The 56,739-nt window shown below is 61.7% G+C and carries 55 protein-coding genes, 1 tRNA gene and 2 riboswitches (2 of these 58 running past the window's edge); of the genes, 18 read left to right on the top strand and 38 right to left on the bottom strand.

What is annotated here, in order from left to right:
- The 8 genes from AWB80_RS07385 to fliR all read left to right on the top strand — a co-directional run.
- Positions 1-925 carry the 3' portion of a flagellar hook-length control protein FliK gene (locus AWB80_RS07385; protein WP_061174008.1) on the top strand. It extends 413 nt beyond the left edge of the window, so 925 of the gene's 1,338 nt are visible here — the last part of the coding sequence; the start codon falls outside the window, past its left edge; its stop codon occupies positions 923-925.
- An 809-nt stretch (positions 926-1,734) separates the two neighbouring features.
- Positions 1,735-2,223 (top strand): flagellar basal body-associated protein FliL, encoded by a 489-nt coding sequence (fliL, locus tag AWB80_RS07395; protein WP_061174009.1) that lies wholly within the window; start codon positions 1,735-1,737, stop codon positions 2,221-2,223.
- A 24-nt stretch (positions 2,224-2,247) separates the two neighbouring features.
- Positions 2,248-3,246, top strand: coding sequence for a flagellar motor switch protein FliM (gene fliM / locus AWB80_RS07400; protein WP_061174010.1), 999 nt, complete (start codon positions 2,248-2,250; stop codon positions 3,244-3,246).
- Complete coding sequence (gene fliN, locus AWB80_RS07405; protein WP_061174011.1) at positions 3,239-3,670, top strand: flagellar motor switch protein FliN; 432 nt, start codon at positions 3,239-3,241, stop codon at positions 3,668-3,670. Before fliM ends, fliN begins: the two co-directional genes overlap by 8 nt.
- Positions 3,667-4,158: a flagellar biosynthetic protein FliO gene (fliO, locus tag AWB80_RS07410; protein WP_061174012.1), complete on the top strand. Its 492-nt coding sequence runs from the start codon at positions 3,667-3,669 to the stop codon at positions 4,156-4,158. Before fliN ends, fliO begins: the two co-directional genes overlap by 4 nt.
- Before the next feature lie 185 nt (positions 4,159-4,343).
- On the top strand, positions 4,344-5,114 hold the full coding sequence (gene fliP / locus AWB80_RS07415) for a flagellar type III secretion system pore protein FliP (protein WP_061174013.1): 771 nt from the start codon (positions 4,344-4,346) through the stop codon (positions 5,112-5,114).
- A 10-nt stretch (positions 5,115-5,124) separates the two neighbouring features.
- Positions 5,125-5,394, top strand: a complete 270-nt coding sequence (fliQ, locus tag AWB80_RS07420; protein WP_008352562.1) for a flagellar biosynthesis protein FliQ — start codon at positions 5,125-5,127, stop codon at positions 5,392-5,394.
- A 22-nt stretch (positions 5,395-5,416) separates the two neighbouring features.
- A complete protein-coding gene (gene fliR / locus AWB80_RS07425; RefSeq protein WP_061174014.1) occupies positions 5,417-6,208 on the top strand; it encodes a flagellar biosynthetic protein FliR in 792 nt (263 codons plus the stop codon).
- Between the two features lie 4 nt (positions 6,209-6,212).
- On the opposite strand, the gene AWB80_RS07430 is transcribed toward fliR, so the two are convergent.
- The 3 genes from AWB80_RS07430 to flgK all read right to left on the bottom strand — a co-directional run bounded on the left by AWB80_RS07430 (position 6,213) and on the right by flgK (position 10,593).
- Positions 6,213-7,106: an LAPAL motif-containing putative phage structural protein gene (locus AWB80_RS07430; RefSeq protein ID WP_061174015.1), complete on the bottom strand. Its 894-nt coding sequence runs from the start codon at positions 7,104-7,106 to the stop codon at positions 6,213-6,215.
- 296 nt (positions 7,107-7,402) lie between these two features.
- Positions 7,403-8,638 carry a flagellar hook-associated protein FlgL gene (gene flgL, locus AWB80_RS07435; RefSeq protein ID WP_061174016.1) on the bottom strand — a complete coding sequence of 412 codons (1,236 nt, stop codon included), beginning with the start codon at positions 8,636-8,638 and terminating at the stop codon, positions 7,403-7,405.
- Positions 8,639-8,649: 11 nt separating this feature from the next.
- Complete coding sequence (gene flgK, locus AWB80_RS07440) at positions 8,650-10,593, bottom strand: flagellar hook-associated protein FlgK (protein ID WP_061174017.1); 1,944 nt, start codon at positions 10,591-10,593, stop codon at positions 8,650-8,652.
- A 2-nt stretch (positions 10,594-10,595) separates the two neighbouring features.
- On the opposite strand from flgK, the gene AWB80_RS43875 reads away from it, so the two are divergent.
- A complete protein-coding gene (locus AWB80_RS43875) occupies positions 10,596-10,982 on the top strand; it encodes a hypothetical protein (protein WP_160147419.1) in 387 nt (128 codons plus the stop codon).
- 475 nt (positions 10,983-11,457) lie between these two features.
- Here the strand turns inward: AWB80_RS43875 and AWB80_RS07445 are convergent, their stop codons facing one another.
- The 10 genes from AWB80_RS07445 to flgB all read right to left on the bottom strand — a co-directional run bounded on the left by AWB80_RS07445 (position 11,458) and on the right by flgB (position 19,835).
- Positions 11,458-12,210, bottom strand: coding sequence for a flagellar brake protein (locus tag AWB80_RS07445; protein ID WP_061174018.1), 753 nt, complete (start codon positions 12,208-12,210; stop codon positions 11,458-11,460).
- Positions 12,211-12,428: 218 nt separating this feature from the next.
- Positions 12,429-13,478: a flagellar assembly peptidoglycan hydrolase FlgJ gene (gene flgJ / locus AWB80_RS07450; protein WP_061174019.1), complete on the bottom strand. Its 1,050-nt coding sequence runs from the start codon at positions 13,476-13,478 to the stop codon at positions 12,429-12,431.
- Between the two features lie 13 nt (positions 13,479-13,491).
- Entirely contained in the window at positions 13,492-14,619 is a 1,128-nt protein-coding gene (locus AWB80_RS07455; protein ID WP_061174020.1) for a flagellar basal body P-ring protein FlgI, read from the bottom strand.
- A gap of 2 nt (positions 14,620-14,621) precedes the next feature.
- A complete protein-coding gene (locus AWB80_RS07460; RefSeq protein WP_061174021.1) occupies positions 14,622-15,305 on the bottom strand; it encodes a flagellar basal body L-ring protein FlgH in 684 nt (227 codons plus the stop codon).
- Between the two features lie 21 nt (positions 15,306-15,326).
- The gene (flgG, locus tag AWB80_RS07465) at positions 15,327-16,115 is read right to left on the bottom strand and encodes a flagellar basal-body rod protein FlgG (protein WP_061174022.1); all 789 of its coding nucleotides are present in this window, start codon (positions 16,113-16,115) and stop codon (positions 15,327-15,329) included.
- Between the two features lie 31 nt (positions 16,116-16,146).
- Positions 16,147-16,899 (bottom strand): flagellar basal-body rod protein FlgF, encoded by a 753-nt coding sequence (flgF, locus tag AWB80_RS07470; protein WP_061174023.1) that lies wholly within the window; start codon positions 16,897-16,899, stop codon positions 16,147-16,149.
- Positions 16,900-16,931: 32 nt separating this feature from the next.
- Positions 16,932-18,149: a flagellar hook protein FlgE gene (flgE, locus tag AWB80_RS07475; protein WP_061174024.1), complete on the bottom strand. Its 1,218-nt coding sequence runs from the start codon at positions 18,147-18,149 to the stop codon at positions 16,932-16,934.
- 25 nt (positions 18,150-18,174) lie between these two features.
- A complete protein-coding gene (locus tag AWB80_RS07480) occupies positions 18,175-18,897 on the bottom strand; it encodes a flagellar hook assembly protein FlgD (RefSeq protein ID WP_061174025.1) in 723 nt (240 codons plus the stop codon).
- Positions 18,898-18,920: 23 nt separating this feature from the next.
- Positions 18,921-19,346 (bottom strand): flagellar basal body rod protein FlgC, encoded by a 426-nt coding sequence (gene flgC / locus AWB80_RS07485; RefSeq protein WP_044041731.1) that lies wholly within the window; start codon positions 19,344-19,346, stop codon positions 18,921-18,923.
- Between the two features lie 9 nt (positions 19,347-19,355).
- Complete coding sequence (gene flgB, locus AWB80_RS07490; protein ID WP_061174026.1) at positions 19,356-19,835, bottom strand: flagellar basal body rod protein FlgB; 480 nt, start codon at positions 19,833-19,835, stop codon at positions 19,356-19,358.
- 202 nt (positions 19,836-20,037) lie between these two features.
- Between flgB and flgA the strand changes: the two genes are divergently transcribed.
- From flgA to flhA, 5 genes are all read left to right on the top strand, one after another.
- The gene (flgA, locus tag AWB80_RS07495; RefSeq protein ID WP_061174027.1) at positions 20,038-21,297 is read left to right on the top strand and encodes a flagellar basal body P-ring formation chaperone FlgA; all 1,260 of its coding nucleotides are present in this window, start codon (positions 20,038-20,040) and stop codon (positions 21,295-21,297) included.
- Between the two features lie 178 nt (positions 21,298-21,475).
- Positions 21,476-21,802 (top strand): flagellar biosynthesis anti-sigma factor FlgM, encoded by a 327-nt coding sequence (gene flgM / locus AWB80_RS07500; protein ID WP_061174306.1) that lies wholly within the window; start codon positions 21,476-21,478, stop codon positions 21,800-21,802.
- 99 nt (positions 21,803-21,901) lie between these two features.
- On the top strand, positions 21,902-22,336 hold the full coding sequence (locus AWB80_RS07505) for a flagella synthesis protein FlgN (RefSeq protein ID WP_061174028.1): 435 nt from the start codon (positions 21,902-21,904) through the stop codon (positions 22,334-22,336).
- Between the two features lie 212 nt (positions 22,337-22,548).
- A complete protein-coding gene (gene flhB / locus AWB80_RS07510) occupies positions 22,549-23,757 on the top strand; it encodes a flagellar biosynthesis protein FlhB (RefSeq protein WP_061174029.1) in 1,209 nt (402 codons plus the stop codon).
- On the top strand, positions 23,754-25,862 hold the full coding sequence (flhA, locus tag AWB80_RS07515; RefSeq protein ID WP_061174030.1) for a flagellar biosynthesis protein FlhA: 2,109 nt from the start codon (positions 23,754-23,756) through the stop codon (positions 25,860-25,862). The genes flhB and flhA overlap by 4 nt, the downstream gene beginning before the upstream one ends.
- Here flhA and AWB80_RS43125 read toward each other — a convergent pair whose 3' ends face one another.
- The 6 genes from AWB80_RS43125 to gcvT form a co-directional block, all read right to left on the bottom strand.
- Positions 25,863-26,834 carry a DUF7946 domain-containing protein gene (locus AWB80_RS43125; RefSeq protein WP_143327990.1) on the bottom strand — a complete coding sequence of 324 codons (972 nt, stop codon included), beginning with the start codon at positions 26,832-26,834 and terminating at the stop codon, positions 25,863-25,865.
- A gap of 112 nt (positions 26,835-26,946) precedes the next feature.
- The gene (locus AWB80_RS07530; protein ID WP_061174033.1) at positions 26,947-28,335 is read right to left on the bottom strand and encodes an L-serine ammonia-lyase; all 1,389 of its coding nucleotides are present in this window, start codon (positions 28,333-28,335) and stop codon (positions 26,947-26,949) included.
- 21 nt (positions 28,336-28,356) lie between these two features.
- Positions 28,357-29,460: an alginate lyase family protein gene (locus AWB80_RS07535; RefSeq protein ID WP_061174034.1), complete on the bottom strand. Its 1,104-nt coding sequence runs from the start codon at positions 29,458-29,460 to the stop codon at positions 28,357-28,359.
- A gap of 126 nt (positions 29,461-29,586) precedes the next feature.
- Positions 29,587-32,517, bottom strand: coding sequence for an aminomethyl-transferring glycine dehydrogenase (gcvP, locus tag AWB80_RS07540; RefSeq protein WP_061174035.1), 2,931 nt, complete (start codon positions 32,515-32,517; stop codon positions 29,587-29,589).
- Positions 32,518-32,571: 54 nt separating this feature from the next.
- The gene (gene gcvH, locus AWB80_RS07545; RefSeq protein ID WP_061174036.1) at positions 32,572-32,952 is read right to left on the bottom strand and encodes a glycine cleavage system protein GcvH; all 381 of its coding nucleotides are present in this window, start codon (positions 32,950-32,952) and stop codon (positions 32,572-32,574) included.
- A 62-nt stretch (positions 32,953-33,014) separates the two neighbouring features.
- Positions 33,015-34,148, bottom strand: coding sequence for a glycine cleavage system aminomethyltransferase GcvT (gene gcvT / locus AWB80_RS07550; protein WP_061174037.1), 1,134 nt, complete (start codon positions 34,146-34,148; stop codon positions 33,015-33,017).
- Between the two features lie 117 nt (positions 34,149-34,265).
- Positions 34,266-34,404, bottom strand: a riboswitch (glycine riboswitch).
- 10 nt (positions 34,405-34,414) lie between these two features.
- Positions 34,415-34,515: riboswitch (glycine riboswitch) on the bottom strand.
- A 308-nt stretch (positions 34,516-34,823) separates the two neighbouring features.
- Here gcvT and AWB80_RS07555 point away from each other — a divergent pair.
- Positions 34,824-35,900: a beta family protein gene (locus tag AWB80_RS07555; RefSeq protein ID WP_061174038.1), complete on the top strand. Its 1,077-nt coding sequence runs from the start codon at positions 34,824-34,826 to the stop codon at positions 35,898-35,900.
- Here AWB80_RS07555 and AWB80_RS07560 read toward each other — a convergent pair.
- Positions 35,897-36,568 carry a sce7726 family protein gene (locus AWB80_RS07560; protein WP_160147420.1) on the bottom strand — a complete coding sequence of 224 codons (672 nt, stop codon included), beginning with the start codon at positions 36,566-36,568 and terminating at the stop codon, positions 35,897-35,899. The genes AWB80_RS07555 and AWB80_RS07560 overlap by 4 nt on opposite strands.
- A 59-nt stretch (positions 36,569-36,627) precedes the next feature.
- Complete coding sequence (locus tag AWB80_RS07565) at positions 36,628-37,683, bottom strand: oxidoreductase (RefSeq protein ID WP_061174040.1); 1,056 nt, start codon at positions 37,681-37,683, stop codon at positions 36,628-36,630.
- 146 nt (positions 37,684-37,829) lie between these two features.
- On the opposite strand from AWB80_RS07565, the gene AWB80_RS07570 reads away from it, so the two are divergent.
- Positions 37,830-39,917, top strand: a complete 2,088-nt coding sequence (locus tag AWB80_RS07570) for a UvrD-helicase domain-containing protein (RefSeq protein WP_061174041.1) — start codon at positions 37,830-37,832, stop codon at positions 39,915-39,917.
- 72 nt (positions 39,918-39,989) lie between these two features.
- Here AWB80_RS07570 and AWB80_RS07575 read toward each other — a convergent pair whose 3' ends face one another.
- Positions 39,990-40,883: a c-type cytochrome gene (locus tag AWB80_RS07575; RefSeq protein WP_061174042.1), complete on the bottom strand. Its 894-nt coding sequence runs from the start codon at positions 40,881-40,883 to the stop codon at positions 39,990-39,992.
- Positions 40,884-41,196: 313 nt separating this feature from the next.
- On the opposite strand from AWB80_RS07575, the gene AWB80_RS07580 reads away from it, so the two are divergent.
- A tRNA-Arg gene (locus tag AWB80_RS07580) sits at positions 41,197-41,272 on the top strand.
- 168 nt (positions 41,273-41,440) lie between these two features.
- Here the strand turns inward: AWB80_RS07580 and AWB80_RS07585 are convergent.
- The 7 genes from AWB80_RS07585 to AWB80_RS45280 form a co-directional block, all read right to left on the bottom strand.
- Complete coding sequence (locus AWB80_RS07585; protein WP_061174043.1) at positions 41,441-41,791, bottom strand: phage head closure protein; 351 nt, start codon at positions 41,789-41,791, stop codon at positions 41,441-41,443.
- A complete protein-coding gene (locus AWB80_RS07590; protein ID WP_061174044.1) occupies positions 41,791-42,114 on the bottom strand; it encodes a head-tail connector protein in 324 nt (107 codons plus the stop codon). Before AWB80_RS07590 ends, AWB80_RS07585 begins: the two co-directional genes overlap by 1 nt.
- The gene (locus tag AWB80_RS07595) at positions 42,095-43,426 is read right to left on the bottom strand and encodes a phage portal protein (RefSeq protein ID WP_087131139.1); all 1,332 of its coding nucleotides are present in this window, start codon (positions 43,424-43,426) and stop codon (positions 42,095-42,097) included. Before AWB80_RS07595 ends, AWB80_RS07590 begins: the two co-directional genes overlap by 20 nt.
- 12 nt (positions 43,427-43,438) lie before the next feature.
- Positions 43,439-45,310, bottom strand: a complete 1,872-nt coding sequence (locus AWB80_RS07600) for a phage major capsid protein (protein WP_244206434.1) — start codon at positions 45,308-45,310, stop codon at positions 43,439-43,441.
- A 68-nt stretch (positions 45,311-45,378) separates the two neighbouring features.
- Positions 45,379-46,893, bottom strand: coding sequence for a terminase large subunit (locus AWB80_RS07605; RefSeq protein WP_061174045.1), 1,515 nt, complete (start codon positions 46,891-46,893; stop codon positions 45,379-45,381).
- Positions 46,890-47,216 (bottom strand): hypothetical protein, encoded by a 327-nt coding sequence (locus AWB80_RS07610; protein WP_244206435.1) that lies wholly within the window; start codon positions 47,214-47,216, stop codon positions 46,890-46,892. The genes AWB80_RS07605 and AWB80_RS07610 overlap by 4 nt, the downstream gene beginning before the upstream one ends.
- Before the next feature lie 212 nt (positions 47,217-47,428).
- On the bottom strand, positions 47,429-47,752 hold the full coding sequence (locus tag AWB80_RS45280) for an HNH endonuclease (RefSeq protein WP_087131103.1): 324 nt from the start codon (positions 47,750-47,752) through the stop codon (positions 47,429-47,431).
- Between the two features lie 634 nt (positions 47,753-48,386).
- On the opposite strand from AWB80_RS45280, the gene AWB80_RS07620 reads away from it, so the two are divergent.
- Positions 48,387-49,310 (top strand): OmpW/AlkL family protein, encoded by a 924-nt coding sequence (locus AWB80_RS07620; RefSeq protein WP_087131104.1) that lies wholly within the window; start codon positions 48,387-48,389, stop codon positions 49,308-49,310.
- Between the two features lie 782 nt (positions 49,311-50,092).
- Here AWB80_RS07620 and AWB80_RS07625 read toward each other — a convergent pair.
- From AWB80_RS07625 to AWB80_RS07665, 9 genes are all read right to left on the bottom strand, one after another.
- The gene (locus AWB80_RS07625) at positions 50,093-52,810 is read right to left on the bottom strand and encodes a DUF927 domain-containing protein (RefSeq protein WP_061174047.1); all 2,718 of its coding nucleotides are present in this window, start codon (positions 52,808-52,810) and stop codon (positions 50,093-50,095) included.
- Positions 52,807-53,142: a hypothetical protein gene (locus AWB80_RS07630; RefSeq protein ID WP_061174048.1), complete on the bottom strand. Its 336-nt coding sequence runs from the start codon at positions 53,140-53,142 to the stop codon at positions 52,807-52,809. The genes AWB80_RS07625 and AWB80_RS07630 overlap by 4 nt, the downstream gene beginning before the upstream one ends.
- Positions 53,139-53,369, bottom strand: coding sequence for a transcriptional coactivator p15/PC4 family protein (locus tag AWB80_RS07635; protein WP_061174049.1), 231 nt, complete (start codon positions 53,367-53,369; stop codon positions 53,139-53,141). The genes AWB80_RS07630 and AWB80_RS07635 overlap by 4 nt, the downstream gene beginning before the upstream one ends.
- Entirely contained in the window at positions 53,366-53,599 is a 234-nt protein-coding gene (locus AWB80_RS07640; RefSeq protein ID WP_061174050.1) for a hypothetical protein, read from the bottom strand. The genes AWB80_RS07635 and AWB80_RS07640 overlap by 4 nt, the downstream gene beginning before the upstream one ends.
- Entirely contained in the window at positions 53,592-54,020 is a 429-nt protein-coding gene (locus AWB80_RS07645; RefSeq protein ID WP_143327991.1) for a hypothetical protein, read from the bottom strand. Before AWB80_RS07645 ends, AWB80_RS07640 begins: the two co-directional genes overlap by 8 nt.
- Positions 54,013-54,210 (bottom strand): hypothetical protein, encoded by a 198-nt coding sequence (locus tag AWB80_RS07650; RefSeq protein ID WP_061174052.1) that lies wholly within the window; start codon positions 54,208-54,210, stop codon positions 54,013-54,015. Before AWB80_RS07650 ends, AWB80_RS07645 begins: the two co-directional genes overlap by 8 nt.
- A gap of 512 nt (positions 54,211-54,722) precedes the next feature.
- Entirely contained in the window at positions 54,723-54,971 is a 249-nt protein-coding gene (locus tag AWB80_RS07655) for a hypothetical protein (protein ID WP_061174053.1), read from the bottom strand.
- Positions 54,972-55,056: 85 nt separating this feature from the next.
- Positions 55,057-55,851, bottom strand: coding sequence for a hypothetical protein (locus tag AWB80_RS07660; RefSeq protein WP_061174054.1), 795 nt, complete (start codon positions 55,849-55,851; stop codon positions 55,057-55,059).
- Positions 55,851-56,739, bottom strand: partial view of a site-specific integrase gene (locus AWB80_RS07665; protein WP_061174055.1) — the 3' portion only. It continues 410 nt past the right edge of the window; the window shows 889 of its 1,299 coding nt (coding positions 411-1,299); its start codon lies off the right edge, out of view — the gene reads right to left on this strand; its stop codon occupies positions 55,851-55,853. Before AWB80_RS07665 ends, AWB80_RS07660 begins: the two co-directional genes overlap by 1 nt.

Here is a 56,739-nt window from a genome sequence, read left to right on the forward strand (position 1 = left end):
CGATACCGACACTGACGTCACGCTCTCCGATCTGACCAACGCCATTACCGCTTCGGCCGACGACGACAAATCGACCGGCGAAACCCACAAGAGCAGCGATGCGAAGTCGGCGCAGGACCCGCTTCAGGCAGCGCTCGCAGCGATCAACAACCCGCCGGTCAATCCGACGACCGCCAATGCCGCGGCGAATGGTTCCGTCGCGAGCGCGCGCGAAGGCGCGAAGGGCGAGGATCAAGGCGGTTTGTTCGGCAAGGGCGGAAAGGGTGCGGGTCTGGCCGTACTGGCGAGCAACGTGAACGCGGATGCCAAGGCGACCGATGCGACCGCGCTGGCCGTCGCGACGATGCCCGCGGATGCCGCGACCGCCGCCTACAAGCAAGCCGCCGATGCAGCCGCGCATGCGGTGGCGATGCAGGCCACATCCGCGAACTCGGCGGTGTCGAGCCCGCAAGGCGCGATGGCGTCGGCGACGAGCGCGGCGATTGCGCCGCACGTCGGCGCGTCCGGCTGGGACGATGCGTTCAGCCAGAAGGTCGTGTTTTTGTCGAAAGGGGATCAGCAGAGTGCTGAGCTGACTTTGAATCCCAAGGATCTGGGGCCGTTGCAGGTGACGTTGCAGGTTTCGGAGAATCACGCGCACGCGTTGTTTGTTTCGCAGCATGCGCAGGTGCGGGAGGCGGTCGAGGCCGCCATGCCGAAGCTGCGTGAGGCCATGGAAGCGAATGGCATCAGTCTCGGAAGTGCTTCGGTTTCGGATGGGGCTGCGTTTGGAAGGCAGTCGCAGCAGGAAAGCGGAGGGGAGCGCTCGTCCGGGGCGCGGGGTGGGCGTGGGGTTGGTGGGATCGGTGGGGGGGATGATTCGGTCGCTTCCAGCTTGAGTTTGCCGGTGCGGCGCAGGGTTGGACTTGTCGATACGTTTGCCTGATGGCGTGGGGGCTTTTGCTTTTGGTTTCGCCGGATCCCGTGATCGTGGCGGTCTATTTGCGTTGCCCCTGTGCGGGGCGGCAGTCACTTTCTTTGCTGCTGCAAAGAAAGTAACCAAAGAAACAGCTTGTCCCAGCCGGAACGCTTCATACCGGCCGCGGCACAGGCGATCAGTCTTGGCACAGCAGTAGCGAGTGCCCTCATAGGCCACATCGGGCGTGGTCCGCGCACGGTCTGCCACATCGCGCCGCGCGCGTGGCTGGTTCAGCACTAAATGGCTCCGGCCCGCTTCGCGACCGACGGGTCCATCGGGTCTGCGTGTGCTTCTGCGTTTCTCTTTTCTCGTTGGTTTCCCTTGCATACCCGACGGCAGCGCGCAGCGCTGTGCCGAAGCTATTTCGTGCTGAACCAGTGCGCCTGGATTTCTAGCTCGTCGGACCGTGCGCGGTCCACGCCGGATTAGACCTTCGAGGGCACTCGCTACTGCTGTGCCCTAGCCGTTCGCCTGTGCCGCGGCCGGCATGAAGCGTTCCGGCTGGGACAAGCTGTTTCTTTGGTTACTTTCTTTGCAGCAGCAAAGAAAGTGACTGCCGCCCCGCACAGGGGCAACACCAATAGACCGACACGAATACAAGTTTCCCGAGAATCGCCCGTTAACAAACGCCAAAGAGAAAGCGCAATAAGCCCGCGCCAGGGCCCCAAAGAGGGTTCAAACCAATCGGATGGAATAACCCCAAATCCCCCCTCTGTTCGACCCATCGCTTTACACGGCGATAGCCAACAATTCACCCTATCGAAAGAGGCAAGCAAATGGCTACCACGACCGCAAACCAGCAATCCATCGTTCCCGCGAAGAGCGGCAAGCTCAAAAAGATCCTGATCATCGCCATCGGCGCGATCGTGCTGCTCGGCGCGGGAGCCGGCGGTGCTTACTTCTTCCTCGGCAAGACCCACGGCGCGGCCAAACCCGCGCCCGAACCGCCGCCCGTGTTCTTCCCGCTGGAATCGCTCACAGTGAACCTCCAGTCCGACGACGGCAGCATGCACTATCTGCGCGCCGGCCTCACGCTCAAGCTGAAAGACGAAAAGGTCCAGTTGCTCGTCACCGAGCACATGCCCGAAGTCCGCAGCCGCGTGCTGCTCCTGCTCTCAGGCAAACGCCCCGACGATCTCGCGACCGTCGACGGCAAGAAACAGCTCGCCAACGAGCTACGCGCGGCGGTCGAAACCGCGGCGAGCACCGCTGAAAAGCCGGTGCGCGTCGAGGAAGTGCTGTTCACCGAATTCGTCGTCCAGTAACGCCGCATCAGCGAGTAACCACTCATGGGCCACGAAGAGTTCATGTCGCAGGAGGAGGTCGATGCCCTCCTCAAAGGCGTCACCGGCGAAATCGATCAGGAAACTGACGAGAAAAAACCCGTCGGCGTACGTCCCTACAACATCGCGACGCAGGAACGCATCGTCCGCGGCCGGATGCCCGGCCTCGAAATCATCAACGACCGCTTCGCGCGTCTCATGCGCGTGGGCATCTTCAACTTCATGCGGCGCTCGGCGGAAATCTCCGTCGGCCCGGTGAAGGTGCAGAAGTACAGCGAATTCACGCGCAACCTGCCGATCCCGACCAATCTCAACCTGGTCCATGTGAAGCCTCTGCGCGGCACGTCGCTGTTCGTGTTCGATCCGAACCTCGTGTTCTTCGTGGTCGACAACCTGTTCGGCGGCGACGGGCGCTTTCACACGCGCGTCGAAGGCCGCGAGTTCACGCAAACCGAGCAACGCATCATCAGCAAGCTGCTCAATCTCGTGTTCGAGCACTACGCCACGTCGTGGCGCAGCGTGAAGCCGCTGCAGTTCGAATACATGCGCTCGGAGATGCACACGCAGTTCGCCAACGTGGCGACGCCGAACGAGATCGTCATCGTGACGCAGTTCACGATCGAATTCGGTTCGACGGGCGGCACGCTGCACATCTGCATGCCGTACTCGATGATCGAGCCGATCCGCGACGTGCTCTCCTCGCCGATCCAGGGCGAAGCGCTCGAAGTGGACCGCCGCTGGGTGCGCGTGCTGTCGCAGCAGGTGCAGTCCGCCGAAGTGGAACTGACGGTGGATCTCGCCGAGATCCGCTCGTCGTTCGAACAGATTCTCAACATGCGCGCGGGCGACGTGCTGCCGATCGATGTTCCGGAGCACGTCGTCGCGAAAGTGGATGGCGTGCCGGTCATGGAATGCGGCTACGGAATTTTCAATGGTCAATACGCGCTGCGCGTGCAGAAGATGATCAGCGCGAGCGATACGATGAAGGAAGGTGGATATGAGTGATCTGATGCAGAACGACGCACCCGGCGCGCCGGAAAAAGGCGAAGAGCTTTTGCTGGACGACTGGGCGAGCGCGCTCGCCGAACAGAACGGCAACGACACGCCAGTTGCAGCAAGCGCAGGCGTGTTCCAGCCGCTGTCGAAGGCCGCGGCGCCGTCGACGCGCAACGACATCGACATGATTCTCGACATCCCCGTGCAGATGACGGTGGAGCTCGGGCGCACGAAGATCGCGATCCGCAATCTGCTGCAACTCGCGCAGGGCTCGGTCGTGGAGCTCGACGGCCTCGCCGGCGAGCCGATGGACGTGCTCGTGAACGGCTGTCTCATCGCGCAGGGCGAAGTGGTCGTCGTGAACGACAAGTTCGGCATTCGCCTGACCGACATCATCACGCCGTCCGAACGTATCCGGAAGTTGAATCGATGAAACGCTTTGCCGCCTTGTTGTCCGCAGCGCCGCTTCTTGCGCGCGCCGCCGACATGAATGCCGTGAACCACGCCGCGCAGATTGCCTCGGGCGTCGGCGCGGGCACCGCGGTGCCGTCGCTCGGTTTCGGCGCGGTGCTGCAGACGCTCGTCGGGCTGGTCGTCGTGATCGGCTTCGTGTTCGGCTGCGCGTGGCTCGCGCGCAAGTTCGGCTATCAGGGCGGCAAGCGCAGCGGTCTCGTGAAGGTGGTGGGCGGCGCATCGCTCGGCAACAAGGAGCGCGTCGCTGTCATCGAAGTGGGCGATACGTGGCTCGTGCTCGGCGCCGGTCCCGGCAATGTGCGTCTCTTGCACACGATGCCCGCAGGATCGGCCGAAGTGGAAGGCATCGCGGCGCCGGCGCCGTCGTCGGCTGGCAGCTTCGGCGCGCGCTTTCGCGACGCCCTGGCCGGCGAAGCGAACAAGCGGCTCCAGAAGTTCGTCAAGTAAGTTCGTTCCGTTTGACCGATACATCGGGCGTGGTCCGCAAGGATCGAACGCCCGATGTGCGTTTACGGCGAACGTTTCGCAATAGAACGAGTTAGCCCGGGTTTTCCCCTCTGTTCGCGTCATCGTTCGCGACCGGGATCGACAACAATTCAGCCTATCGAAAGTGTTCGTCGGCGGGAGCAAGCATGCAGGTCAGTCGTAACATCGCGCGTGGTGTGAAGATCGCGCTGCCAGTCATCATCGGGTTGACGCCGTATCTCGCGTTCGCGCAGAGCACGGCGGGCTTGCCGGCATTCAACACGAGCCCCGGCCCCAACGGCGGCACCACGTATTCGCTCAGCGTGCAGACGATGCTGCTGCTGACGATGCTCTCGTTCCTCCCCGCGATGGTCCTGATGATGACGAGCTTCACGCGCATCATCATCGTGCTGTCGCTGTTGCGCCAGGCGCTCGGCACGACGAGCACGCCGCCGAATCAGGTGCTCGTCGGCCTCGCGCTGTTCCTCTCGTTCTTCGTGATGTCGCCGGTGCTCGATCGCGCATACAACGACGCGTACAAGCCCTTCTCCGAAGGCCAGATCGCGATGGACCAGGCGATGACGCGCGGCGTCGCGCCGTTCAAGCAGTTCATGCTGAAGCAGACGCGCGAAACCGATCTCGCGCTGTTCGCGCGCATTTCGAAGGCCCCGCCGATGAACGGCCCCGAGGACGTGCCGCTGTCGCTGCTCGTGCCGTCGTTCGTCACGAGCGAGCTGAAGACGGGTTTTCAGATCGGCTTCACGATCTTCATTCCGTTTCTCATCATCGACATGGTGGTGGCGAGCGTGCTGATGTCGATGGGCATGATGATGGTGTCGCCCACGACCATCGCGCTGCCGTTCAAGCTGATGCTGTTCGTGCTCGTCGATGGCTGGCAGTTGCTGATCGGCTCGCTGGCGCAAAGTTTCGTATCCTGAGGAGACGCGCATGACACCCGAATCCGTCATGACCATGGCGCATCAGGCGATGTACGTCGCCTTGTTGCTCGCTGCGCCGCTGTTGCTGGTCGCGCTCGTCGTCGGTCTGGTCGTGAGCCTGTTTCAGGCGGCCACGCAGATCAACGAGTCGACGCTGTCGTTCATCCCGAAGCTGATCGCGGTGGCGGTGACGCTCGTGATCGCGGGTCCGTGGATGCTGTCGACATTGCTCGACTACATGCGCCACGTCTTCACGATCACGCCCGCGATCACGGGCTGAGTCACGGGCTGAGATTCGTTCGATGTTCTCCGTCACCTACGCGCAACTGAACGGCTGGCTCACGGCGTTTCTGTGGCCGTTCGTGCGCATCCTCGCGCTGATCGCGACCGCGCCCGTGCTGAGTCACATGGCGATTCCGATGCGCGTGAAGATCGCGCTCGCCGCGTTCATCGCGCTGATCGTCGCGCCGACGCTTCCCGCCATGCCTCAGGCGACGGTGTTTTCCGCAGCGGGCGTGTGGATCATCGTGAATCAGTTTCTGATCGGCGCGGCTATCGGGATGGTGATGCAGATCGCGTTCGCCGCTGTCGATGCGGCCGGCGAGTTCATCGGCCAGCAAATGGGTCTCGGTTTCGCGATGCTTTACGATCCGCGCGCGGGTGGCAATGCGGTGGTCGTGTCGCGCTATCTGAACACGCTGGCGATGCTCGCGTTTCTCGTCTTCGATGGTCATCTGCAGCTTGTCAGCGCGCTTGTCGGCACGTTTCAGAGCGTGCCGATCGAGGCGAATGTGGTCGCGACGGCATCGCATGCGCAGGGATGGCGCGTGCTGGTGGGGTATGGTGGCAGTGTTTTTTCGACCGGATTGTTGCTCGCGTTGCCGATCGTGGCGGCGCTGCTGACCGCGAATCTCGCGCTCGGCATTCTCAATCGCGCCGCGCCGCAGATCGGGATTTTTCAGGTCGGCTTTCCGGTGACGATGCTCGTCGGGCTGCTCTTGCTGCAGTTGATGGTGCCGAATCTGATGCCGTTTTTTCAGCGGATCTTCGATGTGGGGATCGCGCAGGTGGGGCGGGTGGCGGGGGCGCTTTGAATCGCTAGAGAAGCGTCTGCTGCAAAGGCGCGCGATGTTCGTGCACCTTGACGATTCGGTATTCGGTCTTTAATGTGCCCGCCTCGATTGTCTGCATCTGGCGAAGGTCCACCACCAGAACGTCGCCCTTTCCGAAGCGTTCGCCGTCATTCACGTTGGCCAGGAACGCTTCGTCGTCGATTGCTGCGAAGAACGGATACTGGCCGTCGTGAACGCGCCATTTGTTTCCGTCCTTGAAAACGACGGATTCAACGAGCACGACCTTCCTTGCAACGGAGTCCGATACGACTTCACCACTGTCATTGTTGATTGTGGCAAATGACGCAAGCTCATGGTCTTCGATGATAAGTTCCACTTGCTCGCCGCGCACGATACCGAAGTTCGAGATGCCCTCACGTTCGAGCGGCGACAAGGTCTTGCTCAGACTGGAGCGCACGACCGTATTGCGCCAGAGACGCACGACACCCGCCTCGACCTCGACGGATTCGGTCTCCGTGATCCACACGTGCGACACTTCGCCGATCTGATCGATGCGATGCGGTCGGCGTCCGCGCAGCTTGCGCTGCAGTCCGACTACACCCCCACCTCCAATGAGCCCGAGGATGGTGAGGATCGTATACGCATTGGAGATTGCCGAAGCGCTGGACCCGGCAAAGATATCCCGGATCTGTGCCAGCAGTTGCTGTACGAAGATGAGATCGAGTTCGAATGACCCAGCCTTGAAGCTGCCCTTGACCTCGACGCGGACATCGGCGGAATCGCCATTCAGTTCCTTGTTCGCTGCCGTGAACAAGTCGGCGATGGCCACGAGCGAGGGCGCAAGATCGCGCACGTCCATTCGATGTTCCGCGAGTGCGGGACCGTCATAGACGACGTTGAAGCGCTCATGATTGCTCATGTCGTTGTGATGCTCGGAATTCTGAAAGTTGCTGCCCCGCGCCGGAGCAAGTCGACCCGATGTTACCACGCAGCCTCCCTGGATCGCGGGCCATCGCGGCACCGCGAAACACACGATAGCGTTGCCCGAAAAGGCGACGACTGCGCAACAGCGACGAGCCTCAACGATATGCAGATTCCTCGATGCCGCGTGACGACATCATGTCCGACTGCGCGCAGCGGGGATACTCGAAATATCCCATTTCGCATGCGCGCCTTGTACGTTTAGCCAAACCAGAGCGGCTAAAAGAAGCCCCATCAATTCCCGATGTAATCAAACAACGACATCTTCTGAATCTGCGAAAACGCCATCTGCGCCGCCTGCAACGAGTTCTGCGTCAGCTCATACTGGCTGATCGAAGAAACCAGATCGATGCTCGTCAGATTCGCGATATCGCTCGCCGTCTGCGTCTGGCTGGTCTGCATCGCGGTCTGCGTCGACTGCACTTCCTGCTCGCGTCCGCCCACCACCGTCTGCGCCGACAGCACGTTGTTGAAGGTGTTGTTGACCTTCGTGCCCGCCGTCGTCAGCGCGTTGGTCAAGGTGGCTTGCGCAGCCGGCGTCCCCGTCGGTTGCTTGAGCGCGCTCACGATGCTGTCGAGCGTTGCGAAAATATCGTTGTTGTCCGTCGCTGCGGGCTGCACGGTGAAGGTGTCGCCATCCGCGGGCGTACCTTCGATCGTCACCTTCTGGCCGCCGAGCGTGATGTCGCTCTTGCTCGTGTATGGAACGTTGGTCGGCAGCGTGTTGTCCACCGGGTTCGAATTGATCGAGTAAGTCGTCGAGCCGTCCGTCTGCGAGACCGAGAACGTGATCGTGTACTTGCTCGCGTTGCCGGCGTTGCTCGTGTCGCTCACGCTCACCGGACTGATCGTCGCCGTGCCCGCGTTCGACGCGCCCGCGCTCGACACCGGATCGCTTTCCATAGGCGACACGCTCTGGAAGATCGATACGCCCGTATCGCCTACCGAAATCGAGCGCCCTTCGCTGATCTGCACCGCGCGCTGGCCGAAGTCGCCGGAGTAGTTCGCGCCGACGCCCGAAGGATCGTTCGAGAACGGCGCCGTGCCGCCCTTCAGACCCGAGAAGATGTAGTTGCCGTCGCTGTCCGTCGTGTTCGCGAGGCTGAAGAGCTGATCGCGCAGACCCTGGATCGAGTTGGCGACCGACGTGCGGTCCGCGTCGGTGAGCGAGCCGTCGCCCGCATGCACGATCTGCGTCTGGATGCTCTGCAGCACGCTGCTCACGTTGCCCAGCGTCGAGTCTTCCTGCTGCAGCGAAGAAAGCGCCGTCGTCTGGTTCGTGCTGTACTGCGCGAGCGCGCCGCTCTTCAACGTGAGCTGCACTGCCTGCGCCGCGCCGAGCGGATCGTCGGACGCAGTGAGAATGCGCTTGCCCGACGAGATCTGCTGATACATCGATGCGAGCGTGCTTTGCTGGTCGCTCATCGAAGCGACGTTCAGATTGAAGTACTGGGAACTGGAAATACGCATCGCGTTTAACCTCAGTTGAACATGCCGAGCAGCGACTGGAACAGCGTCGCGGCGGTCTGAATCACCTTGCTGTTCGCTTGATAAAGCTGCTGATACTGAATCAGGTTGGCGGCTTCTTCGTTCAGGTTCACGCCCTGCACCGATTGCTGCGCCGACGTCGCCTGCGTGAGCAGCGCGGTCTGCGCCGAACTCGTCGCCTTGAGTTGATTGGTCGTGTTGCCGATCGTGTTGATGTAGCCCGCGTACGAGCTCGTCAGCGTGTCGGTGCCGCCGTTGAGCGACTTCGCCGACACCAGGTTCGCCATCGCGAGCGCGTTGCTGCCGTCGCTCGTGCCGCCCTTGTTCTGCGCGATCTTGAAAGCGTCGTTGTCCTTCGGCGTGCCGCTGATGGTCGCGGAAACGCCGTTCGCCGAGACCGTCACGCCCTTCGACGCATCGTAGGGAATCGTCTGGCCGACGGCGTAACTGGTCCCGTTGACGGTCACCGCCACGTCCGACGTGAAGCCGTTCGCCGCCGCGCTGTATTTCAGGTTGATGTCCGACGACATCGCGTTTTGCGTCACCGTCGCCGACGAAATCGACGCCGTGCCAGTGTTCGTGCTGCCCGCCGACGTCACCGCAGGCGATGCCGCCGCGATCGCCGCGCCGTTGCTCGTCGTGAGCTTGAAGTTGTCGAGCGCGCCGCGCGTCGGCTGGATCGTGAACGAGTCGCCCTTTTGCACGCCGGTCAGCGAAGACACATCGATGTTCAGGCCGTTGATCGTCTTCTGCGTCTCCGTTGCCGGATCGATGGTGCCGAGCTGCTGGCCCGACGCCGGGTCCGTCACGGTGTACTTGCTGCCGTCGTAGGTGACGGTGAAATCGTTGGCGGGCGGTTGCGTGCCATCGGCGATGGTCGCTGTCGGCAAGCCGGTGCCCTTGTTGCGCGCGTTGGCGATGACGTTCGGATCGCTGGTCGCGAACAGTGCGCCGCCGGGCTGGCCGTTCAGATCGAGGCCGAGCGCGTTCTGACCGTTCAACTGGCTGGCGAAGCTCGTCGCGATCGCGCCGAGTTGCGCCTGCGCCGGATCGAGCGTCTGCGTGCGAAAGTCGATGAGCCCGCCGACCACGCCGCCCGTGAGCGCCGAGTTGTCCAGGTATTGCGTGTTCGCGGCCGTTTGCGTCGAGCCGTCGCGGCTCTGGAACGCGACGGTGAGCTCACTCGGATCGGACGCGGAGGGCACTGCTTGCAGCCCGTATTGCGTATTGCCGACGACGAGCGGCTGCCCGTTGCCGATGAACACGTTGTAGTTGCCGTCCTGCTGCACGACCTGCACGCCGATCATCGAACTCAGGTTCGTGACGAGCTGATCGCGTTGATCGAGCAACTGGTTCGGCTGCTGGCCGCCCGCGCTGGCGATGTTGATCTGCTTGTTGAGATCGGCGATCTGTTGCGAGTAGCTGTTGATCTGCGAGACCGCGCTCGTGAGTTGCGTGTTGACGCTCTGGCGCAACTGGTCGTATTGCTCGCCGGCCGAGTTGATCTGATCCGCGAGCGTTTGCGCGTTGCTCATCAGCGACTGGCGCGCGGCGGTGCTGCTCGCGGAGTTCGCCACCGACTGCAGGCCGGAGAAGTAATTCGTGATGCCTTGCGCAATGCCTTTGGTCGGATCGCCGACGAGGTTGTTCAGTTGCGAGATCAGCGAGTAATACGTGCTGGCCGCGCTGCTGGACGATTGCGTGTTGTTCACCTGCGTCGTCAGGTACTGGCTGTACTGGCGCGTGACGGTGACCGCCTGGACGCCATTGCCGAGATAACCCGAGCCGGTGAATTGCCCCGACGCTTCCTGATACGAGACCTTCTCGAGCGTATAGCCCGGCGTCGCGGCGTTGCTGATGTTCTGCCCTGTCGTCGTCAGACCCCACTGGGCCGCGTTCAGACCGGAAAGACCAATGCTGAAGATGTTATTGGACATGCATGAATCCTGGTGAGGCGGCGTTGATATGGCGCTGCCGCATGGCTGATTTGTATATCGGCCGATTGCCGGGGAAATTGAGTGGGGCCGCGCTCTGCGTTTGCGGGTTTCGTGAGGGCGGTTCTTTGCGATGGGGCCATTATCGGAGCGAGGGCGCAATGGCTATTGCGCGAAGAGCGTGGGGTTTTGGGGTTAATTCGCTGGTTTTGTTTTTTGCTCTTTGCTCTTGCTTCGATTTCGCCGGATCCCGTGATCGTGTCGGTTTATTAGCGTTGCCCCTGTGCGGGGCGGCACCTACTTTCTTTGCTGCTGCAAAGAAAGTAGGCAAAGAAAGCAGCTTTCCCCATCCGGAACGCCTCACACCGGCCGCGGCACAGGCGAACGGCTAGGGCACAGCAGTAGCGAGTGCCCTCATAGGCCAAGCCCGGCGTGGACCGCGCACGGTCTGACGAGCTAGAAATCCAGGCGCACTGGTTCAGCACGAAATAGCTTCGGCACAGCGCTGCGCGCTGCCGTCGGGTATGCAAGGGAAACCAACGAGAAAAGAGAAACGCAGAAGCACACGTAGACCCGATTGACCCATCGGCCGCGAAGCGGGCCGGAGCCATTTCGTGCTGAACCAGTCGCGCGCGCGGTGCGATGTGGCAGACCGTGCGCGGTCCAAGACCGATTAGGCCTATGAGGGCACTCGCTACTGCTGTGCCAAGATCGATCGCCTGTGCCGCGGCCGGTGTGAAGCGTTCCGGCTGGGGATAGCTGCTTTCTTTGGTTACTTTCTTTGCAGCAGCAAAGAAAGTGACTGCCGCCCCGCACAGGGGCAACGCCAATAAACCGACACGCTCACGGGATCCGGCGAAAACAAACTCACTTAGCCAGCGAACGCCGCTTCATCTCCAACTGCGTAATCAACCGCTGCAGGGTATTCTCCGCCGACCCCGGCATCGAAACAAACTTGAACCCAATCGTATACCGCCGATCCCCCTTGGCCGTCATCGACTCCCGATGAGAAACCAGCTTCATATCCAGCGTAACCCTGCCATTAGCGCTGAAATGCAGCTCGGCATCCTGAATCACGATGCCCATTTCCAGATCCGCGACGCGCTCATCCGTCGTACGCAACGCGACGCCGCCAAGCGATAGATCATGCACCTCGAAGCGAAACCGCTCGCCATCCGGCAACGAACCCGTGCAGATGTAAGGATCCAGCACCGGCGCCTCGACGCGGAAATACTCGCGCCGCTGCATGTAATACAGCACCGGCGGAAACTCCGCCTCGAATGCCGGGCGCCCGTCGAACACGGTCTCGCTCGGGGGCGGCGTCGTGAACTCGACGCGCACGCCGTCCGGCGCCGCGCTGAACACGAGCTTCTGCGACGCGAGCACGCCGCGGTTCTGCTCCGCCACGCCGCCCCAGTCGAACGTGAATCGATGCGCCGTCACATCGACGTCGAGCAAACGCGTAACGATTTGCCCGTCGCCGTATTGCGCTGTCAGAAAGTCTCCGCGATTGGCGAGATTGCGTAGCGCCACGCCGATCTCCAGCGGATTGCGCCGCCCGAAATCCACGACCGGCGCAATATCCTCGTCGGCAACGTCATGCTTTTGATAGGTGTTCATGGTGCTAGCCGTGTTCATTGTGCTCGCGCCGCCCGGTCCCGGGCGTCGCGCGTCGACCGAACCTCAATCGGTCCGGCACTTCGATTATTCAGGTTAGCGGCATACCTCTTCAAAAGTTTAGGGTCGCCCGGCGATAAATGTATGTGGTGCGCCGTCCCGACGAACGTAAAACGTTTGCCACCGCTTTTGATCCGAACATTCGCGCTTCCCGTCCTGCGTCAGACGATCTGGCGCATGATCGAAATCAGCTTCTTCGCGTATTGCGGATCGGTCGCGTAGCCGGCCTTCTGCATGCCGTGCGCGAAGCCCGCGACATCGCGCGAAGCCTGAATCACCGGCGCATAGCGCGGATTGTTCTTGATCACGCTCGCGTAGTCGGTGAGCGCTTCTTCGTACGAATCGTAGGCGCGGAAGCGCTCCACGACCTTCTGCGGCCGGCCGTTCACGTATTCGGTCGTGACCGAATCGACGGTCTTGCCGGTCCAGTTGCTGGTCGCCTTGATGCCGAAGATATTGTGGCTCGTCGCGCCGTTCGCGCTCTTGATCTCGCGCTTGCCCCAGCCCGATTCGAGCGCCGCCTGGCCGATGATGAAGCGCGCCGGAATGCCCGTCGCCGCGCTCGCGGCCTGCGCCGGCACGGCCAGGCGGTCGACGAACGCGTTCACCTTGTCCGAACCGTTGCCGCGCGCGGGCGGTTCGAGCGAGTCCGCCGCCGTGTAACCCTTGCCTGCCAGCGACGCGCTGCTCTTGCTGGCCTGGGCCGCCGCGTAAGCCTTCGCCATCGCGTTCATCGCGGCGAGATTGCCCGCGTTCGCTTCGAGATCGCCGCTGCCGCCCGACATGCCGCCGAGCGCCTGCATCGCGTTCATCGCATTGGCGCCGCTCGTGCCGCTCGCGTCGGTCTTGCCGCCCGCGTTGCGCATGAGCTGCTTCAACATCATGTCCGCCACGCCGATGCCCTTCGACGACATCTGCTGCGAAAGCTGCTGATCGAGCATCGACGTGAACGACTTCGTATCGTTCGATTCGAACGGGCTGTCCGAAGGCGTCGCGTCACGCATGCTCTTGAGCATCATTTGCGTGAAGACCGCGTCGAACTGTTTCGCGGCCTGCTTCAGTCCCTGCTGCGGGTCCGCGCTGGCCTGCGCGCGCAATGCATCGAAGCCCTGCGTGTCGAGTGCGAAACGGTTCGACAGGTTCGACAAGCCGCTCGTCGTATCGGTCGATGCCAGCGCGGTGCTGGCGATGCCGCTCGTGTTCGAGTTCATGAGCTTTCGTTCCTTAGATGATTTCGAGGTCTGCGCGCAGCGCGCCCGCGGCCTTCATCGACTGAAGAATCGAGATGAGATCCGCCGGCGTCGCGCCGAGCGCGTTGAGCGCCTTCACGACATCCGCGAGATTCGCGCCGGCGTTGAGCATCTTGAGCGCGCCGCTGTCCTGCTTCAGTTGAATCGACGATTCCTTCGCGGCAACCGTCTGGCCATTCGAGAACGCGCCCGGCTGGCTCACCGCCGTCTTCGTGTTGATCACGACCGACAGATTGCCGTGCGCAACCGCGCAGTTCTGCAGCGTGACCATCTGGTTCATCACGATGGAGCCGGTGCGCGCGTTCAGGATCACCTTCGCGGCGGCCTGCGCCGGACGCACGTCGATGTTCTGCAGTTGCGCCATGAACGACACCTGCTCGCTCGCATCCTGCGGCGCGCGCAGTTGAATCGTGCGGCCGTCGAGCGCGAGCGCCGTGCCCATGCCGAACTGGTTGTTCACCGCCGCGACGATCCGTTGCGTGGTGTCGAAATCCATCTCGCGCAGTTCCATCTGCATGACGCCGCCCTGCTGCTGCAACGCCGACGGCACCGCGCGCTCGACGATCGCGCCCGCCGAAATGCGACCGACGGCGAGCTGGTTCACCTGCACCTTGCTGCCGTTCGCGCTCGCACCCGCGCCGCCGACGACGAGGTTGCCCTGCGCCATCGCGTACACCTGACCGTCGGCGCCCTTCAGCGGCGACATCAGTAGCGTGCCGCCGCGCAGGCTCTTCGCGTTGCCGAGCGACGAAACCGTCACGTCGATCGCCTCGCCGGGGCGCGCGAACGGCGGCAGTGTCGCGGTCACCATCACGGCGGCCACGTTCTTCAACTGCATGTTCTGCGTCGTCGCGGAATTCACCGTGATGCCGAGGTTGCCGAGCATGTTGGTGAGCGATTGCGTGGTGAACGGCGTCTGCATCGTCTGGTCGCCGGTGCCGTCGAGACCGACGACGAGTCCGTAACCGATCAGCGGATTGTCACGCACGCCCTGGAACGAGACGAGGTCTTTCAGGCGCTCGGCGTGTGCGGGCGGTGCGGTATGGAGCGCGACGAGCGCCGCTGCGAGCGAGAACGAAACGAAACGAAGAAGCGGATTCATGATCAGAACGGCGCGACGTTGAGGAAGAAGCGCTGCAGCCAGCCCATGTTCTGCGCTTCGTCGATGTAACCCTTCGCCGAATATTCGATTTTCGCGTCGGCGATTTGCGTGGAGAACACGGTGTTGGTGCCCGAAATGGTCGTCGGATTGACGACGCCTGAAAAGCGCACGAACTCGTTGCCCTGGTTGATGAGCATCTGCTTTTCGCCGCTCACCATCAGGTTGCCGTTGGGCAGCACGTCCGTGACGGTGACGGTGAGCGTGCCGCTGAACGTGTTGGCCGCGCTCGCGCCGCCCGCCGCGGTGAACTTGTTCGCGCCGGTGGCCGACAGGTTCGTGTTGTTGAAGAGTCCGCCGAAGAGACCCGGCGTCGTCGGCACGGAGAACGAGCCGTTGCCGGCGCGGTTGGTGTTCGCCGCCGACGACTTCGTCGCGTTGACGTTTTCCGAAATCACGATGGTCAGGATGTCGCCGACGTTGCGCGGACGCTGGTCTTCGAACAGCGGCCGGCCCGCGTAGCCCGCGTTGTAGATCGCGCCGGGCGAACGCGTGCCGACGGGCGGCTGCGGCGGACGCGCGGTCATCGGCTGCTGGACGATCGGCTCTTTCGGCACGAGGCCGCACGCGCCGAGCGCTGCAATGAGCGCGGCGATCGTGGCACGCGAGAGGATTTGAGTAGGCGACATCTTCGTGACTCGTTTGAAGCGTTAAACCTGCATCTGCGAGAGCGTCTGCAGCATCTGGTCGGACGTGGTCACGGCCTTGCTGTTGATCTCGTAGGCGCGCTGGGTCTGGATCATGTTGACCAGTTCCTGCACCACGTTCACGTTCGACGCTTCCACATAGCCCTGCTGCAGCGAACCCGCGCCGTTCAGACCCGGCTGCGACACGTTCGGCGCGCCGGAGCTGCCCGTCTCGGAGAACAGGTTTTCGCCGCGCGCTTCGAGGCCGGCCGGGTTGATGAAGGTCGCGAGCTGGATCGCGCCGACCGTCGTGCTGTTCGTGCTGCCCGACTGCACCATCGACACCGTGCCGTCCGAGCCGATGGTGATCGAGGTCGCGTTCTGCGGAATCGTGATCGCCGGGTTCAGCTGATAGCCGCTCGACGTGACGAGCTGGCCCTGCGCGTTGGTCTGGAACGAGCCGTCGCGCGTGTAGGCGGTCGTGCCGTCGGGCATCGTCACCTGGAAAAAGCCCTGGCCGTTGATCGCGACGTCTTTCGAGTTGCCGGTCTGCTGCAGGTTGCCCTGCGTATAGAGGCGCTCGGTCGCGACCTGTTGCACGCCGGTGCCGAGCTGCACGCCCGACGCGAGTTCGGTCTGTTGCGTCGAGTTCGCGCCCGGCTGGCGCGTGGTCTGATACAGCAGATCTTCGAACACCGCGCGCGAGCCCTTGAAGCCGTTCGTGCTCACGTTGGCGAGGTTGTTCGAGATCGTGTCCATCTGCGCCTGCTGCGCATTCATGCCGGTCGCGGCGATGTAGAGAGAGCGATTCATGTCTGTTTCCTGAGTGTCTTGTCTTCGCCGCTTAGCTGAAGTTCAGCAACTTGTTGGCCGATTGTTCGTTCTGGTCCGCCGATTCCATCAGCTTGGTCTGCATCTGGAACTGGCGCGCGTTGGTGATCATCGAGACCATCGCGGAGACCGGGTTCACGTTGCTGCCCTCGAGCGCGCCGCCGGCCACGACGACGTTCGGGTCCGCATCGGCGGGGTCTCCGGTCGCGGTGCGGAAGAGACCGTCGTCGCCGCGCGTGAGCGTCGCCGGATCGGGATTCACGAGCTTGAGCTGATCCACCACCGCGATCGCCGTCGGCGGGTCGCCCGGAATCAGCGCGGAGATCGTGCCGTCCTTTCCGATCGTCACTTCCGCGCCCGGCGGGATCGACAGCGGACCGCCGCCGCCCAGCACCGGCAGGTTGTTCGCCGTGACGAGCTGGCCGTTCTGATCCACATGCAGATTGCCCGCGCGCGTGTACGCCTCGCTGCCGTCCGCTGCCTGCACGGTCAGCCAGCCGGGGCCCTGAACCGCCACATCGAGCGGATTGCCGGTCTGTTGCACCGGGCCCGCCGAGTAGTCCGCGTTCGGCGTCGACGACAGCACGAAAGTGCGCGTCGTGCCATCGGCGGACTGGTTCTCGAACGACATCGGCACCTGGCGGAACGCCGCGAGCTGCGCCTTGAAACCCGTGGTCGACGTGTTCGCGAGGTTGTTCGCCACGACGGCTTGCTGCTCGAGAGCCTGGCTTGCGCCGGTCATCGCGGTGTAGATCAGACGGTCCATGAATCGCTTCCTTCCTTGCGTGCGGCCGATGCTTACAGATTGATCAGCGTCTGGTCGACGGTCTGCTGCGTCTTGATCGTCTGCGCGTTCGCCTGATAGTTGCGCTGCGCGGTGATCAGGTTCACGAGCTCGCTCGTCAGATCGACGTTGGAGTTTTCCACCGCGCCGCCCTGCAGCGTGCCGTGGTTGGTCGAACCCGGCACGGAGACTTGCGCCGCGCCCGAAGCTGCGGTCTGCGCGTACACGTTGCCGCCCAGGTTCTGCAGGCCGTTCTGGTTATTGAAGTTCGCAATCGCGATCTGGCCGAGCGCCTTCGTTTCGCCGTTCGAGTAGTTGCCCGTCAGCATGCCGTCGCTGCCGACCGTGAAGCCCGTCAGCTCGCCCGTGCTGTTGCCGTCCTGATGCAGGTTCGTGAGGCCGCTCTTCGCGCCGTACTGCGTGGTGCCGGAAAGATCGAGCGTCAGCGATTGAGTCGCGCCCGCCGTCGCGCTCGCGCCGTCCGGAATCGTGAACGTGAAGGTCTTGCCCGAGGTCAGGTTGCCCGACGAATCGAACGTGACCGGGCCGAGATCCGTCTTGCTCGTGACCGGATCGCCGTAGCCCGCGAACGCTTCCCACGAGTTGGTGCCGGACTTCGTAAAGTACACCGACACTTTCTGCGTGCCGCCGAGCGAGTCGTAGGCATCGACGGAGGTCGACGCGTTGTACGTGTTGCCGTTGGTCGGATCGAAGTCCGCGGCCGCCTTCACGCTGTCCTGCGAGTTCAGGTTGAATGCGGCGGTGATCGTCTTGGTCGCCGTCGGCGCGATGTTCGCGGTCGGCACCGTGAGCGGCACCGTGCTCGCGCTGTTGACCACGCCGCTCGAATCCGCCGCGTAGCCCATCAACTGCAGGCCCGACGAGTTGACGATCTTGCCGGTGTCGTCGAGATGGAACACGCCGTTGCGCGAATATACGACCGAGCCGTTGTTCGACAACTGATAGAAGCCGTTGCCGTTGATCGCGACGTCGAGCGCCTGATTGGTCGTGGTGATCGTGCCTTGCGAGAACTGCTGCTGCACTTCGGACAGACGCGTGCCGATGCCGATCTGGTTGCTGACGGCCGTGGCCATCGAGTTCGCGTACATGTCGGCGAACTGCGCCGCGCCCTGCTTGAAGCCGACGGTGTTCGCGTTCGCGATGTTGTTGCCGATCACGTCGAGGTCGCTCGATGCAGCGCCCAGACCGCTCAGTGCTTGTTGGTAACTCATGTTCTGTATCTCCGTGAATGCGGAATCAAAGAATCGAAGCGACGCTCGTCAGCGCAACCGTCGAACCGTTCGCGAGCTTCAGACCCGGCGCGCCGCCCGTCATCTGCACGACGCTCTGGACCTGCGAAGCCGACAGCGTCGTCGCCGTCGCCTGCTGGCCGTTGATCGTGCCTTGCGCGGTGATCGTGTAGCTGCCGTCGGCGAGCGTGGCGCCCTTCGAATCGACCGGCTTCCAGCCCGTCACCGGCACGACGCCCGCGCCTTGCGCGCCGAGATCGAGCGTGTTGACGATCTGGCCCGACGAGTTCTTCACGACGATCTGCAGGTCGCTCACATCGTTGGCGAGCTGCACGCCGAAGCTCGACGACGCGCCGCTCGACACCGTCATGCTGTTTCCTGCCGCGAGCACGTTCGAGCCGATCAGCAGCGCGGCCTGCGTCTGCTGGCCTGCGGAAAGCTGCGTCGCGAGCGACGACAGCGACGTGTTCAACTGGCCGATGCCCGTCACCGTGTTGATCTGCGCGAGCTGCGAGGTCATTTGCGAGCTGTCTGCGGGATTGGTCGGGTCCTGATTCTTCAGCTGCGTCACGAGCAGCGTGAGGAAAGTGTTCTGCAGATCCGACGCCGATTGCGCGCCGGTCGCCGAGGTCGACGTCGTCGACGAACTCGACGACGTGCCGTTCATGGTGTCGAGCAGCGTCTTCGACACGTTGGTGCCGTTGCTGCCGATGGTTGTGCTGGTCGTCACGTTGTGTTCCTTGAATGTCTGAATCAGGTTCCGATGGTCAGGGTCTTGAGCATCAATTGCTTGGCGGTATTGAGCGTTTCGACGTTCGCCTGATAGGAACGCGACGCGGAAATCATGTTGACCATCTCCTGCACCGGATCGACGTTGGGCAACGTCACGTAGCCGTCCGCGTTCGCCGCCGGGTTGCTCGGGTCGTAGCTGGTTTTCATCGGAGTCGGATCGTCGATCACGCCGGTCACCTGCACGCCGCCGACCTGCTGGCCCGACGCGGTGCGCGCGCCGCCGAGCGGATCGACCGCGAACACGACCTGCTTCGCCTTGTACGGCTGGCCGTCCGGGCCGGTCGTGCTGTCCGCGTTCGCGAGATTCGACGCGGTGACGTTCAGGCGCTGCGCCTGGGCGGACATCGCCGAACCGGCGACGTTGAAGATGTTCATCAAAGAGGGCATCGCTATTCCTTAACTGTTCGACGTGATCGCCGAGAGCATCGACTTGATCTGCGAGCTCAGCACCGTCATGCCCGCCTCGAAGTGCAGCGCGTTGTCCGCGAACTGCACGCGCTCGGCGTCGAGGTCGACCGTGTTGCCGTCGAGCGACGGCTGGCTCGGCACGCGATAGGCGAGCTTGCCGTAGTCGTCGCTCGAACCGCCCGACGCGGCGAGCTTCGACGTGCCGCTCATGTGGCCCTTCGCCGTCGCGGCCATTCCGCCGCTCGTGCTCACGCTGACGGGCTGCGCCATCTTCAGCGTCGAATTGTTCGAGGCGCCGCCGCTCTGCTTGAGCGCGCCCGACAGCGCGGTCGAGAAATCGACGTCGCGCGCCTTGTAGCCGGGCGTATCGGCGTTGGCGATGTTCGACGACAGCAATTCCTGCCGATACGCGCGCACGTCGAGCGCCTCACGGCCAAAAGCGAATTCCTTGTCGAGTCTGTCTAGCATTGCGGTTTCTCCTGTCGGCAGCGCCGAGGCCTTTTTGCATGACACGAATCTTAGGAGCGGCGCGCAATAACTAATCCGACGAATAACCGGGAAACGGGGCCTCTATTCGGCGCTTGCCCGCGCCAGCCGATATCTAGAATTCGTTTCGTCAGTAGTCGCCGCGTGTTTTGCGGCCCGTTCGAATCAGGTATGGAGAAAGTCGATGAGCAGGTCCGCCAGGCGTGCATCGAACCCTACGGCTCGCGCCGCAGCGACGTTCGCGCGCCGCACGCTGTGTGGCCTGCTGTTCTCGGGCGTCGCGGCGAGCGCGTTTGCGCAGCAGAGCGACGGCCCGATCGTCATTCCGGGCAACGCGGAAACCAATCCCGCCGCCGCAGCCGATATGGCGAAGAGTCTGAATGCGTCGGTGTCGCGCGCGCCGGCTCCGGTCGCGGCGCTGCCTGCGCCTGACAGCGCGCGTCCGAGCGGCTATCGCCAGGCGACGAAAGCCGCCGACGCCGCCATGCGCAATGCCGCGCTCGCGCTCGAAGCCCGCGCCGATGCCGCCGACGATTCCATGAACGATGCGAGCGGCATGATCGTCATTCCGGGAGCGGGCGAGGCGAAAGCCGCTGCTCCCGCGCCTGTGCTCCAGAAAGCGTCGGCCGTGTCCGCTTCGCGCGACGTGATGCCCGTCGTCGTGACGCGGGATGACGGCGCGCCCGTTCGCAACACGAATACGAGACCCGTGGCGGCAAGCCCGGCGGCGCCCGTCGCCGGCGCTGCATCGCCGATGAGACGCGTGAGCTTCAATCCGTCTGCCGCTCCCGTCGCCGCCGCGTTGCCGCAAGCGCCCGCGACGATGCAGGACGGCGAATCGATCCGCGTCGCCGCGCTCAATTTTCTCCAGCAACAGGCCGCGGGTCTGCCGGGCAAGGTCGACATCACCGTCACGCCGGTTTTCCCGCGCGGCCTCGCCGCCTGCTCGTCGCTCGATCCGTTCATGCCCACCGGCGCGCGGCTCTGGGGCCGCATGACGGTGGGCGTGCGCTGCGTCGGCGAGCGTCCGTGGACGCTCTATGTACAGGCGCGCGTGTCGATCAACGCCACGTACTATCTGGCCGCGCGCGCCATCGCGCCCGGCGAGGTGCTGAGCAACGCCGATCTGGTCGCCCGCGACGGCGATCTCACCGCGATGCCGCAAGCCATCGTCACCGACCCGGCGCAGGCCGTCGGCGCGGTCGCGCTGTCGCGCGTGCCCGCAGGACTCCCGCTGCGCACCGACATGCTGCGCGCGGCAAGCTCGGTGGCGATCGGCCAGAACGTGCATGTGGTCGCCGGCGGCTCCGGCTTTTCGATTTCCGCCGACGGCACCGCGATGAACAACGCCGCGCCCGGCCAACAGGTTCGTGTAAAAACCGCCGGTGGCCAGATCATCACCGGCATCGTGAAGGACAGTCAGACGGTGGAAATCGCGCTGTAACGGGCGAAGTGTTCGGTCCCCCACGTTTGTTTCATTTTGTTGCAAATGCGCTCGATGCCCGCCAGATAAGGCTCTCAGGGCGATAAGCGCGGCGAACGGCAGTTGGCGGTCCCCGGCAGGGTAAAGTTTTCAAGCACCCTCGCCGATAAAAGACTCAACACGTTCGGGAATGGACATCGTGAAAATCGAAACGAATAGCAACACCACGCTGGCGGGCCTTCAGGACAACCTGCAACGCGCGTCGCAAAACGACGCGAAGGGCGCCACGGGCGCCGCGCAAGAGTCGGGCGCGAGCCCGGCGAAGAACTCGACGGTGAGCTTGTCATCGTTGTCGAGCGACTTGCGCGCATCGAACAGTTCGGACATCGACACGGCGAAAGTCGAGTCGATCAAGGCTGCGATCCGCGACGGCAGTCTGAAGATGGATACGAGCAAGATCGCCGACGGCATTTTGAGCACCGCCCGCGATCTGCTGCAAACGAGAACCCCGCCGACCGGCGGCTGAACGCAGTGACCCGGCCGCGCCTTTGACAAAGAGGCGCGCGGCGGCGAGCGGCGTTCGTGACACCGGCGGCTTTTGTGAAACCGCTTTTCGAGCGATGCAATGAGAGACGCCCTGCTTGCCACCGTCACCGAAGAAGTCGCCGCTGTACAGGCCTTCGAATCCCTCCTCGCCGATGAGGAAAAAGCGCTGATCGCGGCGCAGCCGCTGCCGGTGCTGCCCGAGATCATCGCGAACAAGACCGCGCTCACCGAGCGCATCGCCGCGCTCGAAAAAGCGCGCGACGAGCAGTTGAACGCGCTCGGTTTCCCTGCCGGCTTCGTCGGCATGGAGGCCGCCGCCGCGGACGACAGCCAGATCGCCGAGCAATGGGCGTTGCTCACTGCCGCGGCCCGCCGCGCGAAGCAGGGCAACAATAACAATGGCGTGCTGATCCGCACACGCATGGAGTACAACCGCAAAGCGCTCGCCGCCTTGCAGGTCGCGCCGTCCAAAGCCGGTTTCTACGGCCCGGATGGCCGCGTGCCGGGCGGCTGATCGTCCGACGCGCACTACTCATCGAACGGCGCGTGCTTCCTGCGAGGCACGCGCCGCTTTCGTTTCCCGCGCTTTCATCTACCGAATAACCCCCTTTTCCCCAGCCTTATCCGTCGATGGCCGCTCGACGCCATCCGCAATAATCGTTTTCATCAAAAAGCGGCTTCGCGCCGCCCGCACTGACAACGATGCAAGCAACGGAGTAAGGCCCGGTGGCAGAAGAAAGCGATCTCGAAAAAACCGAATCAGCCACTCCCAAGCGCCTGGAAAAGGCGCGGGAGGAAGGCCAGGTTGCGCGTTCGCGGGAGCTCGCGTCCTTCGCGCTGCTGGCGGCGGGATTTTTCGGCGTGTGGGGTTTGTCGGGGCCGATCAGCCAGCATCTGCAATCGATCTTGCGCGGCGCGTTCACCTTCGACCACGCGACCGTGCTCGACACGCGCCAGATGATGATCGGCGCGGCGAACGCAGGCAAGGAAGGCATGTTCGCGGTGCTGCCGGTTCTCGTGCTGACGGGTTTCGCCGCGCTCGCCGCACCGATGGCGCTCGGCGGCTGGCTCATCACGACGAAGCCGCTCGCGCCGAACTTCGGGCGTCTGAATCCGATCAGCGGTCTCGGCAAGATCTTTTCGGCGCAAGGGCCGGTTCAGCTCGGCATGTCGATGCTGAAGACGATGGTCGTCGGCGGCATGGCCGGCTCGGCGATCTGGAGCCGCAAGGCCGAAGTGCTCGGCCTGCTGACGAAACCGCTCACGCTCGCGCTCGCCGACGCGATGCATCTGATCTTCGTGTGCTGCGGCATGGCGATCGGCGGGTTGTTTCTGGTCGCAGCCGTCGACGTGCCGTATCAGCTTTACTCGCACGCCAAGAAGCTGCGCATGAGCAAGGAAGAAGTGAAGCGCGAGCACAAGGAAAACGAAGGCGATCCGCACATCAAGGGCAAGATCCGCTCGCAGCAGCGCGCGGCCGCGCGTCGCCGGATGATGCAGGCGATTCCGACCGCCGATGTGATCGTCACGAACCCGACGCACTTCGCCGTCGCGCTGAAATACACCGATGGCCAGATGCGCGCGCCGAAGGTCGTCGCAAAAGGCGTGAATCTGGTCGCGGGGCGTATCCGTGAACTGGGCCGCGAGCACAACGTGCCGCTGCTCGAAGCGCCGCCGCTGGCGCGCGCGCTGTATCACAACGTCGAGATCAACCGCGAGATTCCGGGCGCGCTGTATGGCGCGGTCGCGCAGGTGCTGGCGTGGGTCTACCAGCTCAAGCGCTACAAGGAAGATGGCGGCACGAAGCCGGACGAACCGTCCGATCTCGACGTGCCGAAGGAACTGGACAAGGGCGGCGTATCCGACGCCGACGCCGAACAGGAAGCCTCCGAGGCCCTGACCGGCGACAACACTGACAAGGGAGCCGCAGCATGAACGCGCGCGCTGGATTTTTCGCCAAACGGCCCGACGCGCTGGGCACGCAGAACTTGCGAGCCCTCGCCGGCCCGATCCTGATCTGCATGATCTTGGGCATGATGATTCTGCCCTTGCCCGCGTTTTTGCTGGACTTGCTGTTCACCTTCAACATCGCGCTGTCGGTGATGGTGCTGCTCGTCAGCATGTACACGCAGAAGCCGCTCGACTTCGCGGCGTTCCCGAGCGTGCTGCTGTTCTCGACGTTGCTGCGGCTGTCGCTGAACGTGGCGTCGACGCGTATCGTGCTGCTCGAAGGCCACACCGGCCCGGATGCGGCGGGTCAGGTGATCGAATCGTTCGGGCATTTTCTCGTCGGCGGGAATTTCGCGGTCGGTATCGTCGTGTTTGTGATTCTGATGATCATCAACTTCATGGTGATCACGAAGGGCGCGGGGCGGATCGCCGAAGTGGGCGCGCGCTTCACCCTCGACGCAATGCCCGGCAAGCAGATGGCCATCGACGCCGATCTGAACGCCGGCCTCATCAATGAGGAAACCGCGAAGAAGCGCCGCCAGGCCGTGGCGCAGGAAGCCGAGTTCTACGGTTCGATGGACGGTGCGAGCAAGTTCGTGCGCGGCGATGCGATCGCGGGCCTGTTGATCATGGTGATCAACGTCGTGGGCGGGCTGATCGTCGGCATGCTCCAGCACGACATGGACTTCGGGCACGCGGCGACCAACTACACGCTGCTGACCATCGGCGACGGCCTCGTCGCGCAGATTCCGTCGCTCATCATTTCGACGGCGGCGGGCGTGATCGTATCGCGCGTCGCGACCGAGGAAGACATCGGCACGCAGCTGACGGGCCAGTTGTTCCAGAATCCGCGCGTACTGATGATCACGGGCGTGATCATCGGCATCATGGGTCTGATTCCGGGCATGCCGCATTTCGCGTTCATGCTGCTCGGCGGCGGACTGATCTACGCCGCGCGCACGATGAACAAGCGCGCCGAGGCGAAGAAGAAGGCCAGCGCCGTCACCGATGTCACGCCGCTCGCGGCGAGCGCGGCGGCTGCATCGGCGGAAAATGCGGAGGCGAGCTGGGAAGATGTGTCGCTCATCGATCCGCTCGGGCTGGAAGTGGGTTATCGGCTGATTCCGCTCGTCGATCGCAACAGCGACGGCGAACTGCTCAAGCGCATCAAGGGCATTCGCAAGAAGTTCGCGCAGGAGATCGGTTTTCTGCCGCCGGTCATCCACATTCGTGACAATCTGGAACTCCGGCCGAACGGTTATCGGATCGCGCTGAAGGGCGTGGAAGTGGGTGTCGGCGAAGCGTTCCCGGGACAGTGGCTCGCGATCAATCCGGGACAGGTGTCCGCCGCGCTGCCGGGCGCGCAGACGCAGGATCCGGCATTCGGCCTGCCGGCGGTGTGGATCGACACGAATCTGCGCGAACAGGCGCAGGTGTACGGTTACACCGTCGTCGATGCGAGCACGGTCGTCGCGACGCATTTGAATCATCTCGTCGTGACGCATGCGGCCGAGTTGCTCGGGCGTCAGGAAGTGCAGGCGCTCCTCGAGCGCATCGGCAAGGACACGCCTTCGCTCACGGACGATCTCGTGCCAAAGGTGCTGTCGGTCACGACGCTGCAAAAGGTGTTGCAGAACCTGCTCGACGAAAGCGTGCCGATTCGCGACATGCGTACGATTCTCGACGCGTTGCAGGAACACGCGCCGCGCACGTCCGACCCGCACGATCTCACGGCGGCGGTGCGTCTCGCGCTGGGGCGTGCGATCACGCAGCAGTGGTATCCGGGCGCGGACGACTTGCAGGTGATGGGACTCGATCCGACGCTGGAGCGCGTGCTGTCGCAGGCGCTGTCGACGGGGGCGAATCCGGGGCTCGAACCGGGGCTCGCGCAAACGCTGATGAACTCGACACAGAACGCGATCATGCGTCAACAGAATCTGGGCTTGCCGCCGGTGCTGCTCGTGCAGCACTCGCTGCGTGCGATGCTGGCTCGTTTTCTCCGCAGAAGCCTGCCGCAGTTGAAGGTGCTGTCTTATGCGGAAGTGCCGGATACTCGGAATGTGAAGGTGGTGAATCTCATTGGGGCGTGATTACACCGACGCCTCGTGCAACTCCGGCTTCGATGTGTCGGAGATATAGAGCCGAATGGGATTGCCTTCGTCGTCCAGTTCCGCCTTCGCGAGAAAGCGGATCGGATCGGCTGAGGTCATCGCTTTCACGTAGCGATTGTTCGGGCGATCGAAAATCGGATCGACCACGATGGCCGGAATGCGCGAGGTTGCGCCTTCCAGCGTGAGTCTGCATGCGCCTGTGGTCATGTCGAATTGCGAGATGACGCCGACGTAGGGCTCAAGGTGCTCCGTGACCATGCCGGCACCAGGCGAGAAGGCGCGCTTGTGATCGGAGTCCAGCGTCATGAACTGCTTGCCTTCGGCGTAGAGGTCGATGCGTTGGCAGGAGCGGTCGATGGGGGACAGTGCCTGGCGTGCGGCGGGGCGCAGGGCGTCGGCGAGCTTGTCGGCGAGTGCTTTCAGCGTTTCGAAGTTATGTTGATTGTGCTGCAGGGACTGCTGCAGCGCTTCGTTCATATGCTTCGATTGATTCTGCAGCGCCTCATTCATGGACTTCGATTGGCTCTGCAGGGCATGCAGCGCTTCGTTCATATACTTCGTTTGGCCCTGCAGGGCTTCACTTAGAAATTTCATTTGATCTTGATCGCGTCGAGAAAGTACATACTGAACAACGACAGCGAGCACAGCCCCGAATGCACCAGACCACAGGTCTCTGCTAGTCGCCATGCTTTTCACCATCGCCAGGACTTCGAAGCAATGATGTTCGGCGACGGGAAGCGCAACCACACGAACATCGAGTGCATCGAGTTGTAGAATGAGTCTACCCGTTGCGAGCGTGTTCGCGCACAGCGCAAAGACAGAAGCAAAGCCCTGAATCGATACACCCAGCTGATTCAGATCTATCTCATGCGATGCAGTGTCATTGCCCTCGTACCGCACGCTGAGAACGCAGAGACTGACTTCGGAATTCGTATTGACAGCTTGCAGCATTGTTCGCTCCGCATGACATTCATATCGTCATGCTAAGCAAGGTGGTTGCGTTCAGAAATCCGCCGAACGGACGACTTGCGCCGAACCTCGGTCCGACGCAAGCCGCGAAGCCTCAACACTCCACAATATTCACCGCCAACCCGCCGCGCGACGTTTCCTTGTATTTGGTCTTCATATCCGCGCCGGTCTCCCGCATGGTCTTGATCACCGAATCCAGCGATACATAGTGAGACCCATCGCCCCGCATCGCCATGCGTGCGGCGTTGACGGCTTTGACGGAACCCATCGCGTTGCGCTCGATGCACGGAATCTGCACCATTCCGCCGACCGGATCGCACGTCAGCCCGAGGTTATGCTCCATGCCGATTTCCGCGGCATTCTCCACCTGCGCCGGTGTTCCGCCGAGCACCGCGGCCAGCGCGCCCGCCGCCATCGAACACGCGACGCCGACTTCGCCCTGGCATCCGACTTCAGCACCTGAGATGGACGCATTCATCTTGTACAGAATGCCGATCGCCGCCGCCGTCAGCAGAAAGTCGATCACGCCTTGCGTGTTCGACCCCGGCACGAAGCGATCGTAATAGTGCAGCACCGCCGGAATGATGCCCGCCGCGCCATTGGTCGGCGCCGTCACGACACGCCCGCCGATTGCGTTCTCCTCGTTCACCGCGATTGCATAGAGATTGATCCAGTCGATCATCGACAAAGGATCGCGCAGCGCCTGCTCCGGCTTGCCCGTCAGCGCCCGGTAAAGCTGCGGCGCGCGCCGCTTCACCTGGAACGGCCCCGGCAAATGCCCTTCCGCCTCCGGATTACCGATACCGCACCCACGCGCGACGCAATCCTGCATCACGTCCCAGATACGCAGAAGGCCGCTGCGGATTTCGTCCTCGCTGCGCCACACGCGCTCGTTTTCCCACATCAGTTGCGCGATCGACTTGCCCGATTCCGTGCACATCTTCATGAGCTCGTCGCCGGTCAGGAACGGATACGGCAAATGCTCGTACGCCGTTAGCACTGCCGTGTTCGCCGCGCCCGCCGTGACGACAAACCCGCCGCCCACCGACAGATACGTCGCCTCGCGCAGCAACGCGCCGTTCGCATCGAACGCGTGAAGCTTCATGCCGTTCGGATGCTCCGGCAACGCCTGCCGATAGAACGCGATGTTCTCCTTGATCGTGAACGGAATCTTGCGCGTGCCGAGCAGCGCGAGCGTCTTCGACGCGCGCACGGCGTCCAGCCGCGCGACGATGCTCGACGCATCCACGGTATCGGGTGCATCGCCCATCAGGCCGAGCATCACACCGCGGTCGGTGCCGTGGCCTTTGCCCGTCGCGCCGAGCGAGCCGTAGAGCTCGCACTTCACCGATGCCGTCGAGTCCAGCAGAGCGTCGCGCTCGAGCCCTTGCGCGAACATCAGCGCGGCGCGCATCGGTCCGACGGTGTGCGAACTCGAAGGGCCGATGCCGATCTTGAAGAGGTCGAATACGCTGACTGCCATGACTGCTCCTGCCTGTAAGAGTTATCGCGCCGGCAGCGGCAGACACACCGCGAGCCAGGCTGGCGGCGCCGGTGCGAGCCGCAACGCGACCGGCGTGTAGCGGCCGTCGAGACGTGCCGCGAGATGAAAGAGTTCAGCCGCGTTCTTCGGATCCCACTGTCCCGAGAAACCCGGCAATCCGGCTTCGCGCCGCTTGGCGTCGAACGGCACGGACGACTTCACGAACTCATCGTGCGTCTTTGTGCCGAGCGCGTACGGCGTGAGCCAGTTGAGCGCTTCGGCGAGCGTCGCGCCCGACTGCGCGCGCTCCGGCAGCCAGTTGCGGTTGTGCCGCCGCGCGGAGAGGGCCGCTGTCACGAGTGGCTGAAGATCGTAGGTGACGTAGCGCAGTGCATCGCGCTCGGCGAAATCGACGGTCGATCCATCCGGCGCGATGTTGTCGCCGATATGCTCGACGAACAGCCGCTGCGCCGCGTTGATGAGCTTGCGGTCATCGATCGTGAACGCGCCCATCGCCACCAGCTTCACGCGATGGCTCTGCCAGTTGTTCCGGTAATTGCCGGTGAGCGGCCGCGGCTGCTTGTCCATATCGGCGATATAACCGGTCACCATCTTCGTGATGAACGCGTTCGCCGCGTTGCGCGTCTTGACCGGCAGCGCGCTCGCGGTGAGGTCGTACGCGAGAATCAGCGATTCGAAGTTCGTCTCGTCGATCGGGTTGAAGCTCGGCTGATAAGTCGTCGTCCACGCGAGCAGGAAACGGTCGACCAGCCGCAGATAACGCTCGTCGCCGGTGGCGCGCCACGCGAGCGCGGCATCGCGCATCAGGCCGAGGTCTTTTTCCGCTTCGATGCTCTCGTCGTAAATGCCTTCATGCGGCAGCGTGCCTTCGGTGTGCAGCTTCGCGCGCGGCTTCGGCTGATCGCTCACATGCGATTGCACCATTTTCACGAGCGCCTTCACGCCGGGATCGGCGTTGGTGCGCTCGCTCGTCTGCATCGCGGGCGCGGCGCAAAAATTCATCGCGGCCTGCGCGGACGATGCCGCGATCAGCATCGCGCCGAGCATCGCTCGCGCCGCACGCACGCGGTTCGCCCCTTTCACCTCTCGCACCTTGAGCGCCATGTGTACTCCCTGTTTTGGCTTTTGGTCCGGGGTGAGATGTTAGCTGTTCTGGAACGCGCCGCAAAACCGCCCGACAATGCTTTACGCTTTCGGGCGGCGGTCTCTCTCAGGTTCCTGCGCGATGCCTTACTCGTCCGCGTATTCCGATACCGGCACGCACGAGCACATCAGGTTGCGATCGCCATACGCATTGTCCGCGCGGCCGACCGGCGACCAGTACTTGCGCGTCACCAGCGACTTCAACGGATACGCTGCCGACTCGCGCGTGTACGTGTGCGCCCACGCATCCGACGTGACCACCGCCGCCGTGTGCGGCGCATGCTTCAGCACGTTGTCCTCGCGATCGGCGCGCCCTTCTTCCACCGCGCGGATTTCCTCGCGGATCGCGATCATGGCGTCGATGAAGCGGTCGAGTTCTTCCTTCGATTCCGATTCCGTCGGCTCGACCATCAGCGTGCCGGGCACGGGGAAGCTCATCGTCGGCGCGTGGAAACCGTAGTCGATCAGGCGCTTCGCGACGTCTTCAACCGAGATACCGCTCGATTCCTTGATCGGCCGTACATCGAGAATGCACTCGTGCGCGACCAGTCCGCCCGCGCCGCTATACAGCACCGGATAATGCGGCGCGAGACGCTTCGCGACATAGTTCGCGGCGAGAATCGCGCTTTCGGTGGCGGCGGTGAGACCTTGCGCGCCCATCATCGCGATGTACATCCACGAGATCGGCAGGATCGCGGCCGAGCCGTAAGGCGCCGACGACACCGCGCCGATGCCCGCCTCATCGCGTTTGTAACCGGTGGATGCCTGATTCGGCAGGAATTTCGCCAGATGCGCGCCGACCGCGACCGGACCGACGCCCGGTCCGCCGCCGCCGTGCGGAATGCAGAACGTCTTGTGCAGGTTCAGGTGCGACACGTCGCCGCCGAACTGGCCGGGCGCGCACAGGCCGACCATCGCGTTCATGTTCGCGCCGTCGACATACACCTGGCCGCCGTGCGAATGCACGATGTCGCAAATCTCGCGGACATTGCGCTCGAACACGCCGTGCGTCGACGGATACGTGATCATGATCGCCGCGAGATTCGCGGAATGCTTCTCCGCCTTCGCCTTCAGATCGTCGATATCGACGTTGCCGTTCGCATCGCACGCGACGACGACGACCTGCATGCCCGCCATCTGCGCCGACGCCGGATTCGTGCCGTGCGCGGACGCCGGAATCAGACACACATTGCGATGACCTTCGCCGCGCGATTCGTGATACGCGTGGATGATGAGCAGGCCCGCGTATTCGCCTTGCGATCCCGCGTTCGGCTGCAGCGACACCGCCGCGTAACCGGTGCACGCGACGAGCATCTGTTCGAGCTGATCGATCATCGTGCGATAGCCGGCCGTCTGCTCGGCGGGCGCGAACGGGTGAATCTGCGCAAACTCGGGCCACGTCACCGGCAGCATTTCGGACGTTGCGTTGAGCTTCATCGTGCAGGAGCCGAGCGGGATCATCGTGCGATCGAGCGCGAGGTCCTTGTCGGCGAGGCTGCGCAGATAGCGCAGCATTTCGTGTTCGGAATGATGGCGATTGAAAACCGGATGCGTCAGGTATTCGCTCGTGCGGTGCAGTTCGGCCGGCAGCGAATCGGACGCGGCCTGATCGAGCGCGTCGATATCGAACGTTTCAGTCTTGCCCGCGACTTCCGCGAACAGCGCGAAGAGCTTGAGCAGATCGTCGCGCGTGGTGGTTTCGTCGAGCGATACGCCGACCTGCGTGGCGCTCACGTGGCGCAGATTGACATGCGCGGCGTAAGCAGCCTGATGCAGCCCGGTCGTGTTCGCGCCGCTGTCGATCGTGACCGTGTCGAAGAACGTGTCGTTGGCGATCGTAAAGCCGAGCTTCTTCACGCCCGCTGCGAAAATCGATGCCACGCGGTTCACGCGCAGTGCGATCGTCTTCAGACCGCGCGGGCCGTGATAGACGGCGTACATGCTCGCCATGATCGCGAGCAGCGCCTGCGCCGTGCACACATTCGACGTCGCCTTTTCGCGGCGAATATGCTGCTCGCGCGTTTGCAGCGCGAGACGCAGCGCGGAGTTGCCCTGCGCGTCGACGGTCACGCCGACGAGACGCCCCGGCATCTGGCGCTTGAATTCATCGCGCACGGCCATGTACGCCGCGTGCGGGCCGCCGAAGCCGACCGGCACGCCGAACCGCTGCGTATTGCCGATCGCGACATCCGCGCCCCATTCGCCCGGCGGCGTGATGAGCGTCAGCGCGAGCAGATCTGCCGCAGCGACCACATGGCCGCCGGCTGCGTGAATCGCTTCGGCCAGCGCGCGATAGTCGCGCACATCGCCGTTCGCGCCCGGATATTGCAGCAGCACGCCGAACGCGTTCGCGCTCGCGGCTTCGGCGGCCGGGCCGACCTTCACTTCGATGCCCGCGGGCTTAGCGCGCGTCTTCACCACTTCGATGGTCTGCGGCAGCACGTCATCGGCGACGTAGAACACGTTCGATTTCGGCTTGCCGACGCGTTGCAGCAGCGTCATCGCTTCGGCGGCGGCGGTGGCTTCGTCGAGCAGCGAGGCGTTCGCCATCGCAAGGCCGGTCAGGTCCATCACCATCTGCTGGAAGTTCAGCAGCGCTTCCAGACGCCCTTGCGAAATTTCCGGCTGATACGGCGTGTACGCGGTGTACCACGCCGGATTTTCGAGCACGTTGCGCAGGATCACCGCCGGCGTGTGCGTGCCGTAGTAGCCCTGGCCGATATAAGTTCGAAACACCAGATTCTCGTCCGCCAGCTTGCGCAGTGCCGCGAGCGCTTCCGCCTCGCTCTTGGGCTGCGTGAACGCGCCGAGCGGCAGCGTTTCCTTGCGGCGGATCGATTCAGGAATCACCGCGTCGATGAAGGCCGCGCGCGACGCGAAACCGAGCGCGTCGAGCATGGCGCGCTGGTCCGCGTCATCGGGGCCGATGTGCCGCTCGGCGAATGCGTCGTGGCATTCGAGCGCGGCGAGTGACAGGGAGGTGCGGTTCATCAGGCGATCCGGGTGTTCGAGCTTCATGTGAATTCCTGCGATGCGGCTCGTTTTCCGAGCCGCCATCGTCATTGAGATGAGTTATTCGCCGATCGACTTGCCGTAGCCTTCGGCGTCGAGCAGCTTGTCGAGATTGGCGTCGCCCGCCGGCTTGATCTTGAAGAGCCAGCTTTCGTACGGCGCGCCGTTCACCTGGTCGGGCGTCGCGCTGAGCGAGTCGTTGGCGGCGACGATCTCACCCGAGACCGGCGCGTAAATGTCGGATGCGGCCTTCACCGATTCGATCACGGCGATCGCGTCGCCCGCCGCGACGGTCTTGCCCGCAGCGGGCAGTTCGACGAACACGATGTCACCGAGCGCTTCCTGCGCGTGATCGGTGATGCCGACGGTCAGCGTGCCATCGGCTTCGGTGCGGACCCATTCGTGCGATTCGGTGTATTTCAGATCGGCCGGGATGCTCATTGAATGCTCCTTGCGTGGTTCTTTCGTGAGGTTCTTGATCGGAGAAAACGAGCGCGACGGCGTCAGGAAAGGTCGACGAGAACCTTGCCGTTGCGCACGAACGGAAGTTTTACCACGCGCGCGGGCAGTTGCTTGTCGCGGATGACGACCTGCACCGTGTCCCCGACGGCAACGGCCGTCGGCACGCGCGCGAACGCGATCGACTCCTGCATCGACGGCGAAAAGGTGCCGCTCGTGATTTCGCCGTCGCCGTGAGGCGTGACGACTTTCTGATGCGCGCGCAGCACGCCGCCCGCCTTGCCGTTTTCCTTGATCAGCACGAGCCCGACGAAGTTCGCTTTCGAACCGTGCGCTTCCAGCGCGCTGCGGCCGACGAAATCGCGCTCCGTTTTCAGATCGACGGTCCATGCAAGGCCGGCGTCGAGCGGCGAGACCTTCTCGTCCATGTCCTGACCGTACAGGTTCATGCCGGCTTCCAGACGCAGCGTGTCGCGCGCGCCGAGGCCGGCGGGCTTCACGCCGGCGGCGGCGAGCGCGTTCCACAGCGCTTCGACATGCGTCGCCGGGACGACGATCTCGAAACCGTCCTCGCCGGTGTAGCCGGTGCGCGCGAGCATCAGCTCACCGTATTGGGCATTCGGCGTCGACGGGAAAACGACCGCGTTGAACGGCTTGATGTCCTGAGTTTGCGCGCGCGTATCGGGCAGCACTTGCCAGGTTTTTTCGCGCGCGTTCGGGCCTTGCACGGCGATGATCGCCAGATCGCGGCGCGGCGTGATGGAAAGGTTGAATTCGCCTTCGGCGTTCAACTGGCCGAACCAGGCGATGTCCTTCTCCGCCGTCCCCGCGTTCACGACGACGCGAAAGCGCGTTTCGGAGAAGTAGTAGACGATCAGGTCGTCGATCACGCCGCCGTTGCCGTCGAGCAGGCACGAATAGAGCGCCTTGCCGGGCGTCGTGAGCTTGTCGACGTTATTGGCGATCGCGTACCGGAAGAATTCGCGGACGGCTTCGCCCTCGAAATCGACAACGCGCATGTGCGACACGTCGAACATGCCGGCGTCGGTGCGCACGGCGCGATGCTCGTCGATCTGCGAACCGTAGTTGACAGGCATGTCCCAGCCGCCGAAATCGACCATGCGCGCATTGAGCGCGAGGTGGGCAGCGTGCAGGGGCGTGTGTTGAAGAGAAGTCATCGGGGCCTCGGTTCGCCAGACAAAAAAGGCCACGCAGCGCACATTTCGCCTGGCGGATGGACCTTTCGTGCTGCCGGAAGCAGCGCGCAAGGCTCATGCCGCTGAGCGGTTGCGATGCGTGACCCCTCTGTCCTCGGTACCTGAGAGATTGCGCGAACCGTGCACGGTCGTGCCGCGGTTCATCGCGCGCCCCTTCGGTGGGCAGCTGGTTCGATCGTTTTCGATGAAACCGCTGCCGCTCTCCAGAGTGCGAGGAACTTCGTTCCTCGACGTCGTCGGTCCTTTTGCCTGAGAGTTTGCGGGTGTGCCCCTTCGGCGGCGCGGTTTCGATGCATACGGAAACCACGCGCTCTCCCGACGCGTGCGGCAGAATTTACGCGACCGAATTGGGGTTGTCAAACGGATTCGGGCGCGGTCAAGGGATCATGTAGTGGTCGGATTGATCAATCCGTCGAGCCTTCTCGATTGCGCTATCGTTCTTGAGCCAATTTGACGAGCCTTGGTGTCGCGAATCTGGCCGCCGTAGATACACGCCCTTTGTTTTGGATTTTGCTTGGCCTTATTTGACTGTGACGGGAGAAGCTATCCGTCAATTCGGATAAGTCGCCTTGATCACATGCCCGAGGCTTTTTAGGCTGATCGTCTTCTTTAAACTTTTAAAGTGAGACACCAAGTATGGACCTCGGGTTTGATTCCTATAGCTACTATCCCGCGTTACGAACACGGCAGGCTGAGCTCAAAGGCCTCGAGATGTTGAGACTCGATCGGAAGAGGCATATGCTCCCATTACTGACGTTAGGTCGCTGGCCAAAAGCAACCGATTTTGGTCGTTCGCTTGAAAAAGCAGCAGAATCAATGGAAGGCCTCCCATTCATTGTCGATCTGACTGATGATGGTCGACATCTTCCAGTGGAACACAAGACGCTGCGCGATGGCTCAGGACATTTCAAAGCTTGGAGAGACTTGACGAGTCAATTCGAGGCTGCGATTCCTGTTGTTCAGATGGGTGGAAATGCTCGAAGAAGGGACGTCGCGCAACAGGCTAGAGCAATCGAGGCAAAAGTCGGCAAAGTGGCGTTTCGAATTCGCGACTTCAAACAAGATACGGATGTTGTGGTTGGAGCACTGAATTCCCTCGACGATATTCTTAACGCCATTGTCTTTGTTGATTGCCAGTATATTCGCGCGTCGTTCGCCGCATATCATGCGGCCACTGTCTCGACTATCGACACTCTGCGCAACGAATTTCCCCAACTATATATAGTGATCCTCGGCACGAGCTTCCCTATGTCCGCACTTGACTTCGCGGATTCGTCAAAAACACACGGGACGATTGACATTGCTGAGCGCGCGCTTCACTCTCAGATTGGTGGCGACGCTGTGGCGGGATATGGCGATTACGGATCAATTCACTCCGTCGTTTACGACGATGCGACAATCATGCGATGGGTCCCTCGCATAGACTACCCACGCGAATTAGAATGGATTTTCGAGCGGCGTAATAGTGATCAGCCCGCCCAAGGCTACGTCGAATGCGCGAAAGCGTTGCTTGAAGTCGAGCCAGATATTGGCTCTCGCGATATTTGGGGTGAAGACATGATCCGGCTTGCTGCATCCGGAACACCGCACGCGAAAGCGCCGGCCTCTTGGATATCGGTCCGCGTTAATATTCATCTGTCGAAGCAAGTTGATTTGTCGCAATACCTAGCTGCGAATTCAGCAGCGCCGTCAGACACAGAAGACCAAGACTAACTCAACCTACGGGGAGTCGCTGTTGTGCTCCCCGTCGTCTGCGCCTGCAAGAGGAATCGTTGAAGATTGCTTTCCATGCTCTGCGTTACTCGCTCTTGCCCGTGAACTTGCAGTGGATTGGTTTTCCGTTTCGATTCCAATCTCGCAGTTCTCCTCCTCATGAACTCCAGCACGTAGATTCGAATCGTCTCGTGGTCTAGCTTATTCGCGTGGCAGATTAATGAGCCTCGGTCACCAGTCGAACATTGATCATGCCGGCGAAGCAATTGACGTAGCTCATCGACTGGTAGAAACGTGAGCAGATTGGACTTGATGACCCTTCGACTACGAGCGCTACGATGTTCGTTCAAATCGCCCGAAGCCGTTGCCTCCCATAGCCCCACTCTGCGAGGCAAGCGTCCCATAACTTGGAGCAGATGCTTAGTCGCAACGACGACCGTCACCTGCTCAAAGTGATTCGCGTAAACTGACAACTGGCCCGGCAGTCGCTCTAACGAGTCTCGCGCACTCTTGATTTCAAATGCAGCCAATTTTGCGTTGACAGCAACGAGATCTGCGCGGCGGGCGAAATTGCTGATGAACATTTCACGAAAAAATACCGTATCTTGCGACTCTTTTTGAATCGACAAACGTTCGACAATTCGATCTCTAATCTCTGATTCCGTCATTGGCCTCTCCATAACGCCCCCGGTACGATCCCCACGCGAAAGTATTTTTCAGAAGGTTGTCAGGCAACCACCCTTCCATGCGGGAACGCCACCCGCCGCCCCTCCCTCTCACTCTGAATCGCCAGTTCGATGATCGTCATCGTATCGACCGCGTCCTGCGGCGAAACCGGAAACGGCTTGCCCTCCTGAATCGACGCCGCCAGCGCCCGATAAAACTCGATATACGCGCCATCCTTCGTGGCGAATTCGTGACGCAGATCGAGATCGCCGTCGACTTCGCGCAGCACGCCCGGCGGATTCTTCGCAAACTCCGCGTTCCCCGGCCGCATGCCCGCGCGCAACTGATCTTCCTGCGTATCGAGACCGTTCTTCACATAGCTGCCGCGCGTGCCGTGGATCGCGAAACGCGGCGGCTCCAGCGCCGCGAGCGCGCTCGCGTGCAGGATCACTTCCTTGTCGTCGTAGCCGAGCACGAGATGCACGTAATCCGGCGCGTGCGCGTGATCGCGATGCGCCTTCACGAACGCCGTCACCGTCTGCGGGGCGCCAAAAAGCGTCAGCGCCTGATCGATCAGATGCGGCCCCAGATCGAACAGCAAGCCGCCGCCGCGCTCCGCTTCCTCGCGCCAGCGCTGCGGCACTTTCGGGCGGAAACGGTCGAAATGCGATTCGTAATGCGTGATGCGCCCGAGCCGCCCGCTTTCGATGAGCGCGCGCACCGTCATGAAGTCGCCATCCCAGCGGCGATTGTGAAACGGCGCGAACACGAGACCTTTTTGCTGCGCGAGATCGGCGAGCGTGCGGGCGTCGCGCGCGGACAGCGTCACCGGCTTGTCGACAACCACGTGCTTGCCCGCCGACAGCGCACGCTGCGCGAGATCGAAGTGCGTGTCGTTCGGCGTCGCGACGACGACGCATTCGAGCCCGTCGACGGCGAGCAGTGCGTCGAAATCCGCGACGATGCGTGCGTTCGGATAATCGGCCTGGGCGCGCTCGGCCTGGCTCGTCGCGATGGCCGTGACTTCCGCCCGGCCGCAGTGCTCGATGACGGGCGCGTGAAACGTCGCCCCGGCGAGGCCGTAACCCATTACGCCGACTTTGAGTGCTGTGTTCATGCGGGCATCGTCCTGTCGTAAATTCGTTCGAATATTGTGGCACGAACCGGGGACGGAACCGCGCCGCCGCTATCGTGTTAACATCGCGCTCTCCTTCGCGCGCGGGCAACAGCTAAGCGCGCCCCAAACTCCAGAAGCCCAAAACGATGTCCGCAGGTCTGAACGCCGCGCAAAGCGAAGCCGTGCGCTATCTCGATGGACCCTGTCTCGTGCTCGCCGGCGCCGGCAGCGGCAAGACGCGCGTGATCACGCAGAAGATCGCGCATCTGATCGAAGGACGCGGCTTCGAGCCGAAGCACATCGCCGCGCTCACCTTCACGAACAAGGCCGCGCTCGAAATGCGCGAGCGCACCGCGAAACTGCTCGAAGGCAAGACGCTCACGACCCCCGGCAAGGAAGGCCGCAAGATTCCCGTCAATCAGTTGACGATCTGCACCTTTCACTCGCTCGGCGTGCAGATCATGCGGCAGGAAGCGGAGCACGTCGGGCTGAAGCCGCAGTTCTCCATCATGGATTCGGACGATTGCTTCGGCATGGTTCAGGAGCAGCTCGGCACGACGGACAAGGGACTGATCCGCAAGGTGCAGTCGACGATCTCGCTGTGGAAAAACGCGATGGTCTCGCCCGATCAGGCCGCCGTGCTCGCGAGCAACGAGGACGAGCATCAGGCGGCGATCGTCTTTCGCAGTTACGCGGCGACGCTGCACGCGTATCAGGCGCTCGATTTCGATGATCTGATCCTGCGCCCCGCGCAACTTTTCGCGGAGAACGAGCAGGTGCGCGACAAGTGGCAGAATCGCCTGCGCTATCTGCTCATCGACGAATATCAGGACACCAACGCCTGTCAGTACGAGTTGCTGAAGCAGCTTGCCGGCCCGCGCGCCGCGTTCACGGCGGTCGGCGACGACGATCAGGCCATCTACGGCTGGCGCGGCGCGACGCTCGAAAACCTCGCGCAACTCGGCAAGGATTTCCCGAAGCTGCATGTGGTCAAGCTGGAGCAGAACTATCGCTCGACGGTGCGCATTCTGACGGCGGCGAACAACGTCATCGCGAACAATCCGAAGCTGTTCGAGAAGAAGCTGTGGTCCGAGCACGGCATGGGCGACACGATCACCGTCACCGGCTGCAACGACGAGGAGCACGAGGCCGAATCCGTCGTGTTCCGGCTGTCGGCGCACAAGTTCGAGCGGCGCACGCAGTTTCGCGACTACGCGATTCTCTATCGCGGCAACTTCCAGGCGCGCATCTTCGAGCAGGTTTTGCGGCGCGAGCGGATTCCCTATGTGCTATCGGGCGGGCAGTCGTTCTTCGACAAGGCCGAGATCAAGGATCTCATCGCGTATCTGCGTCTGATCGCGAATCCCGACGACGATCCCGCGTTCATCCGCGCGATTACGACGCCACGGCGGGGCGTCGGCAACACGACGCTCGAAGCGCTCGGCGCGTTCGCGGGCGCGGCGAAGGTGTCGCTGTTCGAGGCGGTGTTCATGGGCGGCATCGAGGCACGTCTGTCGGCGCGGCAGGTCGAGCCGCTGCGCACGTTCTGCGAATGGATTCGCCGCCTGTCGGACCGCGCCGCGCGTGATCCCGCGACCGAAGTGCTCGACGACATGATGGAAGCCATTCACTACGAGGCGTATCTCTACGACGCGTACGACGAGCGCCAGGCGCAATCGAAATGGCAGAACGTGCTCGAATTTCTCGAATGGCTCAAGCGCAAGGGCACGAAGCCGGAGGCCGCGCCCGGAACGGAGCAGACCGGCTACGACACCGCCGACGGTTTCGCCGATGAAGGCAAGAATCTGCTCGGCCTGATCCAGACTGTCGCGTTGATGTCGATGCTCGAAGGCAAGGAAGAAGATCCGGATGCGGTGCGTCTGTCGACGGTGCATGCGTCGAAAGGGCTGGAGTACCCGCACGTATTTCTGGTGGGTGTCGAGGAAGGCATCATGCCGCATCGCGGCGGCTCGGACGATGACGCGCCCGTCGACGATGCGCGCATCGAGGAAGAGCGGCGGCTGATGTATGTCGCGATCACGCGGGCGCAGCGCAGCCTGCATCTGAACTGGTGCAAGAAACGAAAGCGCGCGAGGGAGACGGTGGTGTGCGAGCCGTCGCGTTTCATCCCGGAGATGCTGCTCGACGATGCGCCGCCGCCGACGGCCGAGGAAAAGCCGCTTTCGCCGAAGGACCGCATGGCGATGCTCAAGGCGATGTTGCAGAAGAGCTGATGCTTTTTCGTGCTTCAAATAAAAAACCCTGCGCCATGAAACGCAGGGTTTTTTTGTGGCCCGGCGAAAACATTACTTGGCCGCGTTCACCATGTAGTCGACGGCTGCTTTCACGTCCGCATCCGGTGCGTTCGATCCGCCCTTCGGCGGCATCGCGCCCTTGCCGTGCAGCGCGTAGTTGTAGACGGTGTCCATCGGCTCCTTGAGGCGCGGTTCCCATGCGGCCTTGTCGCCGAACTTCGGCGCGTTGAGCACGCCGGCTGCGTGACAGGCCTGGCAGACCTGCTCGTAGAGCGCCTTGCCGGCCTGGGCGGCATCGGCGCTTTGGGCGCCAGCCGCCGGCGCCGCGGCCTGCGGCACGGACGCCAGCGCTGCGACAGCCGCAGCCGCCTGGGCGTTCTCATTGGCGCTCGCGCCTGCCGGAGCCGCCGCCGCACCCGATGCGCCCGCGCTCGCTGCCGCGCCCGATGCGGGTTGAGCCGGTTCCGCCAGTTTGCCGCCGCTGCCGTTCGCCATGTAGACGACCGCACGCGCGATTTCGAAGTCGCTGTAATCGTCGGGACTGGTGCCGCCGCGCGCGGGCATCGCGCCTTTGCCGTTGAGCGCGTTGTGCAGGAGCGTGTCGTAACCTTCGCCTATGCGCGCCGCCCACGCGCCGGCATCGCCGAACTTGGGTGCGCCGGCCGTGCCCGCTGTGTGACAGGCGGAGCACACGGCCTTGAAGACTTCTTCGCCGGTTTTGTAGACGCGCGGCGCGTTGGCGTCGCGGACATCGACCTGCGCGGCGGGCGCGATGCGTTCCTTCACCGATTGCTCGATGTCCGTGCCCGCGCCGATGCGCGTCGAGTTGTTCACGTACACCGCGAGCAGGATGATGATGGCGACCGGGATGCCGAATCCCGCGATGACCGCGGCGATGAGTTGGCCGGGTGTCTTGATCGGGGCTCCGTGGGGTGCTTCGCTCATGCTTGTCTCGTCTCCCGTTTTTTGGTGTGAGTCGGTTCAGTGACAGCGTGACAGCTACCGCATTGCGCTTGCGCGCGCCTTGGGGAAAGGCACGGTCGATTATAGACGGAACGCTTAACTGTCGGCGCGGGGTGGCGGACGCAGTGGAGCGGGCGTATACCCGAATCGTGTGATGCTTGCGACGATGTATCGCGCGACGCGTCCGTCCCCATGCGATGGACGAAGTCACGGAAAACAGGTATCCTCTCGGATTCGCATGGGCCTTGCAGCCGCCTTTCGGTGTGCTTCTTTCTTCGCAAGGCATCCCTCCGATGCGCCCGTAGCTCAATGGATAGAGTACTGCCCTCCGAAGGCAGGGGTTGCTGGTTCGATCCCAGCCGGGCGCGCCAAGTGTGACAAGCCTCCCCGCCCAATTGCTTACCCCGAACGATAGTGCGCCAAACCCCTAGGGCCGCACGAGGGCCGATCAAGCGAGCAACGGACTTGCAATAACCGAAGGGGGTAGCGATTTGCCACCCCCTTTTGCTTTTTGCGTCGATTAATGGAATTCCAGAATCTCAATCTGACTCGTCATTTCCACGGGGTGGAAGGTGGAAGTCGTCCGTCTGGCAGATGAGATCGACGTACTCTCGGCCGGCGTAATCCGGCTGCACTGCCTTGATTCGGAACCCAGCGTCGCCGTGCACCACGTGCATGCCCGCTTTCACGTCACGCCGAAACCGAATGCGAATGCTCGCCGTCCCCAGCGAGATGTTCGAGTCGGCCGCCAACACTTCTTTGCCGCTGAGCATGCGGATGTTTGCCGGAACGGTCGCCACTGTCTCCCAGCGAATGTCCATCTCCCCCGGCTTCGCTTCTGCCTGCCGTTCGATGCGCACCGTTCGGTCCAACGAGCCAGCCTTCAGCATTACGCCACCGCCGGATCACGATGGCGCATCAGCAGCGACACGACGGCCGGGCTGATCGGGTCTGTGCCGCCTTCCCGGTCCGCATAGAGGTGCCCGAGCACGAGCAGTACGGCAGCGCGCACGGGACCCGGCACCGTGCTTGCCGTCGAGTCGGTCTCGACCTTCCATTCCTCAGGCACGGGTTTCTTCAGATAGTCCATCACGATGTCGCTGGCCGCCTCGATGAGGTCATTGATTGCGGTGTCGTCTTCACCGGGCACCACGCGCAGATGCAAGCAGGCGCGCGCCAGCGAGACGAGCGGCTTATTTGGGGTCGTCGCCATGAGTTGGTTCAGTCGGTTCGCTGCGTTCGGTGCGGCTCGGTGCGGGAGACTTGTCGCGCTCGGCGAGCGCCGAGAGTGCGTAATTCTGCTGTTGCAGGTAAGGGGTGTCGCCGCCCGCCACCGGCGGCATGTTTTCGGCCGCGCGCGCCTCGTTCGGCGCCATCCAGCCGCCGCCGACCGCTTTCGAATGCGCGTCGTACCGCGCGACCGGATCCATGCGCAATAGGCCACGCACATCGACCTCGAAGCCCTGACCGTCTGGCGCATCAAGACCTTCGTCCAGGCACAGCTCAAGCTCTTCAATAGGCGCCTGCAAGCAGTCGGTGTAATACGACTGCTCGAGCGCGCCGATATTGGCGGCCGTCTTCGAGCCGGTGGGGTCCGCGCCGATCTTATACAGCGGCACATGGAAGCAACGTGCGACATCCTCTACCGCCCATTTCAGCTGCTCGATGAGCTGCGCGTCGATTGCGCTCATCATGACGGTCGAGTACTGCAGACCGTCGCCCACTACTGCGACACGGCCTGCGTTTTCCCCGCCGTAATTCGTTTCCCAATGCTTCTTGAGACGGTCCGCCGTCTCGTCGCTGATCTTGCCCGTGGTCGACAGGATGCCGCCCGGGCGCGACATGTTGCCGAAGAACTTGCGGCTGTTGAACTGGATGCGGTTGCCCATCGTGCCGGCGGCCGCGGCTGCGACGATTGGCGACACGCCGATGAGCGGATGCCAGGGGCAGATGCCCCGATCGTGGATGATCTCCGCTGCCGGTACAGTAATCTGCTCGGGCAAGCCTTTGAGCGGATCCGCGCCGAGCTGATAGAACACCGCGCCACTGGTCGCCACCAGCGGCCGCACGCGCGTCGGATCGAGCACGTACATGGCGATGACGTTACGCATGGCGTCTCTCACCAGCAGCACGTACACGTTGCCGAAGAGCAGTTTCGACGCTTGCCACGCCTTCACGAACTGGATGCGGTTCTGATACGCATTCGGGCGACGCAGCGGCGTTGTAAAGCGGGGCGCGCGGTACTCCCGCCAGATCACGCCCTCGCGCCTCACGTATCGGATGCCGAGTTTGGCAATGTCAGAGGCGATGCGATCGACGCACGCATAGACTGCCGAGAAGGCCAGCAGGTCCTCTCGGCAGTCGAGCGCTTCGCCCGACTGCCATGCACCTGCAAACGCCTCGCGAATCATGCCAATGAAGCTGCTCGCACTGCCCACCGGGACGGCCTGGGGGCCGTTCGCTGACGCTACGGAAACGACCGACGCGTGACGGGCCGACTTAAGCTGCCAAGGAAACAGGTGCATCAATGCTCCCACTTAGGCCTTCGGCGCGCCGTACTTCACACCCGTGATGTACTGAACCGCCTCAGCCCGGCGGCGCTTCCAATTGATGAAGCGCGTCGCCTTCATCGCCACGAAACCGTTTTGCCAGAGCGATACAAGTTGCGTCGCGCCGCCCTTCAGGTCACCGTCCATCTCGATTGACGCTTCTCGGCTCGCATCGAGCGTCACACCACCATCGTCGGCCAGCAAGATTTCTGAGGCGTTGGCGAGAATCATCATGTCGCCGGCGGTCTTCGACAGGATGGCAGGTAATCCGAAGAACGTACCGCCCGCCATCGTGAGGCCGGGGAATTCCGGTTGCGCCATTGCGTTCTGCATCATCGAAAGCGCCAGCGCCGTGCTTTCCGACATGATCCACACCGCTTTGGCAACCGAGAGATTGGCTGCGATGAACGCATCGAATGCGGCCTTTACATCGGTACGCACGGCCGCCGCATCGACGCCAGACGCTTTGATCGCCTTCAGGCCGTTCGTGATTGATGCCGGGGACACGCCTTCCGCGCCCTCAGCCTTGTTCGGATCGATGAATTGGCCATCGAGAAACCCGCTGCTCGTGGCAATCAGGTCTTGCTGAACAAGCGCCTCGGCGCTCGGGCTGGAAAAGCGCACCAACTCCTCGGTCATGACAACGAGGCCCGCCACCTTCGAGTGACCAAGAGAGGTGGTATTGAAGGCGAGCGCCGATACCGGCGCGGGCCGACCCTCACCCACCCAGCCCACGGACGAGCCCGTCACCTGACCTGGCACCTTGATGTTGAACGGCACGCGCCGGAAGTGCTCGATGCGGCCGATGATGGTGGCCGGGCGCAGCAGCTCGATGAATTCGCTCGCCATGCTTTGATATTCGACGAGCGGCTTGGCCCACGCCGGATCTGTAGTCGTGCCTGCCTGCACCGCCGCCTTGAGCACGAGCTCGACCTCCGGCGTCGAATCCTTCCACTCCTTGGCGACCTCGACCGCCTGCATGACATTGCCCTTGGAACGCATCAGTGCAATGGCATAACGCGTGAAGGCCGTGCCTTTCTCCACGTTCGGCTTGAGGAAGATGGGCGAATGAGATGCCGGGCCGCCCGATACCGGCACAGCCGTTTTTGCTTCAAGCGCTTGCTGCTCTTTGAGGCGCGTCTCGTGCGTATCGAGCGACTTCAGTTGGAGGCCGAGTTGGTCGTATTCCTCCGCCTCATCGTCATTGAGGGTGCGCTCACCGTCGGCCGCCGCCGCGTCCATGAGCGCCTTGCGTCGTTCGAGATGAGCCGTGCGCCGGGTAGCAACAGCCTTGAGTCGTTCAGCGATGGTCATATCGTTTTCCTTTTGATGAGAAGCGCTCAAGCGCACGACCGGTGAGCCAATGCGGGAGCTGAGGTTTGACTTGATGGATTGAATGGCCGCATCCGCGTTGGCTGGGATGGTCACCACGCTGAGCTCGAAGAGCTCACACGACTTGATGAGAAAGCCGCCTGTGGACGGGTCGTACTGCGCCTCGATGGGACGGAATCCAATCGACAAACCCGGAACGAGGCCCGCCTTGATGAGGCCGTAAGCCTCATCGATGTAGGCTGCGGTTCCGGCAGGTGCGATCGTCGCCTCCACTTCTGCGCCGGCCGACGTAACCGTCATCTTGGTGACAGTGCCAATCGGTTTCATCGGATCGTGTTGCCAAAGCAGCACAAGAGGCGTCTTGAACTGGATGCCCTCGGGCACGACGACGTCACCGACGCGATCGGGTAACGGCGACGATGCAAGGCCCTTAAGCACACGAGTGCCGTCATCGAGCGACTTTGATTCGAAGCGCGAGAACGCTTTGTTCGAGGGTGCAGGCGCGGTCTTCGCAATAAATTGCGTCAATCGAATGTTTGAGCGAGATAAATTTTGCATCAACGCGGTATAACACGCATTTAATGCCGAATCAAGAGCTAGATAAAGAACATCTGCGGCTCTACCGCCGATTCTTCCGCATTAAGTTGCGTCGCACCCACCGCCATCGCTAGCGCCACCATTCCGTCGATGCGTCCGGTCGCCTTCTGTTTGGTGAATTTCCGATTGCCCGCGGGATCCGAAACCGTCACCGCATTCACTGCGCACATCGTCAGTACAGGGTGGCGGCCGTGACGCAGCTTGCGCGCGAGCAGCCGCGCTTCCAGCTCCCGGATCGCTGGCGACATCGACACGAAGCCTTGGCCGAATTCGACGAAGCGGCTCAGCTCCTCTTCGGTGAAGCCCACACGCTCTAGCCACGGCTTCAGAAAGCGCATGTTGTAGCGGTCGAAGGCGAGCGCTTTGACATGGCATCGATCGAACACCGTGCGCAAGTGTTCGGCAATGAACTCATACTCGATCGCCCGGCCCGGCGTCGTTTGCAACGCGCCTTCCCGTGCCCACACGTCGTATGGCACGCGATCGGCGCGCGACTTCTCGGCAAGCCCTTCCTCCGGCAACCAGAAGGTCGGGTGAACGTCGCCCGCGTCTGACACCAAAACGAGCGCCGTCAGATCGCTCACGCTCGACAGATCCAGCCCGCCGGAGACTTCCTCGCCGTCGATGTCGGCCGGCGTGCCCCCGTTCTCCATCCAGATGGCGCGAGCGACGAAGGGGTTGCGCGCCTCGACGCGTTGATTGAGGATCAAATTCCGATAGGCGGCCTCGCGGCTCGGCAGACGCTTGGCATCGCTTGCCATGCGACGCACTTCCGCCTGATTCATGAACACGTTGAAGTGCGGATTGGCCAGGCGAATGGCCCGGTCGCAGAACGGGTCTATGTCCGTGGGCGCGGTGTATAGCTCAACTTTGTTGCGTGGATCGGCGCCCGTTAGCGCATCGTCGATGAGAAGGCTCAACAGATCGGCATCGGTCGGCGCTTGCGTGCTGATGACGACCGACAGCGGACTTTCTTGTGCCGCGCTTGCCGTTTCGAGCGCCTCGTAAAGCTGCGAGCGCGGTCCCTTGACCTGGCCAAGCTCATCGTGGATCACGAGCGCGGGGCTCAAACCGAACTTCGTCGTTGCGTCTGCCGAGAGCGCCTTGAAGAAGGTGCCGAGCTCGCCGCACAGCATCTCCTTGGCGGTATCGCGGATCGTCACGTACTGAGACAGGTCTTGCGACATACGCACGACCTTCGCCGCCAGCTCGAACAAGATGGCGGCCTGATCGCGCGATTGAGCGGCGCTGTAGAGCTGGCTGTTTGGCCGCGCCTCAGGGCCGACGAGATGGAGCAACACGAGAAAGGCGGAGAGCGCCGTCTTGGCGTTCTTGCGCGCCATCGAGAGGATGAAGGTACGTGTCGGCGTGTCGTAGATTCGTTTGAGCCAGCGCCGCTGCTCCTTGCTCAGCTTCACTGGTTGACAGACAAGCCGACCTTCGGGGATTCGGCAGTGTTCCTCGATCCACTGGATGTTGCGCTGGCTGCGCGTGGGCCTCCTGCGCGTCGTCACGTGGGCAGCTCCCACGGTTTTCTGGCCTTTTTCTGATTGGCGATCGCACGGCCTGCGGTCGTCGGATGCTCTACGGCTTGACGCGTAATACGCAGACGCGTGGCAAGCGACGAGGCCGCGCGGCTTTCCCGCTCACTCATTGCCAGCAACCGGTCATAGCGCTTCAGGCCATCATCACGCGCAAGCCACGCGCGCTCGAAGCTGAGGAGCTCGTCGGCGAGCGTGCGTGCATTAACGACGTGCCGACAGTACATCTCCAGCAATGGACCGTGCGTCGCGCTGAAAGCACCGGCCGGTTGATCGTTGACGACCTCCAGCCACACTGCGCGCTCCGCGTCACTGAGGTGAAGCGGAGGCACGAGGCGCTGTTCGAGCGCAATTGGCACCGTTGGCGCGATTGCCAGCGATGCCGCAGATTTCCTTCCCCGTTGAGCCATTTTTACTTTTTTTGTCCACGTTTATGAAAGCGAAGGGGAACGGTCGGTGTCCGCACCGCACGACGCCGAAAATCGACCCGCCCCCCGCCCATACACCATTACGACCACTCGCTATCGATCGGCAGACCGTCCGCGCCGAACGCCTTTCTCTGCCGATATCCGAACTGTTCGCGCGTCACGGCGTCGTGACAGGCCGAGCATAGTCCGCGCAGATTCGATTCGTCGTCCGTTCCACCATGAGCGAGCGGGACGATATGGTCCACGATCGTCGATTTGCAGACGCGATCGACATGCGCGCAGCGAACACAGAGCGGGTCACGCTCAAGAACGCGAGCTCGGATACGAAGCCACAGGCGTCCGCGCGTGCGTTGGCGGTGGACGGTGGGCGACCGCCACAACGGCTCAAAAGATTGAAAGCACATGACAATGGCCCAAAAAAAGCAATAAAACGTAATACAAAGCCCCTACGTTCGAATTTAACTCCAGAAACCACGAATAATACGAACGTTCGATTCTAACTTACCAGCGTGGCGTCGAATTTCTCCCTGAAAAATGAATCATGCATAGACACGTAAACTTTGCCGATTTGAAAGATCTGATGTTTAATTGCTATTCCCTCTGCACCTGAACTTCGCTTAAGCGGCCATCCTGCGCTTAGCGTGCTCGTCATACTGGAAAGGAGCGATTTCAATTTTGGCCTACCTATTCGCATTAACAGTACTTGATTTTGAGAGCGTACCCATTTCCCCTTCATATGCTGGAGAAGCCAGATGTATTGCATAGTTGATTTGTGTAGATATGCAGCAGCCGTGCAAGTTGGCTCAACTGTATTCGTGGGAGTCATCCCAAAAGGTATAAACATCCAACATCAAGCGGAGGCATTTCTCGAACTCAATACGCAAGGGTCCGCTGAATTCGCCGATGTACTCGCCTGCAAGGAGCTGAGGCTAAGTGGTGGTGGATGGGATAAAAGAGATATCCTTCTCGAATTTATTTCCAGTTCTCGATCCACTATCGCCACGATCCGTTGTAGCGGCCAGAGCGGCGAGGTTGTGAATGCAATCGCACAAGGAAAATGGCATCTTATCCAGAACAGCGCCTTACACAACAACCTCTAAGTGCTTCATTGTTTTTGCAAGATGCTATGGCGCCGCAGAGCGCTGGAGCTTTGCAGCCAATCTTATTGTAGGTGTGCGGCAGACGACTCGTCCGAAAGAGTCACATTGTATATCGGAGATCATCGTGAGGATTGTCATAGCAGTTTTGGTCATCTTTTTCAGCGTTTCCACCGCCAACGCAAAAACAGCAAACTCTTTTTACGGCTTTATGAGCGGAGGATGGCGGCCCACATTTGAATCTCGAAATAGTAAATACAGCAGCGGCCCATTGTTTGACCCAGACGAGCGGATGACCGGCGTAAGCTTTGGTACTTCAGCTAACTGGTCAGCAAATCTTGGATATTTTGTCACGGAACATATCGCGGTCGAACTCGGCTTTGGCGGATCAGACACGTTCAAAGCTTATGCCACAGTAAATGATGGTGCCCGAGCGGGAACTCCCATGCTCGCGAAAGTCGATTTGGGCAGCGCGATGCAATGGGAATCGGAGCTTAGTTTGAAATATTTCTTTGAAGCTAATAACCCCAGGCTACACCCCTTCATCGGTGTAGGCATTGCGTACGACAATACGATAACCAAGGCTATGGACCGCGATTATTTTCCGAACTCGGGTAGATGGATTAGCGATTTTACATTCACGTCGCCTTATCTGGCACCAGTTGTTAGTGCTGGTGCGACATACGATCTTGATCAGCACTGGTTCGCCGGATTGTCTGTTGATGTTCGGCGCACACGCAATCTCCTGAGCATTCGTACAGACTCTGGCCCCAACGGTGGAATACTTTACTGGTCCGATTCCAGTAGCGTGAACATGGAGGTATTGCAGATCCATCCGCGCATCGGTATTGGTTACCGCTTCTGAAGAACCGCGCACAGGGTTTTGCAACCCAGCAGATGGGTCGAGCAATGCACCTTGCCATTCTTCGCCACCATCGCAACGCCCGAGGCCGCTTCTCTATTGAAGAGGAATACCCTCGGGCATAAGGAAACAGCAATGCGCAATAACGTTCATGGCACACCATGTAGTGTCGAGTGGCATGCTGACGTAGGCAGTATTGCAATAGCGCTTGACGATTATGTTTTCGCTGGTTCATTTTCGGAGCGTCCAAAAATCTCGAATCGCCGAATAGACGGTCTAAAGCTGCAATTTATAATCCATGAAGGCATGTCCGCTTTACTAGGAATATCTCGTGCGTATTTCGATATCAGCGTTGCGATTCCGGGATTCATATCGATAGTATTTTATGATCATCGAACTCAACGTGCAGTTGCGTTGATCAGTTGCCGAGCTCCGGTTCCATGCTCAGCGCACGTCGAAGTTCGTGGCGCATGGAGATCCCGTGGGCATGGCAGGGACAGCGAGCTCCAGTGACCACTAACCTACTCTTTTTTGTGGGTTACACGGGTTACATGGGTTACACCCCCTGCAAATCATTGATTTTCATAAGCTTTTCCCGTAACCCATTTCTGTAACCCGTCTATCGTGTAACCCGTTTTTTGGGTTACGGAGTGTCCTGCGTAACCCGTATTTGCCGCGTTGGGTTACGCGGTTTTCGAGTTGGGTTACGCTGAAAGCCTTGTGCAGCAAGGCCTTCGGCTCGCGTAACCCGTGTAACCCGTGTAACCCGCGTTTTTTTGGATGGGTTACGCCGCCGTCCAAATTTTTGACGTGAAGACGTAGACTTTGGTGGGGCCCTTCTCTGGGATTCGTTCAGCGCGAACCGACCGACCATCGGCGGATGAGCGAATCCATTCCACAGAAGCAAGCGTCTTAGCCACCGATCTCGAATCGAAACCGCTGCAGATCTCCCGCTTGAATATCTCGGGAAAGACTAAATACTCAACTCCGCTTTCTACCTTTCGCCGATATCCTGCTCGATTAACCGTCGGCCTTTCGGATACGTCATTTAAATCGGTAAACCGAGATTCTTCATGCGCTTCGAAGAAAGCTTTAACGTGAGAAAGGATGGCAGTGTGCTCGTGATTACCCGCGCCGCCGCGATTATTTAACCACGCTTTAAAGCAATGGGCTGCCGCTGATTGCGCTTCTCCATTTTGCCATCCAGTAATGCCTCTATTAGTCGCATATTCACCCGCTAATCCGATGAGCGCGAGCCGCTCGCAAACCCGGTGGGCTTGCCCGCTTGCATCGGCCGGTAGGTTGTCGGCAAGGAACTTCGCTGTCTCCTGACGCAGGGACTGTTCGATCACCTCTGGTTCCTTCGCGATCGCGTTGAGCATCTCGATGGCGGCGATACCGTAGCTGCGCTTGCAGCCCTCATTGATCAGCGCGGAAAGCTTCGCGCCGCCGACTTGCCCGTGGAGCGTTTCGAACAAGCCGAAGCCCCGACCAGCATCAGCCGGGATTTCGACCAAGCGCACCTCCTGACCCGCCCTGGCCTTCTTCCCACCTGCCTGCATGTGCTGTGAGAGGCCGATCTCGCCTGCCGACAGGAACAGCAGCCGCCACGATTGACGCGCACGCGCCGAGCCGGTGCGCCCTGCGCGAGCCTTGCCGCTGCCGTTGGCCAGCATGTAGGCAATCTCACCCGCCTCGCGAGGATCGACCTGCGCCAGCTCGTCGAGCACCAACAGCGTGTCGTTATGAAGTGCGGCGAGCCCTTCGAGGCCGTTCGCGGTGGCGCGCCACCTTTGCATGTATTCCGGACCGCCGTAGACGCTGCAAGCAGCGCGAAGCGCCGTCGTCTTTCCCGTCGACGAATCGCCAACAAAGTTCAGACCGCCCGACTCCTGACCTGAATAAGCCAGCATCATCCCTGCGAACGCCGTCGAAACTGCAACCAACATTCGAGAGTTGCCCGAGCAGTAAGCGGCAACGTCGCGCTTCCAGTCGTCCAACGTCCCCGCCTGCGAATATGCGCGCAATATTGCCTCCGATTGGAAGATCACGCGTTCGGTTGATTTGCCGATTGTTTGGTCCGGGAATACGAACGCGCCGCTGTGCCAGCCGGTGCGCGTCACGCATCGGCCACGCGCCTTCGGCTTAGCAGTTGTCACGTACTCCGTGAGCTTGTTGCGCGCTCGATTGCTTGGCGCGATGTCCAGCCCAAGTCGGGCAAGCTCGCCCCGCATGTCCGCGCCGTCTGAGCGCAACATCTCCATCGGCATGGCCCACACGTGAGGGTGATTGTCGGCGTCCCGCCATTCCAGCAAACGGCCCCAGTTCTCCGACGCGCGATCGCGGACCAACGCACGCACGTGAAGCGGCGAGCACATCCAGTGAGGCATGCCGTCATCGTCGGTATAGAACACCCCTTCCTTCGTGATCGAAAAGCCCCGAGGCACACAGCCTTTGTCCGGCTGATCACCGCCATCAGGTTTTGCGGCCTTTTTGATCTGCGCGGCCACTGCGGCCGCTCCAAAGCGCCTGTGCATGTCGTTGAAGTCGGTCTCGTTGTCGCTGCGCTCCTCACCGAGATCGGGCACAGCAACGGCGCCACCGACAGCTCGCGCCGCCTCCACCGCCTTCTGTTGCCCATTACCGAGATCAGCCAACACGGTGATCTCAGCATCGGGATAGGCAGCGCGCATCGTCTGCGCGACCTTCGTGAGGTTGGCCGCCGAGAGCGCCGCGACCGCCGCTTCACCCGTGCAGAGATGGGCAGACAAGGCCGTGGCAACGCCTTCGGCGATGAGGATGCGTTCGGACTTTTCGAGCGCGCTCGAGGCGAACCAACATCCGCCCGATTTCTCGCCCTTCGCCAAGGCCGACTTGCGTCCCTGTTCATCGATCATCTCGATGGTGGTGACGGTGCTCCCGACCCGTACTGGCGCGATGAGCACGCGGCCTTCGAGCAGCGCGCCGCCGGACTGCGGCCGGTAGCCGATGAGCTTCTGGAGCTTCGCGGCGTCCATTTCTCGGAGAGTATCAACAGCACTGACACCCTTGCGCATCAGGTACGGATGATCGTCGTGAGCGGGCTGGGCTTTCTCAATGACGGCGACCGCAAGCGATGCTGCATGCTTGCGGGCCTTTGCTCGTTGCTGTGCCTCCTTCTCCATGCGTACGTCGCGCTCGACACGACGGCGTTCGACTTCCGCCGGATCGACGACCGTTGCGGCCTTTGAGCGCGGGTTGTAGCCGTATTTCTTCGCGATCGCGAACAATGTGGCGATCGTGATACCGGCGTCAGGGCGGATCGAGCGCCACGTATCCCGAACGTCGGTCGCCACGTAGTTCGGGCTTTGCCGACTCCAGTTGTCGAACATCTCAAAGCCAGCTTCGCCTTCGCTATGCTTAAGCGATGCACCGACGCGAAACCATACGTCGCGCTCAACGTCAGACGGGATGTACGAAAGTGCTTCGAGGATCCGTTGGTGTTCGTCAAAGACGGTGCTCATTGTTCCCCTCCCGCGCTCACATGAGCCCGTGCGATGACGCGAGCGAAGGCAAGGTTATCGCCGATCGCCGCCGTCGCTTGCCCCGCGAGAACGCGCATGCGCGGCGAAGGTTTGCTCTGGGCCATCATCGTTTCGAGCAGATCGGCGCGGCGAAACCCTTTCTCAGCGGCCGCGGTGAACACTACGTCGAGCACGCGGCGTGCGAACTGACGCACGTCGTCATCGGCCTTCTTTGCATGGAACACGAGGAAGCCGCACATCAGCACGCATTCAGTAGGGCTCGCGTATTCTCCTTCAGCGATCGGAATTCCGAGTTTGTAGTTTTCGTTCATACAACCTCCTGCGCGGCCAGCGTCAGCCCTTGAATGACCTGCGGGAGCAGTTCAGGGCGAAGCATGATGCCCCTCTGCGTGGGCACGAACTCCCCCGCGGCATTAACCACCACAAGCCGGACATCCACGTACTCGCGGCCCTTGTACCAGCGATGAACGATGCGGATGCGCTGCGTCGCGCGTTTCTGAATTTCCATCACCACTTTGTCCTGATCGCCCGCACTCATACATCCTCCTTCGAACCGCCGGCATTTCTATCGCGAGGCACGTCATCACCCGCATACGCAGGATCAGATAGCGTGTTTGCAACGTCTTGAGACTGATCGATCAACATTGAGACGACTCCGTAAATCGGGTGGCCGTCGCTTATGGAGAGGTCATCGATGGCAATCAGCATCATCTGCAACACATCGTGTATCTGCTGTACCTTCGCAGCCATCGCATGCTGTTTAGCCATGACGCTCCTCCTGTGAGGAGTACTCATCGCTAGAGATACGACAGGAGCGCTCGGCTTTGAGACGGTCAATCAACCGTTTCCGAAGTGTGCATTCGGCGTCAGACGCTGTTGCAACGATCTGTCCGATTAACTCGATTTCGTTGGCGATTCGGTAAAGCAGGATTGATTGATCGGCCTCCTGAAGCGCGCCGGAGCGAGCATGCTTATGCTCGGCGCTTCGGTCGCTCGCAATCAAACAACCAACGGCGGAAGCGACGGTGCTCAACGACGACGCTGCATCGACGGCAACACATAGGCAGTCAGCGAGGAACTGCAACTCGCTGTCCGAGGCGTGCGCCATGTCAAAGCGCTCTGCGAAGAACGCGAGCAAGCCAGCAGCGGATGGTGTTTGATGGATGGCGCCGCGTGTTGTGTTAGTCATGACGCGCCTCCGCACGAGCGATGTCCACCAGCTGGCGCAGCGCGTTGCCAGCAATGTCGAGCGCATCCAGATCGGAAGCGGCCAGCGTGGCTTCACGCAACGCGTGTTGGGCGCACTGAATGATGTCGATGTAGACGAGGGGAACGAGAGGGCGGGTTTGCTCAGGACGAGCGGGGATAGCGGGACGCATGGTGCGGCCTCCTATGTCGGGTTTAACGAACCCGGCCCCCAACTGCAATTGGGGTGGCCGAGCGCAAGGTGGGATTGCAGTACCGGCGACATAGGAAACCGGCGAGCGCGAACGCTCCCCCACCAAGGCCCGACCATTGAAGGCGAACGCAAGGCAGCGGACGAAAAAATACCGCCAATCGGCGGTTGTCCGCCTATGTCCCGTCGAGACTGCAATCCCGAGTGAGAGGTGTCTCCTCCCACGATTTAGAGGATAGACGACCGATTCCGACTTCGTCAAGCAAGTGATTTTCGGACCCGACCGATGGCGCGAGTGGCTGTGCCCCACTAATATCGAATGGCAGCACCCTCCAAAAAGTCTTTTCGCTGGCCCTTGGGCCAGCGTTTTTTTCGTCTGCAAGAAGTTATTTTCGTACTGGACCGATGGTGCCGTTGTACATGCTTGCCTATCATCTGACCTCAGCATGTGGGACCTTCTTGGCTGGCCTTCCGGCCAGCCTTTTTTTTTGCTCTTCATTGCTGGTGGCCCTCCCGATCTAAGGGCTGTTCCGCCAGCATCTTCGCCTCCCACTCCTCAACGCATGCGCGCGTGATAACAACGCGCCTTCCAAGTCGCATTTCCTTGGGCGCTTTACCTTGTGCTTTGAGGGTGTAGTAGTAGACGCGGCTGAAGTGATACGCCGCACAGAATTCGGGGATGGTGTAGCTCGTTTGCATTTTTCCTCGCTTCGTGAATTCCTGATTGCTCTGCTGAACAACCATGAAGCGAGTTTAAGAACCGAGTCTAAAAACAACGAAAAAAGCGTGGGGAAAAAAAGCGTGGGGTATTTTGTCCCCACGCTTTTCTTTACCGTCTTCGCTGCTCGTCGATCCAAGCCGTCAGCGAAGTCTCGTGCTCGCGAACCTTCTTGATCCAATAAGAAGGGTCACCGTCGTCGTACTTTGCAAGCGCGAAAACCTCCGTCAAACACTTATAGGCGAAGCCGCTTTTCGACGGCACGAAAAGGTCAAGCATTACATTGTCGTAGAACAGCCTCTCCACGGAGAGTGCAACCGTGAATTTGGGATCGCTCAGTTGGAAGTCATGCGGCGGGAGAGTATTTGCTGCCTCGACAGCCGCGTTCGATGCTCTCGGCAACAGCGTCATCAACTCCCTACGTCCTTCACGCGCGTACGTGACCGCTTTTTGTGGGTCGTTCTTCAGCTCGCCAGACTGGTCGAGTATGGCCATCAGCCATCCGAGCGCGTCGCCATCTAATTGTTCGAGCGTTTCTGCGAGGCGAATTGTCTGCTTCGAAATCGACATCAACAGTTCGACCCGACGTTTCTGTTTGTCTGGAACTATAGCCGCGATCTTGTCCATGCTTTGGGCGTATTGCTGTAGCGTGGAGACAAAGACCTCGGCGTCCTCTTGAAATACGCAATCCGGCAAGTCGTGACCGCTTCGCTCTTTCCGCACTTCAATATACCTTCGCTCGAGCTCTCGTTTCGTAGTTGCTGAGAATTCAAGGTCGTCTCGATATCGTCCTTTTGTTGGAAGGTTGATAGCGCGCAAAGCCAAGGAAACTCGCTCGCGCCCTTTCTCCTCGATAGCTTTCGCGACACTCTCGTTGAATTCTTCCATCGAAATCTGATTGGCCATCAATGTCCCTCATTAGCTGCTTGCAGATTCTCTGACGCCGGTGCCCGGTTCAATTTGGCAACGGCCGCCGACAGGTGCTCTGGCGCGAGATGCGCATATCTCAGTGTCATGGAGAGATCGGCATGGCCGAGCAATTCTCGGACTGTATTCAGATCAACGCCGGCCATCACCAAACGCGACGCGAAATGGTGGCGCATGTCATGCCACCGAAAATCGATGATCTCCGCATCGGACAGGAGCTTCGACCACGCAGTTTTGACATCAGTGCGCACTCCGCCCGTCACCCCTGCGAATACGATGCTGTGCTTGAGTTGTTGTTTCCGCCAGAGGGTAAGTACCGCGAGCGCTTCCTCATTGAGTGGGATATGTCGCTGCTTCCCCGATTTTGAAGACGCATCCACAACTGTAACGATCGCGCGGTCGAGATTTACGTCGCGCCAATCCAATTTAAGCAGCTCGCCTTGCCGCATGCCCGTGTTTAGGGAAAGCAGCACGGCTGGCTTCAGGTGATCAACGTATCCGACATCGCGTAGGTTTCGCATGAGATCGTAGCCGCGCGCCGACCGCCACGCGTTTGCGCTCTCTCGGCCCGCCCGCTCGCGCTCTTCGCGGTCATCAAGCGCCCTGCGCAGACGCATTTCCTCGTCGTCCGACAGCCACCGAACCTTTCCGCTCGGGGCTTGCAGTGCTTTCACCGTGCGCATTGGATGCTCGGCGATCACGCCCCATTCGACGGCGCGCGAGAACAGCCCGCGTAACGAGGACAGGTCGCGATTGACCGTGGACGCACCGACGCCCGCCTTCAGTCGGCCAGACCGCCATTTTTCGATGATCCACGCAGTGAAGTCGCTAAGTGGTCGTTCTCGGTGATCCGAAAACGATTTTCGC

The sequence above is a fragment of the Caballeronia pedi genome (genome assembly GCF_001544915.2).
Classification (GTDB): domain Bacteria; phylum Pseudomonadota; class Gammaproteobacteria; order Burkholderiales; family Burkholderiaceae; genus Caballeronia; species Caballeronia pedi.

Bases quoted from the DNA above. Each gene is read 5' to 3' on its own strand.
- fliP (WP_061174013.1), top strand. From the start codon at position 4,344: ATGCAGGTCAGTCGTAACATCGCGCGTGGTGTGAAGATCGCGCTGCCA.
- gcvP (WP_061174035.1), bottom strand. From the start codon at position 32,517: ATGAAGCTCGAACACCCGGATCGCCTGATGAACCGCACCTCCCTGTCA.
- fliN (WP_061174011.1), top strand. From the start codon at position 3,239: ATGAGTGATCTGATGCAGAACGACGCACCCGGCGCGCCGGAAAAAGGC.
- AWB80_RS07570 (WP_061174041.1), top strand. From the start codon at position 37,830: ATGTCCGCAGGTCTGAACGCCGCGCAAAGCGAAGCCGTGCGCTATCTC.
- AWB80_RS07560 (WP_160147420.1), bottom strand. From the start codon at position 36,568: ATGACGGAATCAGAGATTAGAGATCGAATTGTCGAACGTTTGTCGATT.
- flgJ (WP_061174019.1), bottom strand. From the start codon at position 13,478: ATGAACTCGAACACGAGCGGCATCGCCAGCACCGCGCTGGCATCGACC.
- AWB80_RS07535 (WP_061174034.1), bottom strand. From the start codon at position 29,460: ATGGCGCTCAAGGTGCGAGAGGTGAAAGGGGCGAACCGCGTGCGTGCG.
- AWB80_RS43875 (WP_160147419.1), top strand. From the start codon at position 10,596: ATGAATCCTGGTGAGGCGGCGTTGATATGGCGCTGCCGCATGGCTGAT.
- flgA (WP_061174027.1), top strand. From the start codon at position 20,038: ATGAGCAGGTCCGCCAGGCGTGCATCGAACCCTACGGCTCGCGCCGCA.
- gcvH (WP_061174036.1), bottom strand. From the start codon at position 32,952: ATGAGCATCCCGGCCGATCTGAAATACACCGAATCGCACGAATGGGTC.
- AWB80_RS07595 (WP_087131139.1), bottom strand. From the start codon at position 43,426: ATGCACCTGTTTCCTTGGCAGCTTAAGTCGGCCCGTCACGCGTCGGTC.
- AWB80_RS07620 (WP_087131104.1), top strand. From the start codon at position 48,387: ATGCAATCGCACAAGGAAAATGGCATCTTATCCAGAACAGCGCCTTAC.
- flgG (WP_061174022.1), bottom strand. From the start codon at position 16,115: ATGAATCGCTCTCTCTACATCGCCGCGACCGGCATGAATGCGCAGCAG.
- flgK (WP_061174017.1), bottom strand. From the start codon at position 10,593: ATGTCCAATAACATCTTCAGCATTGGTCTTTCCGGTCTGAACGCGGCC.
- flhA (WP_061174030.1), top strand. From the start codon at position 23,754: ATGAACGCGCGCGCTGGATTTTTCGCCAAACGGCCCGACGCGCTGGGC.
- fliR (WP_061174014.1), top strand. From the start codon at position 5,417: ATGTTCTCCGTCACCTACGCGCAACTGAACGGCTGGCTCACGGCGTTT.
- fliO (WP_061174012.1), top strand. From the start codon at position 3,667: ATGAAACGCTTTGCCGCCTTGTTGTCCGCAGCGCCGCTTCTTGCGCGC.
- AWB80_RS07635 (WP_061174049.1), bottom strand. From the start codon at position 53,369: ATGAGTGCGGGCGATCAGGACAAAGTGGTGATGGAAATTCAGAAACGC.
- flgB (WP_061174026.1), bottom strand. From the start codon at position 19,835: ATGCTAGACAGACTCGACAAGGAATTCGCTTTTGGCCGTGAGGCGCTC.
- AWB80_RS07565 (WP_061174040.1), bottom strand. From the start codon at position 37,683: ATGAACACAGCACTCAAAGTCGGCGTAATGGGTTACGGCCTCGCCGGG.
- flgC (WP_044041731.1), bottom strand. From the start codon at position 19,346: ATGCCCTCTTTGATGAACATCTTCAACGTCGCCGGTTCGGCGATGTCC.
- fliL (WP_061174009.1), top strand. From the start codon at position 1,735: ATGGCTACCACGACCGCAAACCAGCAATCCATCGTTCCCGCGAAGAGC.
- AWB80_RS43125 (WP_143327990.1), bottom strand. From the start codon at position 26,834: ATGCTGCAAGCTGTCAATACGAATTCCGAAGTCAGTCTCTGCGTTCTC.
- AWB80_RS07530 (WP_061174033.1), bottom strand. From the start codon at position 28,335: ATGGCAGTCAGCGTATTCGACCTCTTCAAGATCGGCATCGGCCCTTCG.
- AWB80_RS07430 (WP_061174015.1), bottom strand. From the start codon at position 7,106: ATGAGCAATCATGAGCGCTTCAACGTCGTCTATGACGGTCCCGCACTC.
- AWB80_RS07630 (WP_061174048.1), bottom strand. From the start codon at position 53,142: ATGAACGAAAACTACAAACTCGGAATTCCGATCGCTGAAGGAGAATAC.
- flgE (WP_061174024.1), bottom strand. From the start codon at position 18,149: ATGAGTTACCAACAAGCACTGAGCGGTCTGGGCGCTGCATCGAGCGAC.
- AWB80_RS07555 (WP_061174038.1), top strand. From the start codon at position 34,824: ATGGACCTCGGGTTTGATTCCTATAGCTACTATCCCGCGTTACGAACA.
- flgL (WP_061174016.1), bottom strand. From the start codon at position 8,638: ATGCGTATTTCCAGTTCCCAGTACTTCAATCTGAACGTCGCTTCGATG.
- flgF (WP_061174023.1), bottom strand. From the start codon at position 16,899: ATGGACCGTCTGATCTACACCGCGATGACCGGCGCAAGCCAGGCTCTC.
- AWB80_RS07445 (WP_061174018.1), bottom strand. From the start codon at position 12,210: ATGAACACCTATCAAAAGCATGACGTTGCCGACGAGGATATTGCGCCG.
- AWB80_RS07460 (WP_061174021.1), bottom strand. From the start codon at position 15,305: ATGTCGCCTACTCAAATCCTCTCGCGTGCCACGATCGCCGCGCTCATT.
- AWB80_RS07645 (WP_143327991.1), bottom strand. From the start codon at position 54,020: ATGACTAACACAACACGCGGCGCCATCCATCAAACACCATCCGCTGCT.
- AWB80_RS07650 (WP_061174052.1), bottom strand. From the start codon at position 54,210: ATGCGTCCCGCTATCCCCGCTCGTCCTGAGCAAACCCGCCCTCTCGTT.
- fliQ (WP_008352562.1), top strand. From the start codon at position 5,125: ATGACACCCGAATCCGTCATGACCATGGCGCATCAGGCGATGTACGTC.
- AWB80_RS07640 (WP_061174050.1), bottom strand. From the start codon at position 53,599: ATGGCTAAACAGCATGCGATGGCTGCGAAGGTACAGCAGATACACGAT.
- AWB80_RS07590 (WP_061174044.1), bottom strand. From the start codon at position 42,114: ATGGCGACGACCCCAAATAAGCCGCTCGTCTCGCTGGCGCGCGCCTGC.
- AWB80_RS45280 (WP_087131103.1), bottom strand. From the start codon at position 47,752: ATGTGCTTTCAATCTTTTGAGCCGTTGTGGCGGTCGCCCACCGTCCAC.
- AWB80_RS07655 (WP_061174053.1), bottom strand. From the start codon at position 54,971: ATGGTTGTTCAGCAGAGCAATCAGGAATTCACGAAGCGAGGAAAAATG.
- AWB80_RS07505 (WP_061174028.1), top strand. From the start codon at position 21,902: ATGAGAGACGCCCTGCTTGCCACCGTCACCGAAGAAGTCGCCGCTGTA.
- gcvT (WP_061174037.1), bottom strand. From the start codon at position 34,148: ATGACTTCTCTTCAACACACGCCCCTGCACGCTGCCCACCTCGCGCTC.
- AWB80_RS07575 (WP_061174042.1), bottom strand. From the start codon at position 40,883: ATGAGCGAAGCACCCCACGGAGCCCCGATCAAGACACCCGGCCAACTC.
- AWB80_RS07585 (WP_061174043.1), bottom strand. From the start codon at position 41,791: ATGCTGAAGGCTGGCTCGTTGGACCGAACGGTGCGCATCGAACGGCAG.
- fliM (WP_061174010.1), top strand. From the start codon at position 2,248: ATGGGCCACGAAGAGTTCATGTCGCAGGAGGAGGTCGATGCCCTCCTC.
- AWB80_RS07660 (WP_061174054.1), bottom strand. From the start codon at position 55,851: ATGGCCAATCAGATTTCGATGGAAGAATTCAACGAGAGTGTCGCGAAA.
- AWB80_RS07625 (WP_061174047.1), bottom strand. From the start codon at position 52,810: ATGAGCACCGTCTTTGACGAACACCAACGGATCCTCGAAGCACTTTCG.
- AWB80_RS07455 (WP_061174020.1), bottom strand. From the start codon at position 14,619: ATGAATCCGCTTCTTCGTTTCGTTTCGTTCTCGCTCGCAGCGGCGCTC.